The 56,005-nt window shown below is 64.8% G+C and carries 55 protein-coding genes, 1 tRNA gene and 2 rRNA genes (1 of these 58 only partly in view); 39 read left to right on the forward strand and 19 right to left on the reverse strand.

The features are described 5' to 3' along the window. The first annotated feature begins 69 nt into the window (after window positions 1-69). The 3 genes from SJY12_RS00020 to SJY12_RS00030 all read left to right on the forward strand — a co-directional run bounded on the left by SJY12_RS00020 (window position 70) and on the right by SJY12_RS00030 (window position 3,452). Window positions 70-2,862, forward strand: a 23S ribosomal RNA gene (locus SJY12_RS00020). A 165-nt stretch (window positions 2,863-3,027) separates the two neighbouring features. Continuing rightward, a 5S ribosomal RNA gene (rrf, locus tag SJY12_RS00025) occupies window positions 3,028-3,142 on the forward strand. Between the two features lie 233 nt (window positions 3,143-3,375). Next, window positions 3,376-3,452 (forward strand) — tRNA-Met (locus SJY12_RS00030). A 179-nt stretch (window positions 3,453-3,631) separates the two neighbouring features. Here the strand turns inward: SJY12_RS00030 and SJY12_RS00035 are convergent. From SJY12_RS00035 to SJY12_RS00050, 4 genes are all read right to left on the reverse strand, one after another. Further along, window positions 3,632-4,006, reverse strand: a complete 375-nt coding sequence (locus tag SJY12_RS00035; RefSeq protein ID WP_160767299.1) for a response regulator — start codon at window positions 4,004-4,006, stop codon at window positions 3,632-3,634. 16 nt (window positions 4,007-4,022) lie between these two features. Then, complete coding sequence (locus SJY12_RS00040; protein ID WP_397505607.1) at window positions 4,023-5,426, reverse strand: sensor histidine kinase; 1,404 nt, start codon at window positions 5,424-5,426, stop codon at window positions 4,023-4,025. 516 nt (window positions 5,427-5,942) lie between these two features. Continuing rightward, window positions 5,943-6,509: a hypothetical protein gene (locus SJY12_RS00045; RefSeq protein WP_397505608.1), complete on the reverse strand. Its 567-nt coding sequence runs from the start codon at window positions 6,507-6,509 to the stop codon at window positions 5,943-5,945. 186 nt (window positions 6,510-6,695) lie between these two features. Continuing rightward, a complete protein-coding gene (locus SJY12_RS00050; RefSeq protein WP_230833320.1) occupies window positions 6,696-7,523 on the reverse strand; it encodes a flagellin in 828 nt (275 codons plus the stop codon). Between the two features lie 220 nt (window positions 7,524-7,743). On the opposite strand from SJY12_RS00050, the gene SJY12_RS00055 reads away from it, so the two are divergent. Genes SJY12_RS00055 through SJY12_RS00140 form a run of 18 tightly spaced genes read left to right on the forward strand, consistent with a single transcriptional unit; the run spans window position 7,744 to window position 22,552 of the window. Next, window positions 7,744-8,997, forward strand: coding sequence for a sigma-54-dependent Fis family transcriptional regulator (locus SJY12_RS00055; RefSeq protein ID WP_063505066.1), 1,254 nt, complete (start codon window positions 7,744-7,746; stop codon window positions 8,995-8,997). Further along, window positions 8,994-9,356 (forward strand): flagellar hook-basal body complex protein FliE, encoded by a 363-nt coding sequence (gene fliE / locus SJY12_RS00060; RefSeq protein WP_050599089.1) that lies wholly within the window; start codon window positions 8,994-8,996, stop codon window positions 9,354-9,356. The genes SJY12_RS00055 and fliE overlap by 4 nt, the downstream gene beginning before the upstream one ends. A 3-nt stretch (window positions 9,357-9,359) precedes the next feature. Then, complete coding sequence (gene fliF, locus SJY12_RS00065) at window positions 9,360-10,988, forward strand: flagellar basal-body MS-ring/collar protein FliF (protein WP_397505609.1); 1,629 nt, start codon at window positions 9,360-9,362, stop codon at window positions 10,986-10,988. Next, window positions 10,985-12,004, forward strand: a complete 1,020-nt coding sequence (fliG, locus tag SJY12_RS00070) for a flagellar motor switch protein FliG (protein ID WP_050599091.1) — start codon at window positions 10,985-10,987, stop codon at window positions 12,002-12,004. Before fliF ends, fliG begins: the two co-directional genes overlap by 4 nt. Further along, a complete protein-coding gene (locus SJY12_RS00075; RefSeq protein WP_397505610.1) occupies window positions 11,997-12,575 on the forward strand; it encodes a FliH/SctL family protein in 579 nt (192 codons plus the stop codon). The genes fliG and SJY12_RS00075 overlap by 8 nt, the downstream gene beginning before the upstream one ends. Then, window positions 12,563-13,894 carry a FliI/YscN family ATPase gene (locus tag SJY12_RS00080; RefSeq protein WP_269420705.1) on the forward strand — a complete coding sequence of 444 codons (1,332 nt, stop codon included), beginning with the start codon at window positions 12,563-12,565 and terminating at the stop codon, window positions 13,892-13,894. The genes SJY12_RS00075 and SJY12_RS00080 overlap by 13 nt, the downstream gene beginning before the upstream one ends. A 10-nt stretch (window positions 13,895-13,904) precedes the next feature. Beyond that, a complete protein-coding gene (locus SJY12_RS00085; protein WP_156488869.1) occupies window positions 13,905-14,270 on the forward strand; it encodes a hypothetical protein in 366 nt (121 codons plus the stop codon). A gap of 60 nt (window positions 14,271-14,330) precedes the next feature. Further along, window positions 14,331-15,620, forward strand: coding sequence for a hypothetical protein (locus SJY12_RS00090; protein WP_397505611.1), 1,290 nt, complete (start codon window positions 14,331-14,333; stop codon window positions 15,618-15,620). A gap of 29 nt (window positions 15,621-15,649) precedes the next feature. Continuing rightward, complete coding sequence (gene fliL / locus SJY12_RS00095) at window positions 15,650-16,231, forward strand: flagellar basal body-associated FliL family protein (RefSeq protein ID WP_348032379.1); 582 nt, start codon at window positions 15,650-15,652, stop codon at window positions 16,229-16,231. Further along, entirely contained in the window at window positions 16,231-17,124 is an 894-nt protein-coding gene (locus SJY12_RS00100) for a FliM/FliN family flagellar motor C-terminal domain-containing protein (protein WP_050599097.1), read from the forward strand. The genes fliL and SJY12_RS00100 overlap by 1 nt, the downstream gene beginning before the upstream one ends. A gap of 6 nt (window positions 17,125-17,130) precedes the next feature. Continuing rightward, window positions 17,131-17,454: a flagellar motor switch protein FliN gene (gene fliN, locus SJY12_RS00105; RefSeq protein ID WP_397505612.1), complete on the forward strand. Its 324-nt coding sequence runs from the start codon at window positions 17,131-17,133 to the stop codon at window positions 17,452-17,454. Beyond that, the gene (locus SJY12_RS00110; protein ID WP_050599098.1) at window positions 17,454-17,735 is read left to right on the forward strand and encodes a flagellar biosynthetic protein FliO; all 282 of its coding nucleotides are present in this window, start codon (window positions 17,454-17,456) and stop codon (window positions 17,733-17,735) included. The genes fliN and SJY12_RS00110 overlap by 1 nt, the downstream gene beginning before the upstream one ends. After that, window positions 17,732-18,511, forward strand: a complete 780-nt coding sequence (gene fliP, locus SJY12_RS00115) for a flagellar type III secretion system pore protein FliP (RefSeq protein WP_083437223.1) — start codon at window positions 17,732-17,734, stop codon at window positions 18,509-18,511. The genes SJY12_RS00110 and fliP overlap by 4 nt, the downstream gene beginning before the upstream one ends. Before the next feature lie 5 nt (window positions 18,512-18,516). Next, window positions 18,517-18,789 (forward strand): flagellar biosynthetic protein FliQ, encoded by a 273-nt coding sequence (locus SJY12_RS00120; RefSeq protein WP_050599099.1) that lies wholly within the window; start codon window positions 18,517-18,519, stop codon window positions 18,787-18,789. Window positions 18,790-18,800: 11 nt separating this feature from the next. Next, a complete protein-coding gene (gene fliR, locus SJY12_RS00125) occupies window positions 18,801-19,586 on the forward strand; it encodes a flagellar biosynthetic protein FliR (protein ID WP_397505613.1) in 786 nt (261 codons plus the stop codon). Then, window positions 19,583-20,743, forward strand: a complete 1,161-nt coding sequence (locus SJY12_RS00130; protein ID WP_050599101.1) for a flagellar biosynthesis protein FlhB — start codon at window positions 19,583-19,585, stop codon at window positions 20,741-20,743. Before fliR ends, SJY12_RS00130 begins: the two co-directional genes overlap by 4 nt. Next, on the forward strand, window positions 20,740-22,158 hold the full coding sequence (gene fliD, locus SJY12_RS00135) for a flagellar filament capping protein FliD (protein WP_397505614.1): 1,419 nt from the start codon (window positions 20,740-20,742) through the stop codon (window positions 22,156-22,158). Before SJY12_RS00130 ends, fliD begins: the two co-directional genes overlap by 4 nt. Window position 22,159: 1 nt before the next feature. Further along, window positions 22,160-22,552 (forward strand): flagellar protein FliS, encoded by a 393-nt coding sequence (locus SJY12_RS00140; RefSeq protein ID WP_063511831.1) that lies wholly within the window; start codon window positions 22,160-22,162, stop codon window positions 22,550-22,552. A gap of 60 nt (window positions 22,553-22,612) precedes the next feature. Here SJY12_RS00140 and SJY12_RS00145 read toward each other — a convergent pair whose 3' ends face one another. The 9 genes from SJY12_RS00145 to SJY12_RS00185 all read right to left on the reverse strand — a co-directional run bounded on the left by SJY12_RS00145 (window position 22,613) and on the right by SJY12_RS00185 (window position 29,248). Further along, window positions 22,613-23,014 (reverse strand): hypothetical protein, encoded by a 402-nt coding sequence (locus SJY12_RS00145; RefSeq protein WP_397505615.1) that lies wholly within the window; start codon window positions 23,012-23,014, stop codon window positions 22,613-22,615. 140 nt (window positions 23,015-23,154) lie between these two features. Continuing rightward, the gene (locus SJY12_RS00150; RefSeq protein WP_397505616.1) at window positions 23,155-23,880 is read right to left on the reverse strand and encodes a sigma-70 family RNA polymerase sigma factor; all 726 of its coding nucleotides are present in this window, start codon (window positions 23,878-23,880) and stop codon (window positions 23,155-23,157) included. After that, complete coding sequence (locus SJY12_RS00155) at window positions 23,877-25,979, reverse strand: flagellar biosynthesis protein FlhA (protein ID WP_397505617.1); 2,103 nt, start codon at window positions 25,977-25,979, stop codon at window positions 23,877-23,879. Before SJY12_RS00155 ends, SJY12_RS00150 begins: the two co-directional genes overlap by 4 nt. Further along, window positions 25,976-26,830 (reverse strand): transglycosylase SLT domain-containing protein, encoded by an 855-nt coding sequence (locus SJY12_RS00160; RefSeq protein WP_341859249.1) that lies wholly within the window; start codon window positions 26,828-26,830, stop codon window positions 25,976-25,978. Before SJY12_RS00160 ends, SJY12_RS00155 begins: the two co-directional genes overlap by 4 nt. A gap of 74 nt (window positions 26,831-26,904) precedes the next feature. After that, a complete protein-coding gene (locus SJY12_RS00165; protein ID WP_082835635.1) occupies window positions 26,905-27,240 on the reverse strand; it encodes a hypothetical protein in 336 nt (111 codons plus the stop codon). After that, entirely contained in the window at window positions 27,237-27,524 is a 288-nt protein-coding gene (locus SJY12_RS00170; RefSeq protein ID WP_397505618.1) for a flagellar biosynthesis anti-sigma factor FlgM, read from the reverse strand. The genes SJY12_RS00165 and SJY12_RS00170 overlap by 4 nt, the downstream gene beginning before the upstream one ends. Window positions 27,525-27,603: 79 nt before the next feature. Continuing rightward, on the reverse strand, window positions 27,604-28,116 hold the full coding sequence (locus tag SJY12_RS00175; RefSeq protein WP_269420709.1) for a flagella basal body P-ring formation protein FlgA: 513 nt from the start codon (window positions 28,114-28,116) through the stop codon (window positions 27,604-27,606). A gap of 59 nt (window positions 28,117-28,175) precedes the next feature. Then, window positions 28,176-28,595 carry a hypothetical protein gene (locus tag SJY12_RS00180; RefSeq protein ID WP_082847742.1) on the reverse strand — a complete coding sequence of 140 codons (420 nt, stop codon included), beginning with the start codon at window positions 28,593-28,595 and terminating at the stop codon, window positions 28,176-28,178. Beyond that, on the reverse strand, window positions 28,592-29,248 hold the full coding sequence (locus SJY12_RS00185; protein WP_063505372.1) for a MotA/TolQ/ExbB proton channel family protein: 657 nt from the start codon (window positions 29,246-29,248) through the stop codon (window positions 28,592-28,594). Before SJY12_RS00185 ends, SJY12_RS00180 begins: the two co-directional genes overlap by 4 nt. 182 nt (window positions 29,249-29,430) lie before the next feature. Here SJY12_RS00185 and SJY12_RS00190 point away from each other — a divergent pair, with 182 nt between their 5' ends. From SJY12_RS00190 to SJY12_RS00250, 13 genes are read left to right on the forward strand one after another with little or no spacing between them, the layout of a single operon-like run. After that, window positions 29,431-29,778, forward strand: coding sequence for a flagellar basal body protein (locus SJY12_RS00190; protein ID WP_050599111.1), 348 nt, complete (start codon window positions 29,431-29,433; stop codon window positions 29,776-29,778). Further along, a complete protein-coding gene (gene flgC, locus SJY12_RS00195) occupies window positions 29,775-30,185 on the forward strand; it encodes a flagellar basal body rod protein FlgC (RefSeq protein ID WP_050599112.1) in 411 nt (136 codons plus the stop codon). The genes SJY12_RS00190 and flgC overlap by 4 nt, the downstream gene beginning before the upstream one ends. Continuing rightward, a complete protein-coding gene (locus tag SJY12_RS00200) occupies window positions 30,182-30,475 on the forward strand; it encodes a flagellar hook assembly protein FlgD (protein ID WP_233996503.1) in 294 nt (97 codons plus the stop codon). Before flgC ends, SJY12_RS00200 begins: the two co-directional genes overlap by 4 nt. A gap of 15 nt (window positions 30,476-30,490) precedes the next feature. Then, entirely contained in the window at window positions 30,491-31,303 is an 813-nt protein-coding gene (locus tag SJY12_RS00205) for a flagellar hook-basal body protein (protein ID WP_050599114.1), read from the forward strand. Window positions 31,304-31,308: 5 nt separating this feature from the next. Continuing rightward, on the forward strand, window positions 31,309-32,049 hold the full coding sequence (locus SJY12_RS00210) for a flagellar basal body rod protein FlgF (RefSeq protein WP_050599115.1): 741 nt from the start codon (window positions 31,309-31,311) through the stop codon (window positions 32,047-32,049). Window positions 32,050-32,068: 19 nt separating this feature from the next. Next, complete coding sequence (gene flgG / locus SJY12_RS00215; protein WP_050599116.1) at window positions 32,069-32,857, forward strand: flagellar basal-body rod protein FlgG; 789 nt, start codon at window positions 32,069-32,071, stop codon at window positions 32,855-32,857. A gap of 11 nt (window positions 32,858-32,868) precedes the next feature. Next, window positions 32,869-33,522: a flagellar basal body L-ring protein FlgH gene (locus tag SJY12_RS00220; RefSeq protein ID WP_230833334.1), complete on the forward strand. Its 654-nt coding sequence runs from the start codon at window positions 32,869-32,871 to the stop codon at window positions 33,520-33,522. Window positions 33,523-33,533: 11 nt separating this feature from the next. Further along, window positions 33,534-34,631 (forward strand): flagellar basal body P-ring protein FlgI, encoded by a 1,098-nt coding sequence (locus SJY12_RS00225; protein WP_397505619.1) that lies wholly within the window; start codon window positions 33,534-33,536, stop codon window positions 34,629-34,631. After that, window positions 34,628-34,930 (forward strand): rod-binding protein, encoded by a 303-nt coding sequence (locus tag SJY12_RS00230; RefSeq protein ID WP_082835470.1) that lies wholly within the window; start codon window positions 34,628-34,630, stop codon window positions 34,928-34,930. Before SJY12_RS00225 ends, SJY12_RS00230 begins: the two co-directional genes overlap by 4 nt. Next, window positions 34,930-36,270, forward strand: coding sequence for a flagellar hook-associated protein FlgK (flgK, locus tag SJY12_RS00235; RefSeq protein ID WP_397505620.1), 1,341 nt, complete (start codon window positions 34,930-34,932; stop codon window positions 36,268-36,270). The genes SJY12_RS00230 and flgK overlap by 1 nt, the downstream gene beginning before the upstream one ends. Continuing rightward, window positions 36,267-37,178 (forward strand): flagellar biosynthesis protein FlgL, encoded by a 912-nt coding sequence (locus tag SJY12_RS00240; RefSeq protein ID WP_063507015.1) that lies wholly within the window; start codon window positions 36,267-36,269, stop codon window positions 37,176-37,178. Before flgK ends, SJY12_RS00240 begins: the two co-directional genes overlap by 4 nt. A 27-nt stretch (window positions 37,179-37,205) precedes the next feature. Continuing rightward, window positions 37,206-38,069 carry a flagellar motor stator protein MotA gene (motA, locus tag SJY12_RS00245; RefSeq protein WP_050599121.1) on the forward strand — a complete coding sequence of 288 codons (864 nt, stop codon included), beginning with the start codon at window positions 37,206-37,208 and terminating at the stop codon, window positions 38,067-38,069. Between the two features lies 1 nt (window position 38,070). Then, on the forward strand, window positions 38,071-38,898 hold the full coding sequence (locus SJY12_RS00250) for a flagellar motor protein MotB (protein ID WP_050599122.1): 828 nt from the start codon (window positions 38,071-38,073) through the stop codon (window positions 38,896-38,898). Between the two features lie 50 nt (window positions 38,899-38,948). Here the strand turns inward: SJY12_RS00250 and SJY12_RS00255 are convergent, their stop codons facing one another. Continuing rightward, window positions 38,949-39,575: a TetR/AcrR family transcriptional regulator gene (locus tag SJY12_RS00255; protein WP_063510699.1), complete on the reverse strand. Its 627-nt coding sequence runs from the start codon at window positions 39,573-39,575 to the stop codon at window positions 38,949-38,951. Window positions 39,576-39,646: 71 nt separating this feature from the next. On the opposite strand from SJY12_RS00255, the gene SJY12_RS00260 reads away from it, so the two are divergent. From SJY12_RS00260 to SJY12_RS00275, 4 genes are read left to right on the forward strand one after another with little or no spacing between them, the layout of a single operon-like run. Further along, window positions 39,647-40,780 (forward strand): ABC transporter permease, encoded by a 1,134-nt coding sequence (locus SJY12_RS00260; RefSeq protein ID WP_397505621.1) that lies wholly within the window; start codon window positions 39,647-39,649, stop codon window positions 40,778-40,780. A gap of 11 nt (window positions 40,781-40,791) precedes the next feature. Next, window positions 40,792-41,523: an ABC transporter ATP-binding protein gene (locus tag SJY12_RS00265; protein WP_197458245.1), complete on the forward strand. Its 732-nt coding sequence runs from the start codon at window positions 40,792-40,794 to the stop codon at window positions 41,521-41,523. Window position 41,524: 1 nt separating this feature from the next. After that, window positions 41,525-42,505: an efflux RND transporter periplasmic adaptor subunit gene (locus SJY12_RS00270; protein WP_050599126.1), complete on the forward strand. Its 981-nt coding sequence runs from the start codon at window positions 41,525-41,527 to the stop codon at window positions 42,503-42,505. Beyond that, on the forward strand, window positions 42,502-43,911 hold the full coding sequence (locus SJY12_RS00275) for an efflux transporter outer membrane subunit (protein WP_397505622.1): 1,410 nt from the start codon (window positions 42,502-42,504) through the stop codon (window positions 43,909-43,911). Before SJY12_RS00270 ends, SJY12_RS00275 begins: the two co-directional genes overlap by 4 nt. A gap of 21 nt (window positions 43,912-43,932) precedes the next feature. Here SJY12_RS00275 and SJY12_RS00280 read toward each other — a convergent pair whose 3' ends face one another. From SJY12_RS00280 to SJY12_RS00300, 5 genes are all read right to left on the reverse strand, one after another. Beyond that, complete coding sequence (locus SJY12_RS00280; protein ID WP_397505623.1) at window positions 43,933-44,697, reverse strand: SDR family NAD(P)-dependent oxidoreductase; 765 nt, start codon at window positions 44,695-44,697, stop codon at window positions 43,933-43,935. 75 nt (window positions 44,698-44,772) lie between these two features. Beyond that, window positions 44,773-47,745, reverse strand: a complete 2,973-nt coding sequence (locus SJY12_RS00285; RefSeq protein ID WP_397505624.1) for a TonB-dependent receptor domain-containing protein — start codon at window positions 47,743-47,745, stop codon at window positions 44,773-44,775. A gap of 273 nt (window positions 47,746-48,018) precedes the next feature. Then, window positions 48,019-50,754, reverse strand: coding sequence for a TonB-dependent receptor (locus tag SJY12_RS00290; protein WP_397505625.1), 2,736 nt, complete (start codon window positions 50,752-50,754; stop codon window positions 48,019-48,021). A 163-nt stretch (window positions 50,755-50,917) separates the two neighbouring features. Continuing rightward, complete coding sequence (locus SJY12_RS00295) at window positions 50,918-52,954, reverse strand: 3-hydroxyacyl-CoA dehydrogenase NAD-binding domain-containing protein (RefSeq protein ID WP_063506723.1); 2,037 nt, start codon at window positions 52,952-52,954, stop codon at window positions 50,918-50,920. 10 nt (window positions 52,955-52,964) lie between these two features. Continuing rightward, window positions 52,965-54,200 (reverse strand): serine hydrolase domain-containing protein, encoded by a 1,236-nt coding sequence (locus tag SJY12_RS00300; protein ID WP_397505626.1) that lies wholly within the window; start codon window positions 54,198-54,200, stop codon window positions 52,965-52,967. A gap of 178 nt (window positions 54,201-54,378) precedes the next feature. Between SJY12_RS00300 and SJY12_RS00305 the strand changes: the two genes are divergently transcribed. Next, a protein-coding gene (locus tag SJY12_RS00305) for a class I adenylate-forming enzyme family protein (protein ID WP_063512099.1) crosses the window boundary here: on the forward strand, window positions 54,379-56,005 show its 5' portion. The gene runs 110 nt beyond the window's last position; the window shows 1,627 of its 1,737 coding nt (coding positions 1-1,627); the start codon lies at window positions 54,379-54,381; its stop codon lies beyond the right edge, outside the window.

Genomic DNA, 56,005 nt, shown 5'->3' on the forward strand with positions numbered 1-56,005 from the left:
AGATATTCCTCTGCACTATCGCGAGACGTCGGACTTTTATGCAGGTCTGTCGTTGATGGTGTGGATTCTCAAGCGTGAGGTAAGAGCATTTGGTGGATGCCTTGGCATGTGCAGGCGATGAAGGACGTGGCACGCTGCGATAAGCGTCGGGGAGATGTGAGCAATCTTTGATCCGGCGATTTCCGAATGGGGAAACCCACCCTCACCATTTCCTTTCGATTGTCTTCGGACAGTCGGAAAGAGGTGGATAGGGTATCACCAGACTGAATACATAGGTTTGGTGAAGCGAACCCGGGGAACTGAAACATTCTCAGTACCCGGAGGAAAAGACATCAACAGAGATTCCCGTAGTAGTGGCGAGCGAACCGGGACCAGGCCAGTGCCTTCATTTCAACTAGCAAAACACTTTGGAAAGAGTGGCCATAGCGGGTGACAGCCCCGTATGCGAAAGTGATGATGAAGGACTCGAGTAGGGCGGGACACGTGAAATCCTGTCTGAACATGGGGGGACCACCCTCCAAGCCTAAATACTCGCACATGACCGATAGCGAACACAGTACCGTGAGGGAAAGGTGAAAAGCACCCCGATTAGGGGAGTGAAACAGTACCTGAAACCGGATGCTTACAAGCAGTTGGAGCCCCATAGGGGGTGACAGCGTACCTCTTGCATAATGGGTCAGTGACTTAATCTACCATGCAAGCTTAAGCCGTTAGGTGTAGGCGCAGCGAAAGCGAGTTTGAATAGGGCGACTGAGTATGATGGATTAGACCCGAACCCCGGCGATCTAGGCATGGCCAGGTTGAAGGTGCAGTAACATGCACTGGAGGACCGAACCGGTGAATGTTGAAAAATTCTCGGATGAGCTGTGTTTAGGGGTGAAAGGCCAATCAAGCCGGGAAATAGCTGGTTCTCCGCGAAATCTATTGAGGTAGAGCGTCGGATGTATGCCGATGGGGGTAGAGCACTGGATGGGCTAGGGCTGCGCGAGCGGTACCAAACCTAACCAAACTCCGAATACCATCGAGTCTTATCCGGCAGACAGACGGCGGGTGCTAAGGTCCGTCGTCAAAAGGGAAACAGCCCTAACCTACAGCTAAGGTCCCCAAGTCATATCTAAGTGGGAAAGCATGTGGGAATCCCAAAACAACCAGGAGGTTGGCTTAGAAGCAGCCATCCTTTAAAGAAAGCGTAACAGCTCACTGGTCTAAACAAGGGTTCCTGCGGCGAAGATGTAACGGGGCTAAAGATATGCACCGAAGCTTAGGGTTCAGAATTTATTCTGAGCGGTAGCGGAGCGTTCCGTAAGCGAGTGAAGGCGAAGGGTAACCGACGCTGGACGTATCGGAAGTGCGAATGCTGACATGAGTAGCGACAAACAGGGTGAGATGCCCTGTCGCCGAAAGACCAAGGGTTCCTGCGCAACGCTAATCGGCGCAGGGTTAGCCGGCCCCTAAGACGAGCCCGAAGGGGGTAGTCGATGGGAACCACGTAAATATTCGTGGGCCTGAAGATGTGTGACGGATCGTGGAAGTTGTTTTCTCTTATTGGATTGAGAGGGCAGCCAAGCGGTTCCAGGAAATAGCCTCTTCACTATAGACCGTACCCGAAACCGACACAGGTGGTCAGGTAGAGTATACCAAGGCGCTTGAGAGAAGTATCCTGAAGGAACTCGGCAAATTGCCTCCGTACCTTCGGAAGAAGGAGGCCCCATATCGACGCAAGTCTTTGTGGGGGGCACAGGCCAGGGGGTAGCGACTGTTTAGCAAAAACACAGCACTCTGCTAAGTCGGCTTCAAGACGACGTATAGGGTGTGACGCCTGCCCGGTGCTCGAAGGTCAAGAGGAGGAGTGCAAGCTCCGAATTGAAGCCCGAGTAAACGGCGGCCGTAACTATAACGGTCCTAAGGTAGCGAAATTCCTTGTCGGGTAAGTTCCGACCTGCACGAATGGCGTAACGACTTCCCCACTGTCTCCAGGATATGCTCAGCGAAATTGAATTCTCCGTGAAGATGCGGAGTACCCGCGGTTAGACGGAAAGACCCCGTGCACCTTTACTGCAGCTTCAGAGTGGCATTAGGAAATTACTGTGTAGAATAGGTGGGAGGCTTTGAAACATCGGCGCCAGCTGGTGTGGAGCCAACCTGTGAAATACCACCCTGTGATTTTCTGATGTCTAACCACGCACCGTTATCCGGTGTTGGGACCCTCTGTGGCGGGTAGTTTGACTGGGGCGGTCGCCTCCTAAAGAGTAACGGAGGCGCGCGATGGTATGCTCAGGACGGTTGGAAACCGTCTGCAAGAGTGCAATGGCATAAGCATGCCTGACTGCGAGACCGACAGGTCGAGCAGAGACGAAAGTCGGTCATAGTGATCCGGTGGTCCCTCGTGGAAGGGCCATCGCTCAACGGATAAAAGGTACGCCGGGGATAACAGGCTGATGATTCCCAAGAGCTCATATCGACGGAATCGTTTGGCACCTCGATGTCGGCTCATCACATCCTGGGGCTGGAGCAGGTCCCAAGGGTTTGGCTGTTCGCCAATTAAAGTGGTACGTGAGCTGGGTTCAGAACGTCGCGAGACAGTTTGGTCCCTATCTGCCGTGGGCGTCGATTGTTGAAAGGAGTTGCCCCTAGTACGAGAGGACCGGGGTGAACATACCTCTGGTGTACCTGTCATCCTGCCAAGGGTGCCGCAGGGTAGCTATGTATGGACGGGATAACCGCTGAAAGCATCTAAGCGGGAAGCCTCCCTTGAGATAAGCAATCTTCGAACCGTCATAGACCATGACGTTGATAGGCCGGGTGTGGAAGCGCAGTAATGCGTGTAGCTAACCGGTCCTAATAGTTCTTTTCGCGCTTGTAGGATCTGCACCATCAATGACAGCCCTGTCGCAAGACAGGCGGCTCAACGGTGGTAGAGGAAACTTCAGCCGGATAAGCCCTCAAAAGCTCAACAGCATCGATTTAAAATCCGATACGGTCCCCGCAGGGTAAAACCTGCGGGCGGCCCGTCCGCCCGCTTTATTGCTTGGTGGCTATAGCGTCTGTGACCCACCCGATCCCATCTCGAACTCGGACGTGAAACCGGACTGCGCCGATGGTACTAGTGCTCAAGCACTGGGAGAGTAGGTCGCCGCCAGGCATTATAGCGGACGGACGCGGAACAAACCCATTCATGATTTCAAAAAGCCGCTGCCGGTGCAAACCGCGCGGCGGCTTTTTCGTCTCTGGCCTTGGTGCCAGCGAGGAAGGCGCCATCGAAGTGCGCAGCACTTCGCAAGGCCGACCGGCCGCCCGGACCCCGGACCTGATCCGGGGGAGGGAAGCCAAGCCGACAGATGTCGGCACCGGCGCTTGAGGCGTAAAAGAAGGTACCGCGGGGTGGAGCAGTCCGGTAGCTCGTCAGGCTCATAACCTGAAGGTCGTTGGTTCAAATCCAACCCCCGCAACCATCTCCCAAATAACTCTCCAATAGCGACGCTCCGCCGCAGCATGCCCGCGGACCAGGAACTGCGCGCATGCGCACCGTGGGTCGGGGAAAAGCCATTCGCTCGGAGACTTAGGAAAAGAGCAAATGAACGCCTCACGGCAGTTGCCGGTGATCTCCTAAGGATCACGGGAAGCGGTTTGGCTACAGACGCTTCGTTTGGCGACGGGGTTTCTGGTACCGCGAGACGACATCGCCCAGTTCGTGCGGGAGAACCGGCTTCGAAAGCATCGCCAGGGGACGGATCGCAAGCCGTTCCTCCTCGGTGACGCTGTGCAAGCTCCCGCTCAGGATTATACAGGCCACATCCAGTTCGGAGCGCAGGACCAGCGCCGCGTCCTGCCCGCGCGAGCCGTCAGCAAGCTGGAGATCGACAAGCGCGAGGTCGGGCAGGGTCCGGCGCGCGGTGTCGATCGCCTGGGCTGCGGTCACCGCGACGCCAACGACATCGCATCCCAGGTCTTCCATCTGTGTTTCGAGATCGAGCGCGATGAGGGCGTTGTCCTCGATGATGAGCACGCGGACGCGGGAATCCCTATTCGGGGAAGAGGATGCGGGTTGTCCATCCATTCACGCATTCCTCTTCTATCGTACCGCGCAGCTGGGCCGCCATCCCGCGGATAAGCCGCTTGCCCAAACCCGATGACGGCATGTCCTCGCTCAACAAGCCGGACGTGCCGCCTGTTCCATTGTCCGACACTTCGAGCACGATCTGTTCGCCTTCCTCCCGTCGCAGTTCGACCGTGATGTTTCCGCCCTGCTCGGGCCAGCTGGCATGCTTGACCGAATTGGTCACCAGTTCGTTGACCGCCAGCGACAGCGTTACCGCCTTGTCGATCGGCAGGCGCAGCGGCGCCACCTGCAGAACGATCTGAGGCGCCTGTTCCTTTCTCCCGGGCAGCGATGCGCGAAGATGTTCGACAAGACGCCCGATATGGTTGTCCAGCCTGACCGTCTTCAGATCGTTGTCTTCGTAGAGCGAGGCGTGAATGGCGGCGACCGCCTGCACGCGCGCCGTCGCCGCATTCAGCGATACGCGGGCGGTCTCGTCCCCGGTCGCTTGCGCTTCGAGGTTCAGGATGCTCGTGACCATCTGCAGCGAATTCTTCACGCGGTGATTGACCTCGGCGATCAGCAGGTCGCGCACGGCGATCGCCTCCCGCAGCTTGGCTTCGCTCTGTTTGATATGCGTGACGTCGAGCAGCATGCCGACGACCAGCAGCTCTTCCGTATCGGGATTGCGGATCGATTCCCCGCGGACCAGCAGCCAGCGCGTCGTACCGTCCGGCCAGACAGTGCGAAAATCCTGGTGCAGGTCGGCGCCCACTGTCCGGGAAACCCGCTCCATTTCGGCTTCCAGTCCGGCCAGGTCGTCGGGATGGACCCGCTCCATGAATGGCCGGATGGGATTGGCGTGGTCCTCCTCGGCGAAGCCGAACATGGTATCGAATTGCGGGGTTCTCGACACGCTCCGGCTGCCCGGGCACCATTCGAAATAGGCAAGATCCGCGCCGCGCATGGCAGCGCGCCGCTTCGCCTCGTGAACGCGGTCGCCCAGGATCCTGCCGGTGATGTCCTCGGCCGTATGGATGATGTGCGTGACCCTGGTGGGATCGCCGCGATCGGCGAACACCGGCGAATTGACGATCCGCCAGTACCGGACCCGGTAATGTCCGTCGGGCCCTGCCACATCATGCTGGCGAAGCGGCATCTCCTGCGCTTCGCCCGTCTCCACGACGCGATCGGCCGACGCCTGCAATTCGGCTTCGGCATCCGCCTGGGGATCGTCGGGATTGGCGGGGAAGGCCTCGAAGACACGCTTGCCGACCAGCTCCGCCCGTTCGATACCGAGCATCTCGCAATAGCAGCGATTGGCAGCGACGACGTGCAGATCGGGCCGGAACACCATTTGTGCCGTCGGTTGGGAGTCGAACAGCACGCCCATGTCGATCGAAGTATCCAGGGCCGAATTCCTCTCTTGGGTGACTGGGCCCGATCGCGCCGGATCGGACGCCAGCAGCCAAAGTCTGAAACAGAAACGACCGGCTTGATATGCAGCTTGGCCCATCGGGACAAGGACAGTGGTTTTTGACACGGCGGGCTTGGCCTGACGGATGCGCGAGACCCGCGTGGCTGCTCGAGCGGCCGCTACGGTATGCCGATTGCGCGTATCGCCGCCATGTCAGTCCTGACCGGCTTTGCCTCCTCTTAAAAAAGATGGCTGGCTACCCCATCCGATACGAAGACTAGCAACCACCCGACGCTGTAACCGCGGGCGTGGGGGCGCTTGTGCTTCGACGTGCGCTCTATGTAGCGAAACTATTCGGGAATGGCACGCCCGGCCACGCCAATACTAGGCTCCCCGAACTCATGCGCAGGCTGGCAGATCAGGGTTATTGCCCGCGCCGATCTTCACGCTCGGGTTCCGGCGGAAGGGGCGCTATGCCGATTGCGATCAGGGGATGAGGTCGCTCAACTTGCGCAGCGTTTGCGCGGCGACGTCAAGCGATTGAAGCTTGGTCATGAAGCGCGCGACGACCGCTGGATCCTCGGCGAGGTCATCGGCCAGCGCTTCGACTGCGGCGGCGATGGCGGTGACGTCCTCGCGGCTCAACTCGGCAGAGAACAACGGTGCCGGCTTGTGGCTCGTGGGAACTGCAGGCGCGGGCTGCGCCTTGGCCAATGCTACCGCGGCATCGACGTCGTTCTGCGTCCGGCGTCCCGAAGGCAACCATTGCGCCACATCGGCATGCTGGTGGAAACGGATACCGGCCTTGCCGAACTTCATCCACACCACGGTGGCTTCGAGCGCTATGTCGCCGCGATGGAGCAGGCACTCGGCCCCCTCGGGAGGAAGAGACGTGCCTTCGATCAGTGCCCCCCTGGTCGACATGTTGCGGACCTTGACCGTTGCCTGCGCCTGCCCAGCCGCGAGCGAGGCCATCACGAACATGTTGGTCCGCGGCTCGATCCGAGCGCAGTTGGAATAGGGTTCCGGCGTTTCGTAGGCGGCAGTAAGCATGTTCAATCCCCCAAGCCGACATGCCCGATGGTTTTGCAAGATAGGCTATGTGCCCACTTACGTATTAACCCCTAGTGCGGTCTGCGATGAACAGCAGAGCCGCTATGTCGGGACATCGGACAAGGCAAGGCCCGCCGCCCTTTCGAGCGACGGGCCATCATCCCGATCATGTGGGTATCGGGAGGATTAACGGAGCAGCGAAAGCACGTTCTGCTGGCTCTGGTTGGCCTGTGCGAGCATGGCGCTCGAAGCCTGGCTGAGGATCTGCGACTTGGCGAGCGCGGTCGTTTCGGCCGAATAGTCGGTGTCTTCGATCCGCGAACGTGCGTCGGACAGGTTCGTGATGTTGTTGTTGAGGTTGGTAACAGCCGATTCCAGCTGGTTCTGCGACGCACCGAGGCCCGCGCGAACGGTCGAAACCGTCTTGATGGCGGTGTCGAACAGGGCGATATCGCCAGCCGCGAGGGCTTCGACGTCGACGGCTGCCGCAGCGGCCAGATCGGCGTCGGTGGTGAGGTTGGTCGAAAGATCGATGTCGATCGCATCAGCTTCGTTCGCGCCGGCCTGGACCGACACGACACCGGCAGTACCGGCCGAGGCGTCGAACAGCTTCTGGCCGTTGAATTCGGAGTTCGCCAGAACGTTCGTGATCTGCGTGTTGAGAGCATCCATTTCCGAAGCGAGGTTGGCGAGGTCGTCGGCGGAATAGGTGTTGTTCGACGCCTGGACCGTCAGTTCGCGCTGGCGCTGCAGCATGTTGGTGACTTCGCTCAGCGCGCCTTCAGCGGTCTGGGCCATCGAGATGCCGTCATTGGCGTTGCGGATACCCTGGTTCATGCCGCGCACCTGCGAGGTCATGCTGGTGGTGATGGCGAGGCCGGCCGCGTCGTCCTTGGCGGAGTTGATGCGCTTGCCGGTCGACAGGCGTTCCATGGCGGTTCCGAGGGCCTTGCCCGCGGCATTCGATGCATTGGCGGCCTTCAGCGCGCCGATATTGGTGTTGATGACGTTCATGGCTAGTTTCCCTTTGGTCTACGATCACTGCCCCCGTTCGGGATGCGGCAGCCAGAAACCAGACCGGCAGGAACTTTCCGGGATTAAGGGCATTGTGATTTTCAGTGAGCGGGCTTCCAAGCTCACCTCGTAAATCTACCAGCCCTAAAATTAGCCGTTCTTTTGACGTCCATGCGCCATTTCCACGTCTGTCGATAAGACATGCCATGTGGGGGCACAAATGGACGGAATTTCAAAGAGCGCGAATTTTTCGCGTACGCACAGCACGATCGATGCCCGGATGGCGGGGATCGCATCCTCGCTGTTCATGGAGCGGCCGGTCACGCTGGCGGACGAAAGCGATCTTTCGGCCAGTCGCGATGCGCGCACCATCACGCTGGCACGCGGCGACACGCCCGCGATCGAACTGGCCGGCGCCGGTGGAAAGCTGACCTACAGCGATCCGATCGCCGAGAGCAGCCTCGCCGCGCTGGTCGCCATGACCTATGCCGGCCAGGGGCCGGTTGCAGCCGACCCGGCGTCGCTGTCGGTCATCGCGCTGGCTGATCGCCTCGCGCGGACCGATATTCCCGTTCTTATCAATGGCCCAACGGGAACCGGCAAGGAAGTCCTGTCGAACTTCATCCATCGCCGCAGCGAGCGTGCGGAAAAACCCTTCATCGCGGTCAATTGCGCCGCGATCCCCGAAACGATGCTGGAAGCGATGCTGTTCGGCCATGAAAAGGGCTCGTTCACCAGCGCCAACGCGGCGGGTGAGGGCTTTTTCCGTGCGGCTGACGGCGGTACTCTGCTGCTCGACGAAATCGCCGAAATGCCGTTGTCGCTTCAGGCCAAGCTGCTGCGCGCGTTGCAGGAAGGCGAAGTCGTTCCGATCGGCGCGACCCGCCCGATCAAGGTCGATGTCCGCATCATTGCCTGCGCCAACCGCGATCTGCCGCAGGAAGTGGCTGAGGGCCGGTTCCGCGCCGACCTCTATTACCGCCTCAACGTATTTCCCATCGAGATGCTGCCGCTTCGCGAACGCCGCGCCGACATAGCGCCGCTAGCTTTTGCCATGGTGCTGCGCCACGTTGCTAAGGGCGATGCGGTTCCGTGGATCAGCGATGCTGCCCTTGCTATGCTGGGCGACTACGCCTGGCCCGGCAACGTCCGCGAGCTCGAGAACGTAATCCGCCGTGCGCTGCTGCTGTCGCAGGGGCGCGGCGAGATCGGAACCGAACATATCGTCTTCGACATGACCGCACGGGCGGTCGAGACGCCGGCCGCGACGCAGCCTGCCGAAGAGGCCAAGGGTCCGGCCAAGCTGTCGAAGATCGTCCAGATCTCGGAAGCACGCGCAATTATGGAAGCGCTGGATTCGGTTGGCGGGCATCGTGCCAATGCGGCACGCGCGCTGGGGATCAGCGAACGCACGCTGCGCTATCGCCTGGCTTCGTTCCGTGAAGCCGGAATTGCCGTGGGAGCAGGCCGATGAACCCGGTAGGCGGAATTGGCGGCGGCGGATCGCTCGAACAGGTCATCGCGCTGCGCCAGCAGATCATTGACCGGTCGAAGGTCCTGCAGGAACTGCACGAACCCAAGCCTGCGGCCCCGGCCGAAGGTGCAACCGGCGCACCCAGTTTCGGGGATTCGCTGCGCACCGCGCTCGAGAACGTCAATTCGGTCCAGGCCGAATCCGGCAAGCTGACCGCGGCTTACGAGCGCGGTGAAGAAACCGACATCGCCAAGGTCATGCTGGCCCGGCAGGAGGCCGGGGTGGCGTTCGAGGCCACGCTCCAGGTACGCAACAAGCTGTTGTCTGCGTACCAGGAAACCATGCGGATGGGGGTCTAATCCATGAACGGCATCGTTCCTGCAGATAGTCCGCCGCCAAGCGTGCTGACCCCGCTCACTCAAGGGACGGGGAGCTTCGCCGAACGTTTGCGGACGTTCGCGGCGCAGCCGCCTGTGCGCAAGGTGTTGCCGCTGTTTGCCGGCACTGCGGGTCTCGGCCTGTTGGCCTTGACCTGGGCGACCCTGTCGCCCGCGCCGCAGCGCGTGCTCTATTCCTCGCTCGGTGATGCCGAGCGCGCGAGCGTGGTCGCCACGCTCGACAAGGCGGGGGTGGACTACACCATCGACAACAACACCGGCGCACTGACCGTGGGCGAAGACGATGTCTATCGCGCGCGGATGCTGGTGGCGTCCGACGGATCGCTGGCGACTCCAGAAAGCGGCGCTGACCTGATCGAGAACCTGCCGATGGGCGCCAGCCGGACCCTCGAGGGCGACCGGCTGCGGGCGGCGCAGGAACGCGAACTGATGATGACGATCATGGAAATCGACGGCGTCGAGGCGGTCCGTGTGCATATTGCCAAGGCCGAACGTTCGGTCTTCGTACGTGAAGACGTCGCACCTTCCGCATCGATCATGCTGCGCATGGCGCGGGGCCGCCAGCTTACCGACAGCCAGGTCACGGCGATCACCAATCTGGTTGCAGGTTCGGTGCCGGGGCTCGGCATCGACGCGGTCAAGGTCGTCGACCAGCACGGCAAGCTGCTGACGCAGATGCGCGATCCCAACAGTGGCCGGCTCGACCTGCAGTCGCAGATGGAAGCCAAGCTCAATGCGCAGGTCGATCAGCTGCTGGCACCGATGTTCGGTGCGGCTGCGTTCACGTCGCAAGTCCAGGTCGATCTCGACATGAACGAGGTAACCTCGGCGCGCGAAAGCTATGACAAGGACGGCACCATCCGCCGCGAGACCACCCAGCTTTCGCAAAGCGCTGGGGCGCAGGCCGGCGGGATTCCCGGCGTGCTTGCCAACACGCCGCCCGCCGAAGCAGAGGCGCGCGAAGGCGCTCCGCAGGATAACGAGAATGCCGCGCAGGCAGGCGGCGGCGTCGGCGAAAGCAGCGCCACGCGTGTCTATGAACTGGGCCGCGAGGTTTCGGTCTCCAATTTGACTCCGGGATCGATCAAGTATCTCTCGGTGGCGGTGGCCATCGACCAGGCCGCACTGGAGAAGGCAAGCGCAGCCGATATCAACAAGGTGAAGGAACTGGTATCCGCAGCCGTGGGTGCGCGCGAGGATCGCGGCGACAAGGTTACCGTCGTCATGCGGGCCTTCGAGAAGATCGAAGCCGAAAGCGTGCCGTTCTACGAAACCAGCTGGTTCGGCATGGCCGTGCGCAATGGTGTCGCTCTGTTGGCGGTCCTGCTGGTGCTGCTCCTCGCCGTGCGGCCCGCGATCAAGGCACTGCGCGGTGATGGCAAGGGCAAGGGGGCGGCAGAACCGCAAGTCGGCGGCGGACAGCAGCCTGCACTTGGCGGTCCTGCGGCGGATACCGTACCGCCTTTCGACAGGCAGTCGCTCGACGGCCAGATCGAACTGGCCCAGCGGATAGCGCGCGAAAACCCTGACAATGCCGTGCTGGCGCTGCGCCGCCTGCTGGCCGAAGACACCCGCACCGGAGCCTCGGCATGACCGCGCCCGCACCGCAACTTCTGGGCGGCACCGACAAGGCGGCCATCATGGTGATGCTGCTGGCGGAAGAGGACGCCTCGCGCATCCTCAGCCAGCTCACCCCCGATGAACTGCGGCAGCTGGCCGGGACGATGTGCGGCATCGGCGAGATCGAACCGCAGGCGATTGCCGACGCCATCGCCGGCTTCTCGCGCTCCACCGAAAACAGCGGCATTTCGGGGCACGGGCGTGTCGACAATGTCCGCAAGCTGCTGACCGAAGCGGTGGGCGAGGTGAAGACCGACAATCTCATGCGCCAGGTTGCGCCCGCTGCGGAAGAAGAAAACCTGCCTGCGCTGGGTTTGCTGCGCTGGCTGGATCCGAAGATCATCGGCGAGATCCTGGCCGACGAGCATCCGCAGGCGATCGCCGTGCTGCTGCTGCAGCTCGACAGCGAAGTCGCGGCCCAGGCGCTCGCCGCGCTGCCCGAGGACATGCACACTCCGGTGCTCCACCGCGTCGCCCGGCTGGGTCCGGTGTCGCGCCAGGCGATCGGCATTCTCGAAGCCACGCTCAACGCGAAGATCGAAAAGCTGCATGGCACGATCCCGCTGACTATGGGGGGCATCAAGCAGGCTGCCGAAATCATCAACAGCTCGCACCGCAGCGTCGAACAGCGCGTACTGCCCACGATCGGCAAGATCGACGAGCAGCTCGCCAAGGACCTCGAGAACGAGATGTTCAAGTTCGAGCACCTGTTCGTGCTCGATCTCAAGATGACCGGCGTCCTGCTGCGCGAGATCGAAAGCGATACGCTGGTCCTCGCGCTCAAGGGTCTCGAAGAGGACCAGCGCGAACAGTTCTTCGGCGCCATGTCGTCGCGGGCCGCCGACGGCCTGCGCGACGAGATCGAAATGCGTGGCCGGGTGAAGAAAAGCGAAGTCGAAACCGCGCAGAAGGAAGTCGTCGCGATTGCCAAGCGGCTGATCGCGCAGGGCGATATCATCATGGGCGAGGGCGACGAAGACTATGTCTAGGGTCGCCTATGCAGCGCTGGGCAAGCGGGGCAGCTTTTCCAGCGATACCCGCTACACCGCACCGCCCGCCGATGCGGTGCCGGCGGCGCCGGCCGAGGATGCCGCCGAACAGGCCTACCGGGCCGGTTACGAGGACGGGCAGATTTCCACCCGCGCCGAATGTGAAGCGCAATTGCAGGCCGAGCGGGCTGCGCGGTCGGCCATCGAAACCGCCTTCGCGCGCTTCGATGCCGAAAGCGGGCGGCACTTGCGCGAACGCCTTCTCGAAACGGTTCATGCATTGTGTGAAGAGGCGGTGCTGCCGCTGGCGCTCGATGCCGAGGGGTTGGCCCGCCGGGTCGAAGCCGCCGCTTCCATGCTGCAACGCAAGCATGACCAGCGGATCATACACATCAACCCCGACGATCTCGAGCTCGTGCGCGACAGCGTGGCGGGAGATCTCGAGCTGGTACCCGACGCCAGCGTGGAACGCGGCGGCCTGCGGGTCGAAACCGACGATGGCGGGGTCGAGGACGGCCCGCAGCAGTGGCGCCGCGCACTGAACGAAATCTTCGATACATGCAGGCCCTGATCGACCGCACGCTGGCGGCGGTCGGAACGTCCCCGCTCGATCTTGCCCCGCGCCGGTTCGGCCGCGTGGTGGCCTGCGATGGCGGGTTGATCGAGGTCTCGGGCCTGGGCGTGCCGATCGGCACGCTGTGTTCGATCGCGCAAGGCGCTTCGACCGAACACCGCGCTGAAACCATCGGTTTCCGCAACGGGCACACAATGATGATGATGCTCGGCGACACGGTTCTGCTGCGTCCGGGCGCCATCGTGCGCCCCGAAGGCAATCCGGGCATGCTGAGCGTGGGCGAGCAATATCTCGGCCGTGCGGTCGACGGGGCGGGTGAGCCGATCGACGGCCGCGGACCGGTCATGGCGACCACCAGCTGGCCGGCTGGCGGGCACCGTGTCGGCGCGCTGGACCGTTCGCGCGTCACGCAGGTTTTCGACAGCGGCATCCGTTCGCTCAACGCCCTTACCACCTTCGGTGTCGGCCAACGCGTGGGTATCGTCGCCGGGTCGGGCGTGGGCAAGTCGGTGCTGATGGACATGATCGTCGACGGCGCGGATGCGGATGCCGTGGTCGTCGGGTTGATCGGCGAACGCGCCCGCGAAGTGTCCGATTTCGTTACCCGCCATATGGCGGGGGAACGCGCCGCAACCACGGCGATCGTTGCCGTCCCTGCCGATCATGCCGCCAATCTCCGCCTGCGCGGCGCGATGCTGGCGACCTCGATCGCCGAACATCTGCGCTCGCAAGGCAAACGCGTGCTCCTGATCCTCGACAGCCTGACCCGCGTGGCGCACGCCGCGCGCGAAATCGGCATTCTGCTGGGCGAACCCGGCGCCGCGCGCGGCTATCCGCCGTCGGCGCTGGCGACGATCACCAAACTGATCGAACGCGCGGGCAATTCTGAAGAATCAGGCGGCGCAATCACCGGGATCTATACCGTCCTGGCCGATGGCGACGATCAGAACGATCCCGTGGTGGACACCGCGCGTGCCATTCTCGACGGGCATATCGTGCTCTCGCGCGAGATCGCCCAGCGCGGGCAGTACCCCGCGGTCGACGTGGGCGCGTCGCTAAGCCGCGTGATGAACGATATCGTGCCATCCGAATACGCGGCGCTTGCCCGCCGCTTCCGCGCGCTCAGCGCGACTTACGAAGCCAATCGCGACCTGGTGATGATGGGAGCATATAGACAAGGTGCCGACCCGCTGCTCGACGAGGCGATCGCGCTGCACCCGCGTATGTGCCAGTTCCTGTCGCAGGCGAGCGAGGAAAGCATCGATGTCGCCACTGCCTTTGCGCAGATGAGCGAACTGGTCGGCCATGCGGCCTGACCGCCGGAAATTGAAACGTGCCCAGTTGATCCAGCGGGTGCGGACGGTCGAGCGCATGCAGTCGGCGGTTGCCGCGAGCGATGCCGAAGCCACGCGTGCGCGCCTTTCGGGCGTCGCAGAAAGAACGCGTAGCCTGGCCGAGCATTACGCCCAGCGGTCCGGCGACATGGTTGCTGCGGACCTGCGCAGCGGCAAGGCGATGAGCGACCAGCTGCAGAAGCTGAGCGAGTTGAGCGAGCGGCAGGCCGAGGAAGCCGAGCTGCTTTCGCAAACCAAGCGCGAGGATTTCGCCCAGTCCGACATGCGCCTGCGCAAGGCTGCCGAAGGCACGCGCGATCTCGCCAAGCTCGTGATTGCCGGGATCGAGAACGGTTAACGCAAAGCTTATTTGGCATGCTTCTTGATAGTAGGTCCGTGAACAAGAAGCGGACCCGTCATGAACCTTTCTTTTGCCCTGCCGAAATCTCCCGAAAGCCCCGCCGCCGGCGGCGCGCTGGAAGGCCGAAACGCGCGCAAAACCGAGGGTTCGCAAGCGCGGGACGGGTTTTCCGAAATGCTCGACCAGCTGGCATCCTTCATCCCGGCGAATGCTGAGGGCGACGGCGCATTGCCGGACCGGCAGGCGCAGGATTTGCCGGGCGGCAAGGAATTGCCGGTCGATGCCGCAAGCTTGCCGGTGTTGCCGGACGATGCTTCCGGCACTCCGCTCGGAGTGCCGCAACTGGCCGTTACGCTGGAGACCGGTGTCGTCCCCGAGACCGGTTCTCGCGCTGCACCCGGCACCGCGCCAGGCACGCCGTCGGCGCTGCATACGCCGGCCGGTACGAACGTGGCGGCAAACCCGGCGCAAGGCGGCGGGCTTGAAGTGCGCATTTCCGCTGCGCAGGCCCCGCAGGACGGCCGCCTTGCTGCGGCTGGTTCGGCAGTGCAGAACGGCATGGCGGCAATTACGCTGCCGGGCGCTGCAGCAGAGGCCGCTGCATCGGCAGAAGCCGCGACAACGGTGACTGCGAAGGTGGAAACGGCCGCGGCGCAAGTGGGCGATCGCGCTGCACTGGGCGCACCGGGGGCCATGCGTTCGGATGGCGGCGACAAACCTTCCTCGGAAGAGGGCGGCAAGCCGGCTGAAGACAATGCACTTGCCGACAAGGGCAAGCTTCGGGCAATGGCCCAGACCGATACCGCGAAACCCACTGCGCAAGGCATTGCGGCGCTTTCCGACGAGAGCGCGGCATCGGTTCGGCCTGTGGCCGCCGCGCCGCGTCCGATCGCGGGCGACCAGTTCGCCAATGTCGAACGCGTGGTCGAACATTCGATGGCCGCCCGCCAGGTCGACCTGACGAAATCGGCAGCCATTGCCGTGGCGCACCGCGAATTCGGGCAGCTGACCGTGACCTTCGACCAATCGGCTGGCGGCATGAATGTCGAGATCGCCGCGCAGGACGGGGAAACCCAGCGGGCTCTGGCCGCGGCAATGGCCAACGAGCGGCCCTCCGCGCGCCAGCCCGAAGCGTTCACGCAGGCGGCACAGGCAGGCAACCAGCCCGCGGCCAATGGTGAGCGCGGGGCAGGCGGCAACGCTGCGGGCTCGGGCACGGGCCAGGCCGACGCCGAGCAGCAGCGTTCGCAGCAATCCGACCAGCGTGGACGCCGTGATGGCGGCAGCGCCGGCCATTCCAACCCGCAGGCCCAGCCGCCGTCTTCCGATGACGCGCTCTACGCCTGATCCGATCCAGATTTTAGCAGGAAACCACCATGTCGACCGAAAACGCTCCCCAGGAACCCGTCAAGAAGAAGGGAGGGCTGCTCAAGATGGCGCTGTTCTCTCTCGTGCTGCTCGCCGCGGGCGGTGGCGGCACCTATGCCGCGTTCGCCAGTGGCATGCTGGGCCCCGACGGTGAGAAGGAAGATCCGAACCCCAAGCTGGTGCTCAAGGGTGACGAGGACCCGTTTCCGGCGGCGAGCGAAGGCGACCTGAAGGACAAGGCCGCCGTCGTTCACGGCGCGGGCGGCGGCAAGTACCGCACCGCCTATTACGATTTCAGCGAGGAGTTCACTTCGAACCTCGGCAACAGCGGTGCGCTGGTGCAGGTCAGCCTGGCTGCATCGACGCATTATGACGGCCGCGTGCTGATGTGGCTCGACGAGCATGAAACCGCGCTGCGCTCGCGGATCCTGACCGAACTGGCGGCGACGGATGAAGCCGATCTCGCCAGCGTGGCGGGCAAGGAAAAGCTGCAACAACGGCTCACCAAGGCGATCAACGAAGCGCTCGAGGAACGCGAAGGCTTCGGCGGCGTCGACAACGTCTACTTCCGGTCGTTCATCGTCCAATGATGAACGAGCCGACCCCCGTAGCACAGGCCCCGGCCGCGCAGCATTGCGCCGAGCTGCTGAGCCGCGCGGCCACGCCGCCCGATCTCGACATCGAATTCGCCCGCTTCGCTCGCGCGGCGGCACTCGAGGCAGCTGGGCAAGTGGCCCAATTGTGTGACGATCGCGCGATCGTGGTCGACGTTGCCGAAACCGAATTGATGCCGGTGGCCGACTGGTACGCACAGGTCGGCACCGCGCATCGGCACAGCTTCTTCGCGCTCGGACAGGAAAGCCGAGGCATCTTGGCATCGGTCCGGATCGGCGAACTCGTCGGCGAATTCGAACGGATCCTCGGCGGAACCGGCGATGTCGACGAGGGCTGCACCGCGTTGCCCGCTTCGGCGCGCTATTTCGCCCAGCAGTTCGAGGACCGCATGGCCGAAGTGCTGCGCCGGGCGAGCGACCAGCGCGGTATCGCCGCCAGCGCCAATGGCGACGTGATCGAACAGGTGGCACCCTTCGGCGGCGGCGAGCGGGTGTGGACGACGACGCTGGCAGTCAGCAGCACCAAGACCGCGCGCAAATGGTCGATCCGGCTCGCCGCATGCGAGCAGACCATCGCCGGGATCGTCGGTACGCGCACCGTATCGCCCGCCAAGGGCCGGCCGATCGGCGCGCGCGGCATCAACGGTTCGGCGATCGCCGATGTGGCTCTGCCGCTGCGTGCGGTGCTGGTCGATGTCCCGATGTCCATTGCGCGGCTGGCCAGCCTCGCACCCGGCGCGGTCATCCCCGTGGCGGTGAACCGCAATGTACCGCTGCTGATCGGCGACCTCACCATTGCCCATGGCTGCGTCGGCGAACTCGACGACCGTGTGGCGCTCGAACTCAACCAGACTTCTCTCTCGGAGTAACACCCAATGGCTACGCATGCAGACGGCTTCGGCCTTATCCAGGATATCGATGTCCAGCTCACCGTGGAACTCGGCCGCAAGTCGATGCGCCTGCGCGACGTGCTCGCGCTCGGCGAATTGAGCGTTGTCGAACTCGACCGCCTGACCGACGAGCCGCTCGACATGTTCGTCAACGGCAAGCTGATCGCGCGCGGCGAGGTGATCGCCCAGGGCAACCGGTTCGCGATCCGGGTGCTGGAAATCATGGGCGCAGGGTCGAGCGAGCCGGCAGTCGAACGCCGCGCGCAGCCGATCACTGTCACTCCGGCTCCCACGGCCGAGACCGCCTGATGTTCTGGTACATCCTCAAGCTGCTGATCCTGTTGCCGCTGATCGGCTTCATGATCTGGGGCAGCCTGAAGCTGGCCAAGAAGATGCAGGGTCAGTTCGGCGCCCCCACGGGCGGCAGCAAGGCGGTGCGCATCGTCGAAACCACCATGCTTTCGCCCACGCTGCGGCTGGCGGTAATCGAGTTCCATGGCCGCGAAATCCTCGTCTCGACCTCGCGCAACGGGCTGACCCGGTTGGCCGAAGCGCCCGCTCGCGAGCAGGCCGGGGACATCGTCCAGTGATCCTCCGCCTGTCCAAGCTGGCTGCCAGGCTGGCCGCCACCGCCACGGCGCTGCTCTATCCCGCGCTGGCCAGCGCGCAGACCGGCGATACCGCGGTCTCGGGCGCGCTCGACCGCGCCTTCGGCCAGATGGCGGGCGCCGGTGGTGAGCCGCTGAGCCTGTCGCTCCAGCTGCTGCTGGTGATGGGCCTGCTGACCATCCTGCCCGCGCTGCTGCTGATGATGACGAGTTTCACGCGCATCATCGTGGTGCTGGCGATCCTGCGTCAGGCGCTCGGCCTGCAGCAATCGCCGCCCAACCAGGTCCTGATCGGGATCAGCCTGTTCCTGTCGCTGTTCATCATGGCACCGACGCTGGAGCGCGTTAACGAGGCGGCTATTGCGCCTTACTCCGCCGGCGAGATCGGTGCGGAAGTCGCGATCGAGCGCGCCGGGGACCAGTTCCATGGCTTCATGATCCGCCAGACCCGCGAATACGACCTCGAGATGTTCGCCGACATCGCCGGGGCGGGGCAGTTCGCCAGCCCGCAGGACGTGCCGTTCTCGATCCTGTTGCCGGCCTTTGTGACCAGCGAACTCAAGACCGCCTTCCAGATCGGCTTCATGCTGTTCCTGCCCTTCCTTGTCATCGACCTCGTCGTCTCCAGCGTGCTGATGAGCCTCGGCATGATGATGATGAGCCCGATGATCGTTTCGCTGCCCTTCAAGCTGCTGCTGTTCGTCCTCGTCGACGGCTGGGCGCTGCTGATGGGTTCGCTCGCCTCAAGCTTCGGATAGATCTCATGGACGAAAGCGCCGTACTCCTTTCCATGGCCGACCGCATGTTGTGGATCGCCGCCCTGGTCGCAGCCCCGATCCTGCTGGCGAGCCTCGCCATCGGCTTGGTCATCGGTCTGATCCAGGCCGCCACTTCGGTCAACGAACAGACGCTCACCTTCGTCCCCAAGCTGGGCGCGGTGGCCTTCGTGCTGGTTATCCTGGGCGCGTCGATGATGGCGCTGGTGGGCGATTTCACCCAGGACGTCTTTACCGAAATCGCGCGGATCGGCGACTGAGGCCACGCGCGGTGAACGGGCTCGATCTCGGCCTCGGGGCGCTGGAGCAGGACATGTGGCGGGGGGTCTTCCTGATGACCCGGCTCGGTGCCGCGCTGCTGGCCGCCCCTTTCTTCGGTGCGACTTCCGTACCGATGTCGGTGCGCGTGTCGATCACCGGCGCGCTGGCCATTTTCGTGTCCGTATGGATGCCCGAAATCGCCACGCCGCCGGCGCTGCTCTCGCTCGAAGGACTGCTGGCCGTGGCGGGCGAGGTGATCATCGGGCTCGCGCTCGGCTTCGTGCTCCAGCTGGCTTTCGCCGCGCCGACCGTGGCCGCCGAACTGATCAGCGGCGGGATGGGCATGAGCATGGCAGTATCGCAGGATGCCATGGGCGGCGGCACGACGACCTCCTTCGGCCAGTATTTCGTGATCGTCCTCACGCTGATCTTCCTGGCGACCGGCGCGCATCTGCACTGGATCGCGCTGGTGACCGAGAGCTACAACGCGTTCCCGCCCGGTCAGACCTGGCTCGGCGCAGACCGTTTCGCCGCGATCGCCGGGTTTGCCAGCTTCATGTTCGAAACCGCGCTGCGGATCGCGCTGCCGGTGACCGTGATCCTGCTGCTGGTCCAGGTGCTTACCGGCGTGCTCAGCCGTTCGGCGCCCTCGCTCAACCTGTTCGCGCTGGGCCTGCCGGCGGGCGTGCTCGCGGGCATGGCGGCGCTGATCATTTCCGCACCGCTGATCTACGACCAGTTTACCGGCCTCGTCGGTGACGCGTTGGCGCAAACCGAAAACGTGATCCTGCCATGAGTGAGACCGCCGGCGAGAAGACCTTCGCACCAACCGAAAAGCGGTTGGCCGATGCCGCGAAGAAGGGCGATGTGCTGCGCTCGAAGGATGCAGGCACGGCGGCGGTGATGTTGCTCGGCGGTGCGTGGCTGGCGCTGGCCGGACCGTGGCTGCTCGAAGGGCTGGCCGGCCTGGCGCGCGACGCCTTCCTGTTCGATGCGCGCGACATCCGCGATTTCACGATTTCCGGCCTGTTGATGAAAGGGCTGCTGCTCGGCGTCCCTGCCATCCTGACGCTCGCCGTACCGGTGATCCTGGTGACGCTGCTCACCCAGCTCGCGTTCGGCCGCGGACGCTGGGTGCTCGACAACCTCAAGGCCAAGGGCCAGCGCATCAATCCGCTCTCGGGTCTCAAGCGGATGTTCGGCCCGCAGGGGCTGGTCGAGATGGGCAAGGGGCTGCTCAAGGTCGCATTGCTCGGGAGCATTGCCGGGGCATGGTGGTGGACCAGCATGGAAACCGTGATCGGGCTGGGACGGGGCAATCTCTCGGCCCAGCTGTCGGCGGCCTGGCACTCGATCGTCTCGCTGATCTTCGCGCTCGGCGGGGGATTGATCGTGATCGCCTTTGTCGACCTCCCGATCCAGTGGCTGCGGCAGCAGAAGCGGCTCAAGATGAGCCACCAGGAAATGCGCGACGAGAACAAGGAAGCCGAAGGTTCGCCCGAAATGCGTGCCGCGCGGCGGCAGCGCCAGCGCGATATCGCCACCGGCTCGGTCTCCGGTGCGATGCGCGAGGCGCAGTTCGTCGTCACGAACCCGACCCATTTCGCGGTTGCGATGACCTATGACCCGGCCAAGGCCTCCGCCCCGATCGTCCTGGCGAAGGGCCGCGGCGACAAGGCCATGGCGATGAAGGAACTCGCCCGCGAGATGGACCTGCCGATGCTCGAGCTGCCGCAGCTCGCCCGTTCGGTCTATTACACCACGCGCGAGCGGCAGGTGATTTGCGAAGATCTCTACGGTGCGGTCGCTTCGGTTCTGGCCTATGTCTTCTCGCTCAAGCGGGGCGAAACGCCGCCGCTGCCCGCGGTCGAAGTGCCCGCGGCGCTGCGGTTCGATACCGAAGGGCGGATCGCTGTTAATCTCGCCAGTGAAGCGTCGTTCTCAGAGCGATGAGTATTGCAACTTCCTCGATCGCCACCACGCTTGGTATCGGCAGCGGCGTAGACATGACCGGTCTTGCCGAGCAGCTTGCCGAAGCGCAGTTTGCCGGGCGCAACGAACGGCTCGCGACGAAGTCGGAAACGCTGGAACAGCGTATCTCGCTTGCCGGATCGATCCGCAGCAGTTTCTCGACCTTCGCCTCGGCGCTGGGCGAGCGCATGCGGACGGGCGATCTCGCCCCGCTGCCCAATATCGGCAACACTTCGGTGGCCGCCGTCTCCTCGCCGGTGGGCTCGATCGGCAAGGGTAGCTACTCGCTCGAAGTGACCAAGCTGGCCAGCAACCAGGTGCTGACCGGCCCGGTTTACGCCAGTGCCACCGACACGGTCGGGGCAGGATCGCTGACGATCCGTTTCGGGTCCGTCACCAATGCCGCATTTGCCGAAGACACCGGCCGTACGCCGCTGTCGATCGATATCGCTGCCGGTGCAACGCTGAAGGATGTGGCATCCGCGATCAACGGCAAGAACGCGGGCCTCAATGCCTATGTCGCACAGACATCCGCCGGCGCGCAGCTGGTGGTGAAGGGTGCCGACGGCGCACAGAACGGGTTCGTAATCGAAGCCGCCGAAGACGGGGCAGATCCGGGACTGTCGGCCCTGGCGTGGCAGCCGGGCGGGGAACCGGCCCGGCTCGTGTCCACTTCCGCCGATGCCGAATTCCTCCTCGACGGGCTTGCCCGGACCAGCGCGTCGAACACTATTCCCGGCGTTGCGCCGGGGCTGTCGCTGACGCTTACCGGCACCAATGCCGGTGCGCCGACCACGATCCGCTTCAACAGTCCCGACAGTGCGCTGTCGAGCGTGATGCAGGACATCACCGGCGCACTCAACGAGATCGTATCGGAGCTGCGCAGCGCGATCGATCCGCTTACGGGCCCGCTGTCGCGCGATGCCGGCGCCCGCGCGCTGCGCAGCGAGCTGTCCGCGCTCGGTTCGCTTGTCGTCATGCCCAACGCGCCCGACGGCGCCCCGCGCACTCTGGCGGAACTGGGCCTCGCCATCGAACGCGATGGCAGCTTCCGCTTCGACAATGACACGCTCACCGATGCGCTCGAGCGTGATCCGGCGGGTGTGGCAGCGATGTTCACCACCGGGATCAACGGCATTTACGCCACCATCGACCGGATGGCGCGCTCGAACAGCATGGCAAGCGATCCGGGATCGCTGGCGGGCTCGATCGCGCGCTATGAAAAGCAGACCGACCAGCTCAACCGCGACATGGAAAAGCTGGCCGAAAAGCAGGAAGCCCTGCGGTCCAGCATGGTGGCCCGCTTTGCCAGCGCCGACGCGCGGGTAGCGGCATCGCAATCCACCCTGTCCTTCCTCCAGTCCCAGATCGATATCTGGAACTCGCAGGGCGACTGACATGCTGGCACGCGCGCGACCCGGTGAAGCCTACCGCGAAAGCAATTTCGATGCCCGGCTGGTCACCAGCGGGCGCGAAGACCTGATCCTGATCTGTTTCGACGATCTGATCGAGAACCTGGGCGTGCTGGAAATCGCCGAGACCCGCAACGACCGGGCGGTCCGCAGCCGCGCGCTGACACGCTGCGTTACCGCCTTGACCGCGCTGGAACTGGGGATCGACCGCGAAGCCGAAATGGCTGCCAGCCTCGCGCAATTCTATGGCGCGGCGAAGGCGCTGCTGCTGGATTCGATCCGCGTGGTCGACCTCGACAAGATCAGGGAACTGCGCGACGACCTGCGCGAAATCGCCCTGGCGTTCCGTGCCGCGCAGCGCGCTGCGCGCGGGGGCTGACCGGCCCTTCCATCCGGCCGCGCGTCGAGCGGGACAGTTGCAGGCGGATTGCAGGACAATTCAACCGGGTTCGTCTTGCTCCCCGACATGGGCGCTTACCTTGACCAGCGCGGCGGCATATGCGCCGACCAGAGCGATGGCGGGGTCCGCGGCGAAGAGGTTGCCTTCCTCGATCTCATCGACGATCTTGACCATGCCCGATGCGGAGCCGCCCGCCGCGCGGGACAGCAGCACGCCGCTCAGCGGACCGACCAGTTCCAGCGCGGCGCAGACTGCAGCGTCGGCTTCGAGCAGCCGGGCCAAGCGGTCGCGGCTGGCGCGCGGCGTAATGAACGGAGCAAGCTGGATGGGCGCGGTGTCGAGAAGGTCGGCCATCGCCAGGATGGCATCGGATGCCGTTGCGAAACCGTCGACCGAACATGTGTCGACCAAGTCCAGCAGTCTGGTGTTCCAGAGAGGCATTGGCACGCACCCCGTATGAACGCGCCGTTTCCGGCAACGTTGCAGCGTGAATACACTGCTATACTGGCGGATGCCATCCGCCCGGCGGCCAATTTCACCCGATAATTCTACCGGACTGTCATGGGGTACTTACCAAGTGCTTAAGCGTTCTCGCTTTCGACGATCGCCAGCTTGAGCTTTGCCAGGGCCGAAGACTTCAGCTGATGGACGCGCGGGACGCTGACGTCGAGCACCGCCGCGATCTCGGTCAGGTTCAGTTCCTCGATGAAGTGCAGCTTGATGACCAGTTGCAGCCGTTCGGGTAGATTGCCGATCGCTTCGGCCAGAGCGGCGCGATCGCCCGTTTCCAGCAATTGCGCCTCGGCGTCGGGTTCGGCCGACTGGAAGGTCGGATCAGAATCCGAATAGCAATCCTCCAGATCCACCACCCGCGTCGCCAGTTGCGTGCGCATTTCGTGATACTCCCCTATCGAAGTCTGCAATTCCGCCGCGATTTCCTTGGCGGAGGGGTCGCGTCCCAGCGTGCTGCGCAGGCGATCGACGGCCGCATCGATGCGGCGCAGCCGGCCAGCCGCACCGCGTGCATGCGGCGACTGTGCGCGCAGCAGGTCGATCATCGCTCCGCGCACGCGCATTTTCGCATAAGCGGCAAAGCCGTCTTCGCCCGGCCGGTCGTGGCGCTGCGCGCATTCGGTCAGCGCGATCATGCCGGCCTGGATGAGGTCGTCGACATCGACTGCCGCGCCGCCGCTGCCTTCGTAATACCACGCCAGCTTGCGGACCATGGGCAGGAAATTGCCGATGCGCTCGTTGATTGCGCCGCCATAGGCGCGCTGCGCGTTGAAATGGGTATGGTCGTATCTCATGCAGCCAAGGCCTCCGTTTGATGGCCGAGTTGTTCTGTCTGTTCGGGTGTTTCGTCGCCCACGACCGCGATCACCTCGATCGGTTGCGAAGCGGGCAGTTCGTTGATCGACAGCACCAGGCATTGCGGCGCGCGCTGGCGCAGCAGTGCGGTCAGTGCGCGGCGCGCGCGGGGCTGGACGATCAGTGCAGGGCGGACCGCAGCCGGATCACGCTGGGCGACGATGGCCGCGATGCGTTCGCCGATCGAGCGGGCGAGGTCTGGTTCGATGACGATTTCGCCCGAGGCGGGATCCTGCAGCCCGCCGACCACCATTTCCTCGAGCTGTGCAGCCAGCGTGATGACCGGCAACTTCGCATCGGGCGGGCAAGTTTCGCTCACGATCATCGCGCCCAGATCCGCGCGGACGATGTCGATCAGGCGATCGTGTTCGGCGGTCTGCTGCGCGGCCAGCGACAGGCTGGAGAAAACGCGCAGCGAATGGCGCAGCGAAATGCCGTCGGCGAGAAGCGCCTTGAGCACGCGGGTCACGGCTGCCAACGTCAGCGGCTGCGGTGTGATCGTTTCGATCAGCTGGCCATGGCGTCCGCGCAAGTGGTCGATCAGGTCGCGGACCTGGTCGGGGCCGAGCAGGTCGTCCGCCCGGGTCGCCAGCAATTGGTGGATGTGGGTGGCGATAACGCTTTCGGGATCGACCGCGAGATAGCCTTCGGCAACCGCGAGGTCGCGCGTGCCGGGATCGATCCACAGCGCCGGACAGCCGAAGCTGGGGTCGACCGTCGCTTCGCCGGGGATCGGCTGTGAATTCATGGCTTCGCCGGTATCGATGGCGAGCAAGTGGTTGGGCTTGATCTTGCCCCCGCCGATCGCCGCGCCCCCTAGCGTGATGCGATAGCTGTCGGGATCGACTTCGAAGCTGTCCTCTATGCGGAACTGCGGGACGATGAAGCCGAAGGTCTGGCACATCTGCTTGCGCAGTCCGGTGAGACGCGCGACCAGCGTGGCTCCGTGCTTCTCGTCGGTCAGGTGGATGAGGCCGTAGCCGAGCTGGACCGTGACCAGCGTCTGGTCGGACACCTCGTCGATCGCGATATGCGAAGGATCGGGGGTGACGACGGGCTCGGGCACGTTCTGCGCCGCGTCCTCGCGCTTGCGCAGGCTGTGCCACAGCCAGAACGCCCCGGCCGACAGCGGCAGGATGATCGACTGCGGCATTGCCGGAATGCAGCCGATAACGAAGAGGATGCACGCGACCGGCAGCCAGATCTTCGGATCGGACAACTGCCCGCCGATCTGGTCGGTCAGATTGCGTGCGTCGGATACCCGCGTGACGATCACTGCGGCGGCGATCGACAGCAGCAGCGCGGGCACCGAGGCGACCAGCGCATCGCCGACTGCCAGCGTGATGTAGAAGCTGGCGGCATCGCCCGCCGACAGGTCATGCGTCGACATGCCCAGCACGAGCCCGGCGATCACATTGATCAGCAGGATCAGCAGCGCGGCAACCGCATCGCCCTTCACGAATTTGCTGGCACCGTCCATCGAACCGTAGAAGTCGGCTTCGGTGGCGATCTCGCGCCGCCGCGCCTTGGCTTCCTCGGCGGTCAGCAGGCCTGCGGCGAGATCGGAATCGATCGCCATCTGCTTGCCGGGCAAGGCGTCCAGCGTGAACCTGGCGGAGACTTCGGAGACGCGGCCCGCACCCTTGGTGACGACCATCAGATTGATGATCATCAGGATCAGGAAGACGAAGATGCCGACCGCGAAATTGCCGCCGATCAGGAATGCGCCGAAGGCTTCGATCACCTTGCCCGCCGCCGCACCGCCTTCGTGCCCGTTGAGCAGGACGATGCGCGTCGAGGCGACGTTGAGTGCCAGGCGCAGCAGCGTGGCGAACAGCAGGACCGACGGGAAGGACGAGAAATCGAGCGGTTTCTGCGCGTTCATGGCGGCCATCAGCACCGACACCGACAGCGCGATATTGAGTACGAAGAAGACATCGAGCAGCATTGCCGGAATCGGCACCACCATCAGCAGGATGATGGTGAGGATCCCGAAGGGAAGCGCGAGCCCCGGGTTGAAGAAGGTCCGCGCGCTCACAGCCCGAACGCCCTGAACTTGTCATAGGCGGCGGCGATCTGCGTTTGCGCGCGGCCATTGCCCGTGCCGGTATCGCCGAAGGTGGCGCGCAGCGTATCGGCCATCGAGGGCCGGGCTGCGGGATTGCTTGGCAGGGCGGGGGGCGCAAGCCCGCCCGAACTGCGCATGCTGCGCTGGGCGGGCTGCTGCGCGGCCAGTCCGGCGAATTGCTGTTCGATCCGCGGCCCGGTGCCCGGCAGCGGCGTGTCGCCATAGGCGCGCGCCACCTTGTCGCGCATCAGCGACATGACGTCACCGACCGAGCGCGGCGCCCCGCCGTCATAGAAGATCGAGCGATTGGCTCGCGCGGCCTGCGGCATCATGGCCGCCGCCGACTGGTCGGGATTGCTGGCCAGCGCGCCGAGGAATTTCTGTGCACCGCCGAGGCCGAGGAAATGCGCCAGATAAAGCTCGGCCGGTTCGGCCTCGCGTCCCAGCACTGTCTGCAGGCCGGCAGCGTTCTCGCGCGTCAGCTCGGCGGCCATCAGCGAGGAGGTGTCGGCATCGTAGCGCAGCGACAGCAGGTGGTCGCGCGTCGCGTGGTCGGCAACGCGGCCGTTCTTGCCGATCGCGGCGTCGGCCCATTCCATCCCGTGCTTGGCGCCGTGCCGGTCGAGCGTGCGCAGCCAGGTGGAGTCGATGAACTGGTAGAGCCCGGTCGCGCTCGAGGTGCCGGCCTTGGCGCTGGGATCGAGACCCGATTCCAGCTTGGCCTGCGCGAGCAGATAATCGAAGTCGACACCCGTCCGCGTGGCAGCGCGCGCAATGGCGCTCTGCACGTTGGCCGACTGGACTGGATTGATGGTAGGCACGCGATCTCCGGAATTAACTGTCCCGGAAGATCAGCAAGGTCCGTGCCAAAACCTGCGTCGTGTTCGTGGGCCGATCAGGCCAGCGCCATGCTCGCACCCTGCCGCGGCAGCGCGGTATAGGACGTGTTGCCGCCGCTGAGCGCGCCCAGCCGGTTCTGTACATTGCTGGCAATCAGGTTGCGCAGGCGGCGGTTTATCTCGTTCAGGCGGCGTACGGCATCGAGGACGCCGAGGCATTCCTCATCCATGCTGGCCTGATCGACGCTTTCCAGTTTCGCGCACAGATCGAGCTTGCCGTCGGTACAGTTGACGATGCGATCGAGATCCAGAGCGGCAAGCGCCTGCCGCTCACCCTGCAAAAGAGCGAGCATCTGTTGCAGGGTCGACAGCGTTTCCTGTTTGCGGGTCATTTCCCGACCTTTCCATAGAGGCCCGAAGCGATGAGGGCATCGGCAATTTCTGTGGGAATGAGCGGATAGGTGCCGGTTTCGAGCGCCTTGCGGATTTCCGCCACGCGATCGTGGTCGACGGGAACGTCGCGTCCGGCAGCCAGTGCCGAGGAGGCTACCGGCGCTTCGGCTTCGCGGGCCTGGTTGCCGACCTTGGTGGACGGCGCAATCTTTTCAGCAGGCGCGAGCGCGGCACTGGGCCGTCGCACCGATCCTCCGAATTCCGGCAATCCGACAATACGCATCGTTTCGCTCCATTAGCTGGTCGTTCAGGAGAACGGCGAAGGATGCGCGGGTTTAACACCCCGGCAATATTTTTGCCGGTTACGGCAAATCGATGCCGACCTGGCCCGGGCTGAGGACCATCGCGCGCAGCGTTTCGGTGCGTTCGCCGCTGGCGCGCACCTTGATCCATTCGCCCTGTGCGCCGTCTTCCACGGCAGAGCCCTGCCGGTTGAGCGTGAAGCCCCGACCGCGCACCAGAATGCTGACGTTCTCACCGCGCTTGACTAGCGTTTGCCCATATTGCGGCGCGGCGTTCCGGGCGCTGGAGCCACCGGTGTCGACTGCCACATAGATCCGCCATCCCGCTGCGGGGCAGGCGACCTGCACCGACCGCTGATCGCGTCCGAACCATTGCAGGTCGAGCGGCGACTGGCAGGCCTGCAGACGCAGGCGGCGATCGACGGGCAGTTTTGCGCCGCCGGGCTGCCCGACCTCAGCCCCGGTGAATTCCGCCACCGCGCGGTCGAGCATCGACAGGTCCATCGGCGAGGCCGCCGCCGCGGAAGCCGCAAGGCCTGCGGCTACGAGTGATCCGAGAATAAGTTGGCGCATGGTCGTTCCTGACTCCGGCATTGCAGAACCTGCTCCCGCAGCGGGAGCATTACAGGAACTTATTCAGCAAGGTTCGTGCCATCTTCGGGGCGGCGGAGGTAATCGACCGAAATGATGACCCCGGCGGCCGTATCGGGCGCTAGCAGCAGCCGCGCCGTGACACCTGCCCGTTCGGCTTCGTCCAACAGGCGGCTGCCCTCGGCAAGCGCTGCGTCCCGGCTGCCCGCAGGGTAGCCGATTTCGATCGTGGCCATCTGCCGTTCGTCGGTTGCCGCCGCGCGCAGCCATTCGGTGACACTTTCGCCGGGGGCGGGGCGGTGCACCGCGAGCGCGGCTTCGCCGGTTTCGGCGGGACCCGTCTGGCGCGCTTCGGGCGGCGGCGCAGCGCGTTCGCCTGCGGCATGCGCGGTGATCAGGAACAGGATCAGCGCCAGATCGGCAGTGATCGTCTGCCAGCTCGAGGGCGCACGCAGGATCATGCGGCGTGCGATGCCGGTTGCGCGGCGGAAGTGGCAGCGCCGGTGCTGCGGATGCCTTCCTCGAGCCATTCCAGCACGGCCTCGCGGTCGCGCTCTTCCTTGCGGGACTTGCGGCCGATCGCACTGCCGATCGGGGCGAAGACGAAGTTCGCCGCGACCAGGCCATAGAGCGTCGTGATCACCGCCATTGCGATAGCGCCCACCAGTCCGGCATCCTGCGCCGACGCGCCCGGCGCCTGAGCGAGTGCGACCAGCGTCCCGGCAAGGCCCAGCACGGGGGCCAGTTCGGCGGCGTTGTCGAACACGCGCATCGCGGTTTGGGCATGCGCGAGGCGCGCATCAGCGAACTTCGCGTGTTCGCCATGGAGCGACTGGATCGACCGCTGGTTGATGATCAGGTCGGACAGGCTGTCGAACTCGCTGTCGCCGAACCGGCGCGGTTCGGCCCGCAGGAAGCCGTCGTCGGCGATCTCGCGCACCTGCACCGAAAGTTCGGCCTTGGCCTGCGCCGGGTCGAACGGCTTGTCGAACAGACCACTCAGCGCGGCGAGCGCAATACGGCAATCGGCTACGCCGCAGCGCAGCAGCGTTGCCGCAAGCGTACCGGCGAAGACAATGGCGATCGCCGCGGGTTCGAACCAGGTTTCCAGCATGGGGTAGCTACTCCTTGCAGCCCAGAACGGCGCGGCAAGCGCCAGTTTTATCCGGCGGACGAACTTTGCCGCATTCCGGCAAAGGCTTGCCACCTTCTGCCGGTTTCGCCGTTGCAGGGGCGGCAATCGCAGTTTGGCACGCCCCTTGCTGAATGGTTTCCGTAATTTTTGCGGAGGCTCAGATGAGCGAAGGTTTGTTCGGCATTCACGGGGCGGCACTGGAGATCCGGTCGCAGCGCATGGGCGTGCTCGGTTCGAATATCGCCAATGCGGCAACCCCCGGATACAAGGCGCGCGACGTCGATTTCGCCGCTGCACTGCAGGCACGGCTGGGCGGCGCTGACGCCGGCCGGGCAAGCGATGGGGCGATCCAGTATCGCATCCCGACGATGGCCAGCCTCGATGGCAACACGGTCGAGATGTCGACCGAACAGGCTGCCTTCGCCGAAAACGCGGTCGCTTACACGGCCACGCTCAACTTCCTGCGCGGACGGGTCGAAACCGTGACCCGCGCGATCCGGGGCGAATGACGATGAGCGGGCCGACATCCTTTTTCGAAGTAGGCCACCGCGCCATGTCCGCGCAGCTCGTGCGGATGAACACGGCCGCCTCCAACCTTGCCAATGCGGGCTCGATCGCCGGCAGCGAGGAAGAAGCCTATCGCCCGATGCGTACCGTATTCGAGCAGGAGCTCGACAAGGCCTCAGGCCTGTCTTCGGTCCGTGTCGGCGGGGTGGTGCGCGAAGATGTCGCCGCCATCCGCCGGCACGACCCCGGCCACCCGCTCGCCGACGAGAACGGCGACGTGTGGGAGGCTCCGGTCGATGAGAACGCCGAAATGGTCGAGATGCTCGAGGCCTCGCGCCAGTACCGCAACATGATCGAGGCCATGTCCACCGCCAAGCAACTGATGCTCGAAACGATGAGAATGAAATGATCACACCGATGACCAACCAGGCAGCCATGTCTGCGACGACTGCGTCCACCGCAACCTCCGGCCGCGGAATGGACGCGCTGGGGCAGGGCGATTTCCTGCGCCTGCTGACCGTCCAGATGCAGCAGCAGGACCCTTTCGACCCCGTCGACAACAAGGAAATGCTGGCGCAGATGGCGCAGTTTTCCTCGCTCGCAGGCGTCAGCGAAACCAATTCCATGCTCGAGCAGATCGCGGACAAGCTCGACCAGCTGATCGATACCACCGCCTCCGCTTCCGCATCCAATATCTGATCAGGGAGACAGTCCATGTCCTTCTATACTTCGCTCAACGGCATGAAGAATGCGCAGACCTCGCTCGGGGTGATCGCGCACAATATCTCGAACTCGGAAACCTACGGCTTCAAGCGCAGCCGGACCGAATTCTCCGAAATCGTCGCCGGTTCGGCACTGACCAATCCGCGGATGATCCAGGGCATCGGCTCGTCGGTGGAATCGATCACGCAGAACTTCTCGCTCGGCCCGGTCGAACAGACCGGTTCGGCGCTCGACCTGGCGATTACCGGCGATGGCTTTTTCACCACGCGGTCGGCTTCCGACGGGTCGACGCTCTATACGCGTTCGGGCTCGTTCTCGATGACCGAAAGCGGCAATATCGCGGATAGCGCAGGCAATCGCCTGCAGGTTTTCGCAGTCGATGCCAACGGCCAGGTGACCGGCAATGCCATCGGCGATGCGCAGGTGCCGCCGGTCAATGCCAACGGTTCGGAATTCGCCGGCGTGACCGTCACGGCCACTGGGATTGTCCAGGCATCCTATGCCGACGGCACGGTCGAACCGGTCGGGGCAGTGGCGCTTGCCAGCTTCATTTCGCCCACCGGTCTCAAGAAGGTCGGTTCGGCAAACTGGGAAGGCACCGGCCTTTCGGGCGCAGCCACCTACGGTTCGCCGGGCACGGGGGCTTACGGGTCGCTGCTTTCGGGTGCGCTTGAACGCTCCAATGTCGATATTGCCGAGGAGCTGGTCGGCCTGATCACCGCGCAGCGGAACTTCCAGGCCAACGCCAAGGCAATCGACACCGCGACCCAGATCTCGCAGACCGTCATCAACCTGCGGACCTGATCGAGATGGACCGCCTCATCCATACCGCGCTGTCGGGCATGCGGGCGTCGATGGACAGCCAGCGTGTCATCGCCAGCAACATGGCGAATGCCAATACGCTCGGGTTCCGGGCCGAAATGCTCGACCAGCGCGCAGTCACCATCGAAGGCCAGCCGAACGAGGCGCGCGCGATGCAGCGGGCCAGCGTGCGCGGCGCGGATATGGCTGCGGGCGAAACCATCGCGACCGGCCGCGACCTCGACGTCGCGGTGGAAACCGACGCGCTGATCGCCGTGCAGGCGGTCGACGGCACCGAAGCCTACACCCGCCGCGGCGACCTGTCGGTTTCGGCCACCGGTTTGCTGGTCAACGGCGAAGGCCGGCCGGTGCTGGGCGACAATGGCCCGATCACCGTGCCGCCGGTCGGCATCCCGGGGATCGCCCCCGACGGTTCGATCACGATCGCCGATCCGGCCGCACCCGACCAGCCCCCGGCCGAGATCGGCCGGATCAAGCTGGCCGCGTGGGAAGGATCGCCGATCAGCAAGGGCCTCGACGGACTGTTCCGCGTCGAAGGCGGGGGCATCCTGCCCACCGACGAGGCGGCCACCGTCAAGGTGGGCTCGCTCGAACAGTCCAACGTCAAGACCACCGAAGTGCTGGTCGACATGATCGATGCGCAGCGGCTTTTCGCCATGCGCAGCAAGGTCATCTCGACCGCACGCGAAATAGACGAAAGCGGCGCGCAGCTCATGCGCCTCGGCTAGTCAGGGAAAGGATTAACCCATGCCCACTTCAGCCCTTCAGGTCGCCCGTACCGGGCTCGAGGCCCAGGATGCGCGGATGCGCGTCATCGCCAACAACCTCGCCAACGTCGGCACCACCGGCTTCAAGCGCGATCGTGCCAATTTCGCCACGCTCGCCTATCAGGACGCACGCGTCGCCGGTCAGCGCTCCTCGGGCGAAACCGCATATGCCACCGGCCTCAACCTCGGGACCGGCGTGTCGGTCCAGTCGACCAGCCAGATCATGACGCAGGGGGCGCTCAGCACCACCGGCAATGCGTTCGATCTCGCGCTTGACGGCGATGGCTACTTCGAAGTCGAACTGCCGGGCGGCCGTGTCGGCTATACCAGGGCGGGCAACTTCACGACCTCTGCGGAAGGCCAGCTGGTCACGCAGCAGGGCTATGCGGTCCAGCCGGCGATCACCATTCCCGAGGGCGCGACGGCCATCGCGGTCGCGCCCGACGGCACGGTCTCGGCAACCGTTCCCGGCGAAGCGCAGCCGGCCGAGCTGGGCCAGATCCAGGTCGCGCGTTTCACCAACCCCGCCGGACTACAGGCGATCGGCGACAACTTCCTAGTCGAGACGGCCGCCAGCGGCGCCGCCGAAGTCGCCCCGGCGGGCGAAAACGGCCGCGGCAACATCCGCCAGGGCATGCTCGAATCCTCGAACGTCAACATCGTCGAGGAACTGGTCGAAATGATCGAAGCGCAGCGCGCCTACGAAATCAGCTCAAAGATGGTTTCGGCCGTCGACGAAATGCTGCGCAACGCCAACCAGACGCTGTGAGGAATCCCGCAATGAAGACCGCCATCTGCCTGCTGCCCCTGTCGTTCGCGCTTGCCGCCTGCGGGGGCGGTTCTGCGCGTCCCGCCGGGTTCGCCGCCGCGCTGCCGCCGCCGCCGCAGGCGGCGCCCGCCCGGCACCGCGATGGCGCCATCTACCAGGCCAGCCAGGGCTATGCCCCGCTCTATTACGGCAACCGTGCGGCGCGGGTCGGCGATATCGTCACCATCGCTCTGATCGAACGCACGCAGACGTCGAAGTCGACCAGCGGCTCGACCAAGCGCGATGGCAGCGTGGGTCTGTCGTTGCCCGAATTCATCGGGATCGACAGTTCCGATCTTAATGCGTCGGGCGGATCGTCGTTCAAGGGATCGGGCGACGCGTCGCAGGCCAGCTCGATCCGTGCCGATCTGACGGTAACGATTGTCGAAGTCCGACCGAACGGCACCGCACTGGTGCGGGGGGAAAAGGTGATGCAGCTCAGCCAAGGAGAAGAATGGGTCCAGCTTTCGGGCATCATCCGGCTGGCGGATATTGATCAGGACAACCGGATCCCGTCGATCCGCGTCGCTGATGCACGCATTTCCTATTCGGGCGCGGGTTCGGTCCAGCGGGCCAGCCGCGAAGGCTGGCTGTCGCGCTTCTTCGGCGCCGTATCGCCCTTCTGAGGATATCGATCATGATCCGTCGTCTCGCTCTCCTCATTCTCGCGCTGCTCGCGCTGCTACCGGTCCCGGCCGCGGCCGAGCGGGTTCGCGACCTGGGCCAGTTCCAGTCGGTGCGCTCGAACCAGCTCACCGGCTATGGCATCGTGGTCGGCCTCGACGGCTCGGGCGATGACAATTTCGCTTACGCCACGCAGGCCATGCGCGGCGTTTCGGGCCGGCTGGGGCTGCAACTGCCCCCGGGCGTCAATCCGGCGCTCAAGAATGCCGCAGCGGTTATCATTACCGCCGAATTGCCCGCCTTTGCCAAGCCCGGCCAGCGGATCGACGTGACCGTTTCGACCATGGGCAAGGCCAAGTCGCTGCGCGGCGGCGCCTTGGTGATGACCCCGCTTTATGGTGCGGATGGCCAGATCTACGCGATGGCGCAGGGCAACCTCGCTGTCGGCGGTCTCGGCGTGTCCGGGCAGGATGGCTCGAAGCTGACCGTCAACGTCCCCACCGTGGGCCGGATCGCCGACGGGGCGACCGTCGAACAGGCGGTGGCGAGCAATTTCGACTTCACCGAAGTTCTGCGCTGGAATCTCTACCAGGCCGATTTCCTTACCATCTCGCGCGTCCGTGATGCCATCAATGCGGTGTATCCCGGCATGGCGCAGGTCGAGGACGGCGTCACGCTCGCGCTGATGTTGCCGCCGGGCGCAAACACGCGTGCGGAAATCATGGCCCAGATCGAGATGCTCGACATCAATCCGGCCGAACGCGCGGCCCGGGTCGTGATCAACAGCCGGACCGGCACGATCGTGATTTCGAGCGCGGTGCGGCTGGCACCCGCCGCAATCAGCCACGGCAGCCTGGTCGTGCGGATCGACGAAAACCCCGCCGTGGTCCAGCCCGAACCGTTTGCGCGCGGACAGACCGCGCTCGAACCCAACAGCACCATCACTGCCCGACAGGAAGAAAACGTCGTGTCGCGCGTGGGGCCCGGCGCCTCGCTGGCCGAAGTCGTCGATGCGCTCAATGCGCTCGGTGCCAGCCCAGCCGATCTGGTGGCTATTCTCGAAGGCCTCAAACAGGCCGGATCGCTGACCGCGGAGCTCGTGATCATATGACGTCCTATCCGATCAACCTGGCAGGCGCGAGCGTGCTGCCCGAGCGCGAGGCGGCCCCCATCCGAGGCGAGCTGCGCGAAGCGGCACAGCAGTTCGAAGCCATCCTGCTGCGGCAGATGCTGTCGAGCGCGCGGAGCACCGATTTCGGCGGCAACGACCTGTTCGGCGAAAGCGACGATACCTTCCGCGAGATGCGCGATGCGCGCTTTGCCGAAGTCACTGCGGAATCCGGCCAGCTTGGCTTTGCCGCCGCGATCGAAACCCAACTTGCCCGGTTCCTGCCGGAAGGTGGCGACTGATGGCATCCGACCTCCTCTCGATCGCCGCCAGCGGCGCGCGCGCGGCGCGCGGCGCGCTGGATGTGACGGCGCAGAACATCGCCAACGCATCGAGCGATGGCTATGTCCGTCGCAGCTTGCGGATCGAAGAGGTCGCGGCCTCGGGCGGGGCCGGCCAGATCGGCGATATCTCGCTGTCGGGCGCGCGCATCGCGGAAATTCGCCGCAACGCCAATTCCTTCCTCCAGGGCGAGGTGCGCCGTACCTCGGGCGATCTGCAGCGCGCCGATGTCGAGCTGAAGGGCCTGCGCAACATGGAAAGCGCGCTCGAACAGTCGGGCGTGTTCAATTCGATCGTCGAATTCGAAGCGGTGCTGCAGCAGCTTTCGAGCGATCCGGTGGACCCGTCTCGCCGCGCCGCGGTCGTGGCCGAAGCCGAGACGCTGGCGAACAAGTTCAACATCACTGCATCGGGTTTCGAGGCAGTGGGTGAAGGCCTGCGTTTCGACGCGGAAGCGCAGGTCTCCGGTGCCAATGTCATCGGCAGCGAACTGGCCCGCGTGAACCTGCGCCTCACGCGCGCAGGCAGCGGCAGCAGCGACCGCGCCGCATTGCTCGACCAACGCGACCAGCTGCTCGAACGGCTCGCCGGCTTCACCACGGTCGGCACCCAGTTCGCGGCTGACGGCACGGTCGCGGTGTCGCTGGGTACCAATCCGCCGCGCAGCTTCGTACAGGGCGGTACCGCAGGAACGCTGGCCTCGGCAACTGCTGCCGACGGCACGCTCAGCTTCAGCGTCGACGGACAGGCGATGGCGCCCGGATCGGGCAGCCTCGCCGGTGCGGCGCTCGCCCTCACCGAGCTCGCGTCGGTGCGCACCCGGCTCGATACGATTGCAGCGGGGATTGCCGATACGGTCAACAATGCGCAGGCCGCGGGCTCCGCGCTCGACGGTTCGCAGGGTCAGCCGATCTTTACCGGGACCACGGCAGGCACGCTCAAGGTCGTGATGACCAGCGGCCAAGGGCTCGCGACCGCGCCCGCAGGCGCGGTCGCGGGCAGCCGCGATGACGCAAACCTCAGCGCGCTGCGCCAGTCGCTTGCCACGCTCGATCCGGCGCAGCAGCTCAACGGGGTGCTGTTCGACGTCTCGAGCAAGGTCGCGGGCCGCAATGTCACGCAAAGCGCGCTGCAGACGATCGCATCGTCGGCGCGGATATCGCTCGAGCAGCAATCGGGCGTGGACCTCGATACCGAGGCGGCCAATCTGATCCGGTTCCAGCAGGCCTTCCAGGCCTCGGGCCGGGCGATGCAGACCGCCAGCGACATATTCGACACTCTCCTGGGGATCGGGCGATGATCAATCTGAGTACCGGCGCATTCTACGAGCGTAGCACCAGCCAGATCGGTGGGCTGCGCGCGCAGGCCGAAACGCTGCAACAGCAGATCGGTACGGGCGAACGGCTTCAGCGCTCGTCCGATGATCCGGTGGCAGCCGCGCGGCTGCGGATGCTGGCGCGCACCGATCGCATCAGCCAGGTCGACACGCGCAATTCCGAGCTGGCGGAAGCGAATCTGGCGCTGACCGACGAGACGCTCGGCTCGATCGCCGACCTCGTGGTCCGGGTGCGCGAACTGGCCGTGCAGGCCGCATCCACTACGCTGAACGACGATCAGCGCGCGACGATCGGGACCGAAATCGCCAGCCTGCGCGAGAACCTCGTGCTGCTGGCCAACAGCCGCAACATTTCCGGCCATGCACTGCTGGGCGGCCAGACTGCCGGCCAGGCCTATACCGATAATGGCACGGGCATCGACTACGTCGGCACCGGCGGGGTTACGCCGGTCGAGATCGGCGAAGGCCAGTCGGTCTTGCCGGGGCTTACCGGACCCGACGTCTTCAATTTCGATACCGCCAATGGTCCGAGCGACCTGTTTGCCGTGCTGGGCAATCTCGCAGCAGCTCTCGCAACGGGGGGAGCCGATGCGATCAGCGCCAGTTCCGCCGCGCTGGGCGAACTCGATGCGGGCCTGGAAAAGGTCACCACCGCGCAGACGGTTATCGGTTCGCGGCTCAACTGGGTCGATCTCATGAGCGAACGGCGCGAGGTCAATGCCGAACGCACGGCCGATGAACGCTCTAGCGTGGGCGGGGCGGATATCGCCGTGACGATGAGCAGGCTGCAGGAAACGCTCACCGTACTCGAGGCCAGCCAGGCCAGCTTTGTCCGCCTGGCCAACCTCTCGCTGTTCTCATTGCTGCGCTGATCGCGCCAAACCCGAGGTAGAATTCCAATGTACGCGATTATCGGCATCATCGTCCTGCTCGTCATGGTCTTTGGCGGCTTCATGCTCAGTGGCGGCGCGCTGGGCCCCGTCATGGCGGCCATGCCCTACGAAATGCTGATCATCGGCGGCGCCGCCGCCGGGGCGCTGGTGGCCGGCAACTCGCTCGACGGGCTGAAGGCGCTGGGCACCGCGATGGGCAAGATCTTCAAGGGGCCGAAGCACGACAAGCAGGATCATGTCGATGCGATCGCGCTGACCACCCAGCTGATGCGCATGCTCAAGAACGATGGTCCCGTCGCGCTGGAAAGCCATCTCGAGGATCCCGCCAACTCGACCGTCTTCAGTGCCTATCCCAACCTGCTCAAGAACGAAGCGCTGATCGCGCTGATCTGCGACACGCTGACGCTGTTGGTGGTGTCTTCGGGAACGCTCGAAACGCATGCCGTGGAAGAGGTGATGGACAATGCGATGAAGACGCATTTCCACGAGATGCACGAACCGCAGCACAACCTGCAGACGCTGTCGGACGCCTTGCCGGCCCTCGGCATCGTCGCCGCCGTCCTCGGCGTGGTGAAGACCATGGGCTCGATCGACAAGCCCCCCGAAATCCTTGGCAAGATGATTGGCGCGGCGCTGGTCGGCACCTTCCTCGGCGTGCTGCTGGCCTATGGGATCGTCGGTCCGCTGGCCGGCCGGCTCAAGCAGGTGCTCGAACAGGACGAACAGATCTTCCATGCGGTCAAGCAGGTGATCATCGCTTCGCTCTATGGCCATCCGCAGCCGCTGGTCGTCGAAAGCGCGCGGTCGGGTCTGGGCCATACGGTGCGCCCGGGGCTGAACGAATTGCTCGACGCGTTGCGGGGTAGGTAGGATGGCCACCGCAGCCGAGGGTCGCAACGATCCCGCCCCGATCATCGTCAAGAAGGTGACCGTCATCGAGGCGGGTCATCACGGCGGCGCCTGGAAAGTCGCCTATGCCGATTTCGTGACCGCGATGATGGCCTTCTTCCTGCTGCTCTGGCTGCTTGGCGCGACCACCGAAGACCAGCGCAAGGGGCTGGCGGACTATTTCACCCCGACCCTGGTCAAGACCAAGGAACAGAGCGCGGGCGCCGATGGGGTGCTGGGCGGTTCCTCGCTGGTCGATGTCGACAACTACCCGCACGCCGCAGGGCAGACGGGGACGCAGACCCTGACCGTTCCGCGCGATGCGACCGGCGGCCCGCGCGAGGGCGCTGCCAGCATCAAGCGGATCCAGGAACGGGTCGCCGAGGCGATCGCCGAAAAGGAACGGCTCAAGCGGCTGATGCATCAGGTGCGCATGATCCCGACCACCACCGGCATCCGGATCGATCTGGTCGACGATGCCGATTTCTCGATGTTCTCGCTCGGCACGACGGTGCTGACCCCCGACGCGCGCGACCTGCTCGATCTGGTCGCCCAGGCGATCGTCCCCGAAGGCGGCAAGATCACCGTGCGAGGCCACACCGACGCACTCAAATATCGCGATCCGAGCCGGGTCAACAACTGGTCGCTGTCGGCAGGCCGGGCGGAAACAACGCGCCAGAACCTGATCCGGCACGGCATATCGCGCGACCGCTTCCGCCGGATCGAGGGCGTGGCCGATACCGAACCGCTGATCGCCGACAACCCGGCGGACCCGCGCAATCGCCGCATATCGATCTCGCTCGAGAACTAATGGCCGCGCCCGCGGCTACTGCCAGCGCTCAATCTTGCGGTAGATCGGGGTCAGTCCGCTGCGTAAGCGCGGCAGAAAACCTCGACCGCGCCAGCGATCCGTTCGCGGTTGCGCGCGTCATCGACCGGTGCGCCGAAGCGCCGTTCGAGATCGCCCATGCCCTTGCACATGCTGGCGAATTGCTCGGCTGCCAGTTCGGGGTCGTCGACCGTCAGTTCGCCGGCTTCGCCCATCGCCGCGATCAGTTCGGCAAAGGCCCGTTTCATTCGGTGCGGCCCGGCGGCGAGGAAGGCCGCGCCGATCGCCGGGTCATGCTCGGTCTCGGCGGCAACGCGCCGTTCGAAGCGGATGAATTCAGGGCGTGAAAGAAACGCCACCATCGCCTCGCCGATCGTCGTCAGGCGGGCGCGCAATGCCCCGCTGGGCAGTTCGGGGACGGCCAGGGCCGTGCTGATCTGTTCGCATTCGCGCTCGACCGCGGCAGCGAACAGGCCGCGCTTGTCGCCGAAGCGGTTGTAGACCGTAACCTTGGACACGCCTGCGTCAGCGGCGATCTGCTCGATCGAACTGGCGGCGAAACCATGCTCGAGGAAGCTGGCGCCCGCAGCGCCGAGGATGGCGTCGCGCTTGGCCTCGTCAGTGGGCCGGCCAGGCCGCTTGGCATCGTTTCTTGACAATCTGAACGCCTCCGTTCACTTGAACGCTGTCGTTCAGTAATGAACGAGTGCTGGAGGGAAGGCAAGCAAGCGTGCTCTGGATTGCGATCAGGATGCTGACCGGCAACGCCCAGAAGTTCTACGGGCTGGTATTCGGCATTGCCTTTTCCACCCTGCTGATCACCCAGCAGCTGACCATCTTCGTCAATCTGATCGAACGCGGCGCGAGCGGGGTCTACAACGTCTCCAGCGCCGATGTCTGGGTGATGGACCCGGTCAGCCGCACCACCGATGTGGCCTATGCAATGCCCTCCACCGCGCTCGACAAGGTGCGCAGCGTCCCGGGGGTCGAATGGGCGGTCCCGCACATCCGGGCGCAGGCCAGCGTGCGCACGCGCGACGGCGATCTCGAAGGCGTGGCGGTGATCGGGGTCGACGATGCGACGCTGATCGGCCTGCCCAAGCGCATGATCGAGGGGTCGACCGAAGTCCTGTCGCAGCCCGACAGCGTGATCATCGATGACGTCGGCACCACCCGCATGTTCCCGGGCCAGTCGCCCATCGGCGAACGGCTTGAACTGAACGACCAGCGCGCCGTGATCCGCGGCATCGCCGATGCGGTGCCCAGCTTCACCAGCACGGTGGTGCTGTATACCAAGTACAGCCAGGCGCTGAACTTCGTGCCCGGCACGCGCAACCGCCTGTCCTTCGTGCTGGTCGGCGCGCAGCAGCCGCAGCAGGCCGCGGCGCTGGCCGAACGAATCGAGCGGAAAACCGGCCTCAGGGCCCGGACTCGCGACGAATTCGCGCAGGACGGGATCGATTTCATCATCGAGAACACCGGTATCCCGCTCAATTTCGGGATCACGGTGGCCCTAGGCTTCGTGGTCGGGGTGGCGATCGTCGGGCTGACCTTCAGCCTGTTCATCCGCGACAATATCAAGCAATTCGGCGCGCTTAAGGCGATCGGGGTGACCAATGGCAAGATCCGCCGGATGGTTGCCGCCCAGGCGGGGCTGGTGGGCCTGGCTGGCTATGGCCTTGGCATATTGGGCACCGTGCTGTTCATCTGGGGCTTTTCGAGCAACCCGACCTTCAAGGGGTTCTACATCCCCTGGCAGATCCCGCTGATCAGTCTTGCCGCGGTGACGCTGATCCTCGCGCTGACCGGGTGGCTGGCGCTGCGCAACGTGCTCAAGACCGAACCCGCATCGGTGTTCCGCTGATGGGGGAGGCGATGGACACCGCCGCCATCGGCGGCTGCACCCCGCAGGCGGCAATCTGCACGCGCGGCGTGACGCGCGATTTCGTGGCCGGCCAGCAGACCATCACCGTGCTGCATGGCATCGATCTCGACATACGCGCGGGCGAGCTGACTTTCCTCGTCGGCGAAAGCGGCTCGGGCAAGACCACGCTCATCTCGATCATGTGCGGCATCCTGTGGCCGACGCTGGGCGAGGTGAAGGTTTTCGGCACCGATATCTACGATCTCGCCGATACCGAGCTGGTCGAATTCCGGCTGCAGAACATCGGCTTCATCTTCCAGCAGTACAATCTGATCCCCTCGATCGACGCTGCCAGCAATGCCGCGGTGCCGCTGATCGCGCAGGGAATGGATCGCCATGACGCGCGCGAACGTGCGGTGGCGATGCTGGAAAAGCTCAATATCGGCGATCAGGCGGCCAAGCTGCCCAATCAGCTGTCGGGCGGCCAGCAGCAGCGCGTGGCGATTGCGCGCGCGCTGGTCCACGAACCACGGCTGGTGGTGTGCGACGAACCCACCGCCGCGCTCGACGCCTCTTCGGGCCGCCGGGTGATGGACCTCCTGCGCGAAGTCGCGGTGGCCGAAGACCGCGCCTGCATCATCGTCACGCACGACAACCGCATTTTCGATCTCGCGGACCGCATCCTCGTGCTCGAGGACGGGCGGATCACGCATGACGGCAAGGACATGCCCGAAGGACACTGACATGGCACTCGACCTGAAGAACCTCAGCTTTTCGCGCCAGATCCTGCCCGTCGCGGCGCTGCTGGGCCTGATCGCCGCGGCGATCTTCATCCTGGCGGGCATGCCTGATCGGGACTTGTCCGAACCCGGCCGCGAACCACCCCGGGCGCCCGAAGCGCTGGCCGATTCCGCTCGCGTGGCAGGTTCTGGGGTGGTCGAACCGTCGAGCGAGACGATCCAGCTCGGATCGGCGCTGTCGGGGCTGATCACGGGCCTGTATGTCCAGCCTGGCGACCGGGTGACCGAGGGCGAGGTGCTGTTCACGGTCGATGCCCGCGCGGCGCGCGCGCAATTGCGCGAGGCCGAGGCCGCGATCGCCGAAGCACGCGCTGCGATTGCCGAGGCGCGCAGCACGCAGGCGACCGCGGCGAGCCAGCTCGAACTCTATCGCAATGTCGAGGATCCGGCCGCCGTCAGCCGCGCCGAAGTGATCCGCGCCGAAGGCGAGGCCGCTGCTGCAAATGAACGGCTGCGGCTGGCGCAGGCGCGGCTGCAGGCAGCGCAGGCGCGCGCAGGTTCGGCGCAGACGCAGATTGCCCAGCTCACCGTGCGGGCGCCGATCGCGGGCCAGATCCTCGCGGTGAACATCCGCAAGGGCGAATATGTCAGCACCATGGGCGCCAGCGCGCAGCCCTTCATCGAAATGGGGCAGACTGACCCGCTGCACGTGCGGATCGATATCGACGAGGAACAGGCCCCCCGGCTGGCGCTGGGCGAACCTGCCACCGTCAGCCCGCGCGGGGCGGCGGACCGGCAGGTCCGGGCGTCCTTCGTCCGGGCCGAACCGCTGGTGGTTCCCAAGCGTTCGCTCACCAACAGCGCGGCCGAACGGGTCGATGTGCGCGTGCTCCAGGTGATTTACGAACTGCCCGAGACCGATGGGCTGTTCCGTGTCGGCCAGCAGGTCGATGCCTATATCGCGGCCGAGGGCGCCGCGAAATGAGGGCCCGCGGGTTTCTTGTCGCTGCCAGTGCGCTGGCGCTGACCGCCTGCGCGGCCGGGCCGCCGCCCGAAGTGGCCACGCCCGTTCCGGTGTTGCCGGACGCGTTCCTGTTTGCGCCCGATCCTTCAGCCAGCGCATCGCTGGCGGCGCTGATGCCGGTCGCGGATCCGGCGTTCGATACGCTGGCGGCGCAGGCGCTGGCCTCCTCGCCGACGCTGGGCGAAGCGGCCGCACGCGTCGAGGAAGCGCGCGCCGGGGCGGATCGCGCGGGCGCCGAGCGGCTGCCGGAGATCGGCGCGAACGGCTCGGTCACCGGGCAGCGCAGCAATCCCGGCTCTTTCGGCGGGGGGCTGCCGCCGGGAATTTCCTTCGACGCCGAGCGGGTGTCCTACGCTGCCAATGTCACTGCCCGCTGGGATCTCGACCTGTTCGGCCGGCTGCGCGCGCAGGAGCGCGGCGCGCTGGCACGCTTCGATGCCGCCAATGCGCGCGCCCGCGCGGTGCGGATCGCGCTGCTGGCGGAAATCGCGGCAAGCGTGATCGACTGGCGCACGCTTGCAGCGCGTGAACGCGAAATTCGCAGCGATCTGGCATCGGCCGAAGAACTCGCCCGGCTGGCCGGTGTGCGCGAGCGCGCAGGGATCGCGCCCGGTTTCGACCGGGTGCGCGCCGAAGGCTCGGCGGCGGGCTCGCGCAGCCGGCTGGTCGCGCTGGAAAGCGAGCGCGCGCGCCTCCTCGGCCGGCTGGTCACGCTGACCGCGCAGGGCGGGGCGCAGGTCCGTGCTGCATTGGCGCAGGAAAATCCCGCGGCGCTCGATCCGCCCCCGCCAGCGACCTTGCCGTCGGTGCTGCTTGCCAACCGGCCCGACGTGATTGCCGCGGCAGCCGATCTGGCCGCGGCCGATGCCGCTCTGGCAGCTGCGGCGCGGCGGCGGTTCCCCGTGTTCGACCTGTCAGGCGCGATCGGCCTGCTCGCCTTCGGCATCGGCGATGTGTTCGACAATGAATCGCTCGTGGGCAGCCTGGCCGGATCGATTGCCGGGCCGCTGCTCGATTTCGGGCGGATCGCGGCGGAGATCGACGGTGCGGCAGCGGGCAAGCGCGCGGCCTTCGAAGCCTATCGCGGTGCGGTCTACACCGCGCTGGGCGATGCGGAGACGGCCTATGGCGTGGTCGCGACTGCGGATTCCGAGGCCGCGGCGACCACGCGTGAGGCCGCGGCATTGCAGCGTGCCGCGCGGCTGGCCAATGCGCGTTTCGAGGCCGGGCTCGCCGATTTCCTCACCGTGCTCGATGCGCGGCGCGCTGCCGATGCCAGCGGTGAACGCGCCGCCGCGGCGCAGGGCCGCGCGCGGCGCGCCCGGGTGCTGCTGTGGCAGGCGCTGGGCGGCGGCACACTGCGCTAGCCTGCCTGCCGCGATGCGGGGCTAGATCGTCGCGCCGCCATCGACCACGATGGTCTGCCCGGTGGTCCATTTCGCGGCGGGCGACGCCAGATAGACCGCGGCCCCGGCGATATCCTCGGGCTCGCCGATGCGCCGCATGGCCAGCGCCTTCTCGGTCGCCGCCAGCGCATCGGGATTGTCCCACAATGCCTTGGCGAAATCGGTCTTCACCAGCCCCGGGGCGATCCCGTTGATGCGGATCCCGTGCTTGCCGTTCTCCGCGGCGTAATTGCGCACCAGCTGGAAATCCGCAGCCTTGGAAATGCAATAGGCACCGATGGTCGTCGACGCGCGCAGCCCGCCGATCGAGCTGATGATGACGATCGCCCCGTCGCCCTTGTCGCGCATGGCGGGCAGCGCCAGCTGGATCAGCCAGTGGTTCGAGATGACGTTGTTGTCGAGGATCTTGCGGAACTGTTCGTCGGCAATCCCGTCCATCGAGCCGTAATAGGGATTGCTGGCCGCATTGCAGACGAGGATGTCGACCGGGCCGAGCCGAGCGACGGTCTGCGCGAACAGGTCTTCGAGCTGCGCCTTTTCCGAAATGCTCGCCGCGATTGCCACGGCGCTGCCATCGCCATGCGAGGCGTTGATTTCGGCGGCGACCGCCTCGCAGGCATCCTGCTTGCGGCTCGAGATCACCACGCGGGCGCCCTGCGCGGCCAGCCCTTCGGCGATGGCGCGGCCGATCCCGCGGCTCGATCCGGTGACGATCGCGACTTTTCCGGTCAGGTCGAATGGCGACATGATTGGTTCCCCTTGCATAAGTTGAGGGGCCCGAAGCTGTCGCTGCAGGCCCCCCGGTAGGTGCGGTCCGTTTGCTCAGAAGCGGGTACGGATACCGAGGCGGTAATTGCGTCCGATGGCATTGCCGATGAACGGGTTGTAGCCAAGCGGAAGCTGCGCTTCGGCCGGTTCGGCATCGGTGAAGTTTTCTACTGCGGCCTGAAGCTGGACGTCGGCCCCCGCGATCGCGAGATCGTAGGCCACCGAGAAGTCGTGCTGCGTGTAGGAACCGCTTTCGACCCCGAAATTGGTGCCCACGCCGCCGCCCGTGCTGAAGCACGGATCGCGATCGACGCAGCGATCGTCGGTCACCCCGTCGATGTGCTGGACCGAATAGCGCGCGTTGAAATCGCCGAACCCGAGATTGACGAACGCATTGGCGCGCCATTCCGGAACCGTGTTCGGATCGCGGAAATAATTGCCGAAGCCCACCGCGTCATAGGCGGGCTGCACGTTCACGCCCTGGACGATGAAATCGTCGAAGCTGTAATCGAGGTTCCACACCGCATTGGTGCCGAAGCTCAGATCCGCACGGTCGCCCAGCGGGAAGCTGGCGTTGAGCGCGAAGTCGAGACCGGCGATCTTGACGTCGGGCCCATTGACGAAATCGGTCCGCACGCGGCTGATGTCGATCCCCAGCGTCGTGCCCTGGATACACTGGTTGTTCGAGAAGGTGATCAGATTGGCCAGCGGGCTCGAACAGTCGACCGGGGCCTGCCCGGTGGTCTGGAAATTGCCCACGAAGCTCGCGATCGCATTCCCCGGCGTGGTGGTGATGCGGTCTTCGAGGTCGATCGACCAGTAGTCGACCGAGAAGGTCACGTTGCCGCCGCCGACCGGTGCGGAAATGATCGCCCCGATATTGTAGGTGAAGGCGGTTTCGGGATCGAGATCGGTCGGGTTGCCGTAGATGTCCTTCGACTTGTAATTGCCGCCTGCCGCGGTGAAGCCTTCGAGCGCAGTCACGAAATTGGGCGACACGTTCGATGCCAGCGGGCCGCGGAAGGTGGTCCCCACCGATCCGCGCAGGGTCAGCCAGTCGGTCACTTCGAAGCGCGCCGAGCCCTTGGGATTGATCGTCGAACCGATCGGGCTGCCGTAATCCTCGAAGCGGACGGCCGCCGACAGTTCGAGCCGGTCGGTGATCGGCGCGTTCACTTCGGCGAAGAACGCGTAGACGTCCTGCTGCAGCTTCACCGGGCGCGAACCGCCAAGGAAGATGAACGGGCCCACCCCTTCGGTGGTCGTGCCCACGCAGCTCTGGTCGCCTTCGATGAAACACGGGTTCACATCGACGTTCGATTCATCGTTGTAGGGATCGCTGGTATAGCGATTGTCGCGGAACTGGGCGCCCACGGCGAAGGCCAGCGGCCCCCCGGAGAAGGTGAGCCCGGTTTCGCCCGCCAGGACGAAATCGAAGACGAATTGCGATTCCTCTTCGCGCGTGCCGTTGGGGACCTGCAGCCACGCCACCAGCTCCTTGCTGTTGTCATTGCCCGGCACGTAGAACGGGTTGGCGATGTTGAACGAACCATTGCCCGGACCGGCGTTGGCGAAGGGGTTGAACCACTGGCAGCCATTTGCGCCCGGGGTGGTGCCATCGCAGTCGGGACCGCCAAAACCGTTCAGCGCCGCTTGCAGGCGCGACCCGATGATCCCGGGGGTGTAGAAGTCACGCTTCGATTCCCAGAAGGTGCCGTCGACATTGAGCCGCAGCGTATCGCTCAGCGCGAACTCCAGCCCGCCGCTGAAACGGTAGGCATCGTTGATTGCGCTGCCGGTGCCGGCGCCGCGGTCGGGATCGCGCGGATTGCCGAGGAAGCCGAACGGCCGGTACAGCACGTTGGTGATGGCCACGATCGGATCGGTTGCCGAGCTCTGCGGCAGGCCGACCTGGTCGAGGAAAGCGGCGACGCCGGGGTTGTTCGGCGAGGTGCTGAACGCGCTGACGAAGCCCGACCCGCGCGGCCCCTGCGTCGGCGGGAATGCCGGCGAATAGTTGAGCGAGGTCAGTTCGCTGCGCGAATAGAGCGCGTCGGCGCGGAAGCGCAGCGTATCGCTCAGGTCGACGGTGAGTTCGGCGAAGGCCTGGTAGCGGTCCTCGTCCTCGGTGATGTTGTCGAAGGGAACATAGGTGAAATAGCAGCGGCCAAGATCGACCGTTCCGCCCAGTTCGGTACAGCCCGCGTCGGGCCGGATCTGCGTGTTGACCGTGCCGGTCCCCGTATCGAGATAGGAGACTGCGAACAGCCCCGGGGTCGCCAGCGCGGAATAGGCCGAGGGATTGGTTTCGTAACCGACGTTGACGAAGTCGCGCTGCGGCGTGCCGAGTTCGCTGCGGTGCTGCCACCCGGCGCCGAAGACGAAATTGCCCGTGTCGCCCAACTCGACACCGGCCAGTGCGCTCAGGCTGTAATTGTCGTCGGAACCGTCGATGAAATTGTAGTCACCCTGCACTTCGAGACCGGTGAAGGTCGAGCGGGTGATGAAGTTGGCGACGCCTGCGATCGCATCCGAACCGTAGGTCGAACCGGCCCCGTCCTTGAGCAGTTCGATCCGTTCAAGCGCGAACAGCGGCATCAGCTGGGTGTCGACGAAACCCGCGCCGGGGCTGAGGATGGTGCGCTTGCCGTTGAGCAGCACCAGCGTGCGCTGCGGCCCGAGCCCGCGCAGGTTGAGCGAGCCGACGCCCTGGAAACCCTGTGCGTCGGTGGAAAACTGGTTTGTATCGCCCAACGATGCGCCGACCGAGGGCAGTTCCTTGATGAATTCGAGCGGGCTGTCGACGCCCTGTTCGGCGAGATCGTCTGCGGTGAAGACATCCACCGGCAGCGCCGCGTCTTCGGGCGTCCCGCGAATATAGGATCCGGTAACGACGATGCGGTTTTCATTTTGCGTCGCGGCTCCGGCGGTCTCGACCTCTGCCTGGGCCAGGGCCGGGGTTACTGAAAGCGCAGCAGTGGCGAGCGCGCCCAGCGCGCAACTGTGGCGTAAAGTGAATCTGGTCATGTCCCTCTCCATTTGGAGGTACGTCTTTTTTATCGCGTACCTTCCACTCGAAAGAGAATGCGCAGTTTCGCTTTATGTCAAGTCGGCAACAAGTTCCTTTTGTAATCGGTCGCCCTGGGCTCATACCGATAATTCTAAATTACTCTTTAAGTTACGCGGGCATAGCGGCGCGATTGCTACGGCCCGAAATTTTTCCACCGACCGTGCTCGACGCACAAAAAAGGGGCCCGGCATCGAGTGATGCCGGGCCCCCGTTCATGATCGGTGACGCGATCAGAAGCCTGCGCGTACCGTGATGCCGTAGGTGCGCGGTTCGGCGAGGAAGGCCGAATAGGTCTGCTGCTCGGCAACGAACGGCGTGTTGAAGGCCACCTGGCTGTAGTCGATGTCGAACAGATTGTTCGCCCACAGTTCGACGCCCCAGCGACGGTCGGGACCGGTGATGCCGACGCGGCCGTTGACCAGCGTGAACCCGTCCTGTTCCTTGCCGTACAGCAGGTCCGAACCGGTGTTGTAATCATCGGTGGTGCGGGCGTTCAGGAAGAACAGGCCCGACAGACCCGAATTGCCGATCGGCGGGGTCCAGCTGAGCGAGGCGGTGGCGGTCACTTCGGGGGCGTTCGACAGATTGTCGCCCGGAAGCAGCCGCAGCGCGGGATCGAGCGGCGATCCGTTGTCCTGGCCCACGAGATTGTCCTCGTAGCTGGTATCGGCATAGGTGAGACCCATCGTCATGGTGAGGTCGCGGATCGGGCTGACCGATGCCTCGAACTCGACACCCTGCGCGATCACGCCCGGAGCGACGTTTTCGGCAGCGCAGCTTCCGGTGGTTCCGTCGCCATCGCGATCGGCCCCGCCGAGATCGGTGTCACAGCCATTGATGTTCTGGACCAGGAAGACCGTGCCGTTGAAGGTGTTCAGCTGGAAGTTGGAGAACTCCTGGCGGAACGCGGCAACGCTGAAGCCCCAGTCGCGGGCCGAATATTTCACGCCCACTTCGAAGGCATCGACCGTTTCGGCGTCGAACTGCAGCGCGCTGGGGTCCAGAGTGGCAGCGTCGAATTCGACCGGCAGAGCGAGCGCCGAGCGATCGAGATTGAAGCCGCCGGCCTTGTAGCCCTTCGAGTAGGAGCCGTAGACCATCCAGTCGGGATCGGGCTTCCAGCTGAGGATCGCGGTACCGGTGAACTCGTCTTCCTTGCGCTGGTCCGACAGCGTCACGCCGTCGAGTTCGGCAGTCGAGTTGCCCTGGCACGACAGGCCGATGAGGCCGGCCGCGAGACCACCAAGCGGGGTCGCCAGAAGGCCGTCCAGCAGCGCGCGGCTCTGCGGGCAGAACACGTTGTCATTGCTGAAGGCTGCGTCGAAATCCTTGGTTTCGTTGGTGTAACGAAGGCCAAGCGTCAGATCGACCGTGTCGGTGACGTGGACGATGTTGTGCGTGAAGACCGCGAAGTTCTCGCTCGTCTGGTTGTACCGGTCGCCATTGCTGCCGATATCGCGCACCTGCGCCAGATTGTTCATCCCGGCGATGATCAGCGGCGTTGCCGGTCCGAATGCCGGAGTGCCGGTAAGCGTCCCGTCCAGCGCGGCGACATTGGCACCCAGGCAGTTGTCGGCCGACGGGTTGGCCAGCGCGGGGTTGATCGCCAGCGCGATACGGCAGTTGGCGAAAGTGCCGTAATCGTTGCCGAACCGCAGGTTGTCGCGCGTTTCCAGCTTTTCATTGGCGTAATAGGCGCCGATCAGCCAGTCGAGCGTGTCGTTGAATGCCGTGCCGTTGAGGCGGAATTCCTGCGTGAAGGTCTTGAATTCACGCGCGCCGGCATCGGGGCCGGGGGCACGGTACAGCAGGTCGACCTGCGTGTAGTCGGTGTCCGAACCCTGGAAGTTCGAATATTCGCGATAGCCGGTGATCGAGGTCAGCGTCACATCGCCGAAACTCCAGTTCACTTCGCCCGAAATGCCCCAGTCTTCGGTCTCGCCCTGGTAGGAGCGGCCGGGAGACACGTAGATATCGCGGTTGAAAGTCGACTGCGTCAGCCCGCGCGGATCCTGCCCGAGCCCGAGCAGGATCGGGATGATCGGATTGTCGGTGCTGGTGAGGGCGGGGCCGCCTTCGGGGCGGTTGTACCGGTCGAGCCCGGGCGATACGCGTGCGAGCGGCGCAAATTCGGGCTGGACGAAGGTTGCGGCGCAGCACGCCTCGTCCTTGTTCGAATAATCGCCAACGAGGCGGATGCTGAGATCGCTGGTCGGTTCGAACAGCAGCTGGCCGCGCACGAGATAGCGGTCGCGGTCGTTGATCCGCACATCGTTGACGACATCGTTGTAGAAGCCGTCGCGCTCGAAATAGACGCCGTCGATCCGCGCGGCGACCGTATCGCCCAGCGGCGCGTTGATTCCGGCTTCGACCTTGATCGCGTCGTAATTGCCATAGGTGAAGGCGCCGTAGCCCGAGAATTCGAACTCGGGCGGGGCGGTGTAGATGTTGATCAGGCCGGCCGAGGAGTTGCGGCCGCCCAGCGTGCCCTGCGGGCCGCGGAGGATCTCGACCCGGTCGAGCGGTCCGAGTTCGGACAGCGCATTGCCCGAGCGCGAGCGATAGACGCCGTCGACGAAGACCGCGACCGAGCTTTCGAGGCCGGGGTTGTCGCCGACCGTACCAATGCCACGAATACGGGCCGAACCATTGGCTTCGTTACCGGTCGAGGAGACCAGCAGCGAAGGCGCGACCTGGTTGAGGTCGCGAATGTCGGCCACGCCCGATTTCTCGAGCATTTCGCCCGACACTGCCGAGACCGCGACCGGAACGTCGGACAGCGCCTGTTCGCGGCCCTGCGCGCGCACGATGATGACATTGCCGCCATCGACTTCGGCATTGTCGATTAGGTCGGTATCATCGACACTTGTTGCTGCATCCTGCGCCTGGGCCATGGCCGGGGTAAGCGCCAGCGCACAGGCGAGGGCACCGAAGGCGCATTGGTGGCGTAAACCGAATTTACTCATTTTTTCTCCTCTCACCGGGCCCGGCACACACCGGGCCCATTTGTTGTTTTTTTGCAGTTCAAACGGGCATGGCGGGCGCTGTCAAGGCGCAGCGGACGAACGACTTCACCGTTCGACCGATTTCCATACCGGCGTTTCAATTATGTCGCAGATTCGATGAAGGTCAGGCGAACTTTCCGCTGTCTTCGGCTCGCGCGCGCAGATAGTTGCTCACCGGCAGTCCGTGCTGCTCCAGCCCGGCGACCACCGTATCCAGCCCGATCGTCTGCGCCCAGAACATCGGTCCGCCGGTGTAGAGCGGCCAGCCATAACCGTTGATCCACACCACGTCGATGTCGCTGGCGCGCTGGGCCATGCCTTCATCGAGGATTTCGGCGCCCTCGTTGACCATCGGATAAAGCAGCCGTTCGCGGATCTCGTCTTTCGAAATCGCGCGCTGCGGCTTGCCCTCCTGTGCCGCGAAATCGGCGATGATCTGCTTGACCTCGTCCGACGGCGTGCGGTTGCGCGCCTCGTCGTAGTCGTAGAAACCCTTGCCGGCCTTCTGCCCGAACCGTCCCGCCGCGCACAGCGCTTCACGGATGGTGGTCACCTTGCTCGGATCGCGGTGCCAGCCGATGTCGATACCGGCGAGGTCGGCCATCTGGAACGGGCCCATCGGAAAGCCGAAGTCGAGCAGGACGTCATCGACTTCCCAGTAATTGGCGCCTTCCATCAGCAGTTCGTTCGCCTGTTCCTGCCGCTTCGACAGCATGCGGTTGCCGATGAAGCCGGGACACACGCCCGACACCGCCGCGACCTTGCCGATCTTCTTCGACAGCTTCATCACCGTGGCCAACACATCGTGCCGCGTTTCCTTGCCGCGGACGACTTCGAGCAGCTTCATGATATTCGCCGGCGAGAAGAAGTGGAGCCCCACCACATAGCCCGGCCGCTGTGTTGCCGTGGCGATCTCGTCGACATCGAGATAACTGGTGTTCGAGGCCAGGATCGCACCCTGCTTGACCACCTCGTCGAGCTTCGAGAACACCTCTTTCTTGACCTTCATGTCCTCGAAGACGGCCTCGATCACCAGGTCGCAATCGGCGAGGTCTTCATAGGCCAGCGTCGGGGTCAGCAGGCCCATCGCCTGCTCGACCTGCTCGGGCGACATGCGGCCTTTCTTCGCGGTCGCTTCGTAGTTCTTGCGGATGATCCCGGTGCCGCGATCGAGCGCGTCCTGCGCCATCTCGAGGATCGTCACGGGGATGCCGGCCGACAGGAAGTTCATCGCGATGCCGCCGCCCATCGTGCCGGCGCCGATCACGCCGACCTTCTTGATCGGGATGAGCTGCGTGTCCTTGGGCACGTCGTCGATCTTGTTCGCAGCGCGTTCGGCGAAGAAATAATGGCGCATGGCCGCGCTCTGCGTGCCGGTCATGAGCTCGGTGAACAGCTCGCGTTCCTTCTTCACCCCGTCGGCATAGGACATCTGCCCGGCGGCCTTGACCGCCTCGATCGCGGCATTGGGTGCGTCGAAGCCGCGGATCTTGCGCGCCTGCGAGGCGCGGAAACGGTCGAACAGGTCGGGATCGCGCACGCCGTCCTCATTGGCCTTGCCTTCCGACGAACGCGGCACCGGCTGGCCGATCTTCGACCTGGCGAAGGCGATCGCATCGGCTTCGAGACTGTCTTCGCCCACGAGCGCGTCGAGCAGGCCGATCGCCTCGGCCTTCTTGGCAGGGATCGGATTGCCGCCCACGACCAGCGGCAGCGCGGCTTCGGCGCCGATCAGGCGCGGCAGGCGCTGCGTCCCCGCAGCCCCGGGGATCAGCCCGAGCTTCACTTCTGGCAGCCCCATCTTGGCGCTGGGCACCGCGACGCGGTAGTGGCAGGCCAGCGCGACTTCGCACCCGCCGCCCAGCGCCGTGCCGTGGATCGCGGCCACGACCGGCTTGTCGCTCGCTTCCATCGCGTCGAGCGTTTCGGGCAGGTTGGGCCCGACCGGCGGCTTGCCGAATTCGGTGATGTCCGCCCCGGCGAAGAAGGTCTGCCCGTCGCAGCGGATGACCACCGCCTCGACGCCATCGTCCGCCAGCGCTTCCTCGATCGCGTCCTTCAGCCCGGCGCGGACGGCCTGGCCCAGCGCGTTGACCGGCGGATTGTCGGAAATGACCACCAGAACATTGTCATGGCGTTCGGTGCGAATGGGGGACGTCATCGGTTTCTCCTCAGGCGTGGGATTGGGTGAGGGCGGAATAGATCAGGGTCTTGAGCTGCCGCCGGATGGGATAGGTCGACGAAGGATAGACCTGCGTCATGAAAACCATGGTGATCCGTTCGACCGGATCGACGAAGAAGGCGGTCGAATAGGCGCCGCCCCAGTAGAATTCGCCCAGGCTCGACGGCATCAGCGTCTTCGCCGGGTCGATCACCATCGCAAAGCCCAGGCCGAACCCGGTGCCGGCATTGTTGGCTTCGGAAAACAGACTGCTCGACATCTCGGTAAGGTCGGCCCCGCCGGGCAGGTGGTTGGTGCGCATCAGCCGCACGGTCTTCGGGCTGAGTATCCGCGCGCCGTCGAGCTCGCCGCCGTTGAGCAGCATCGTGGCGAAGCGGTGGTAATCGGCAATGCTGCCGACCAGTCCGCCGCCGCCACTGTCGAAGGTACCGGCTCGGTTGAGTTTGCTGGTGGCCCCGGCGTCGATCATTTTAGGGGGCTTGCCGGGCCGATAGGCATAGGCATCGACCAGCCGGTCCGCCTGGCCTTCGGCGACCCCGAAGCGCGTATCCTTCATCCCCAGCGGGCCGAAGATATGCTGCTCGAAATAGTCGCCCAGGCGCATGCCGCTGATCCGCTCGACCGCAATCCCCAGCACATCGGTCGACACCGAATAATTCCATCCCTGGCCGGGCGCGAATTCGAGCGGCAGCTGCGCCAGCTTCTCGATGTAGCCGTCGCTGTCGAGGTGATTGCGCGCGAAGTCGAAATTGTTCTCGCGATAGACCGCGTCGATATTGGTGCGGTTCTGCAGGCCGTAGGTGAGGCCCGACATATGCGTCAGCAAATCGACGAAGCGCATCGGCGGGGCAGGGGTGCCCGGCGCGAAGGGGATCGAACCGCCGCCGCCCGCATAAAGTGAGAGGTCAGCAAATTCGGGAAACACCCGCGTGACCGGTTCCTCAAGCGCGACCTTGCACTGTTCGACCAGCTGCATGAAGGCCACCGAAGCGACCGGCTTGGTCATGCTGGCGATGCGGAACAGCGCGTCGTCGCGCAGTTCGCGCCCGTCGTCGCCCATTTTGCCGAGACTGGTGTAATGGACCGGCCGGCTATCGCGCGCGACCACCAGCTGCGCATTGGGCAGACGCCCGTTCGCAATATAGGCGTCGCTGAGGAAAGGCGCGATTCGCGCCAGCCTGTCAGCGTCGAATCCCAGCTCTCCGGCATCTGCCAGATCGAACATCCTGATCTCCTCTCCGCACATACCTATGCTTCGGTTTTGCCTGAATAGCGATTTCATCTGTTCTTGCCACCCTCATACCTTTGCTTCGAAGGCGACTTGCGCGACGCGGCCCCGCGGGGTTAGACCGATTGTTTGAGAGAGTTGGAGACTCGCCCACAGAGGCGGGAAGGGGAGAGCCATGAATAATCTCGCGCACGAAATCGGATTCGTGCCACCGGCCGGCTGGCCGGCCATGTCGCGGGCCGAATGCCGCGACCGCCTCACCGCACCGGGCGAACGCTTCGAAATGGAGACGATCGACATTCGCGGCGTGCCCACCCGCGTGTGGAAGCACGCGCCCACCAACATGCGCCAGGTGGCGATGGCCGCACGCACCCACGGGGACCGGCTGTTCGCCATCTACGAGGACGAGCGCGTCACTTATGAAGCGTGGTTCCGCGCAGTCGCGCGAATGGCTGCCGAACTTCGCGAGCGCGGCGTGGCGAAAGGCGACCGCGTGGCGCTGGCGATGCGCAATCTGCCCGAATGGCCGGTCGCGTTTTTCGCCGCGACCACGATCGGCGCGATCTGCGTGCCGCTCAATGCCTGGTGGACGGGCCCCGAGCTCGCTTTCGGCCTCGCTAATTCGGGCGCCAAGCTGCTGGTGTGCGACGCCGAACGCTGGGAGCGTATCGCCCCGCACCGCGGCGAGCTGCCCGATCTTGAACATGCTCTCGTATCGCGCAGCGATGCGCCACTGGAAGGGGCGGAGCAGCTTGAAGACCTCCTCGGAACGCCCAAGGATTATGCAGCGCTTCCTTCCGCCGAGCTGCCCCAGGTGGACATCGATCCCGAAGACGAAGCGACGATCTTCTACACCAGCGGCACCACCGGCCAGCCCAAGGGCGCGCTCGGTACGCATCGCAATCTGTGCACCAACATCATGTCGAGCGCATACAATGGGGCGATCGCCTTCCTGCGTCGCGGCGAGGAACCGCCGGCGCCGGTGCAGAAGGTCGGCCTGACCGTCATTCCGCTGTTTCACGTCACCGCCTGTTCGGCGGGCCTGATGGGCTATGTCGTGGCCGGGCACACCATGGTGTTCATGCACAAATGGGACCCGGTTAAGGCGTTCCAGTTGATCGAGCGGGAGAAGGTCAATCTGACCGGCGGCGTTCCGACAATCGCCTGGCAATTGCTCGAGCATCCCGAACGCGCGAATTACGACCTCTCCAGCCTCGAGGCGGTGGCTTATGGCGGCGCCCCGGCGGCCCCCGAACTGGTCCGCAAGATCCACGAGGAATTCGGTGCGCTGCCGGCCAATGGCTGGGGTATGACCGAGACCATGGCCACGGTGACCGGCCATTCGAGCGAGGATTACCTCAACCGGCCCGACAGCTGCGGCCCGCCCGTCGCGGTGGCCGATCTCAAGATCGTGGGAGATGACGGCGTTACCGAACTGCCGGTGGGCGAAGTGGGCGAGCTGTGGGCGCGCGGTCCGATGGTGGTGAAGGGCTACTGGAACCGGCCCGAGGCGACCGCCGAGACATTCGTCGATGGCTGGGTCCGCACGGGCGATCTGGCGCGGCTGGACGAGGAAGGCTGGTGCTACATCGTCGACCGGGCCAAAGACATGATCATCCGCGGGGGCGAAAACATCTACTCCTCCGAAGTCGAGAACGTGCTCTACGATCACCCCGCGGTGACCGATGCCGCGCTGGTGGCGATCGCGCATCCGACACTGGGCGAAGAACCCGCGGCGGTCGTGCACCTCGCCCCCGGCATGTCCGCTACCGAGGACGAATTGCGCGAATGGGTCGCCGCGC

Origin of the sequence: Qipengyuania sp. R86523 (assembly GCF_044596365.1) — a bacterium.
GTDB lineage: Bacteria > Pseudomonadota > Alphaproteobacteria > Sphingomonadales > Sphingomonadaceae > Qipengyuania > Qipengyuania citrea.

Excerpts from the sequence above, each read along its gene's own strand:
- SJY12_RS00190 (WP_050599111.1), top strand. The coding sequence starts at position 29,431 with ATGAGCGAAGGTTTGTTCGGCATTCACGGGGCGGCACTGGAGATCCGG.
- SJY12_RS00120 (WP_050599099.1), top strand. The coding sequence starts at position 18,517 with ATGGACGAAAGCGCCGTACTCCTTTCCATGGCCGACCGCATGTTGTGG.
- SJY12_RS00045 (WP_397505608.1), bottom strand. The coding sequence starts at position 6,509 with ATGCTTACTGCCGCCTACGAAACGCCGGAACCCTATTCCAACTGCGCT.
- SJY12_RS00270 (WP_050599126.1), top strand. The coding sequence starts at position 41,525 with ATGGCACTCGACCTGAAGAACCTCAGCTTTTCGCGCCAGATCCTGCCC.
- fliD (WP_397505614.1), top strand. The coding sequence starts at position 20,740 with ATGAGTATTGCAACTTCCTCGATCGCCACCACGCTTGGTATCGGCAGC.
- SJY12_RS00295 (WP_063506723.1), bottom strand. The coding sequence starts at position 52,954 with ATGACGTCCCCCATTCGCACCGAACGCCATGACAATGTTCTGGTGGTC.
- SJY12_RS00165 (WP_082835635.1), bottom strand. The coding sequence starts at position 27,240 with ATGACCCGCAAACAGGAAACGCTGTCGACCCTGCAACAGATGCTCGCT.
- SJY12_RS00250 (WP_050599122.1), top strand. The coding sequence starts at position 38,071 with ATGGCCACCGCAGCCGAGGGTCGCAACGATCCCGCCCCGATCATCGTC.
- SJY12_RS00225 (WP_397505619.1), top strand. The coding sequence starts at position 33,534 with ATGATCCGTCGTCTCGCTCTCCTCATTCTCGCGCTGCTCGCGCTGCTA.
- SJY12_RS00150 (WP_397505616.1), bottom strand. The coding sequence starts at position 23,880 with ATGAGATACGACCATACCCATTTCAACGCGCAGCGCGCCTATGGCGGC.
- SJY12_RS00220 (WP_230833334.1), top strand. The coding sequence starts at position 32,869 with ATGAAGACCGCCATCTGCCTGCTGCCCCTGTCGTTCGCGCTTGCCGCC.
- SJY12_RS00205 (WP_050599114.1), top strand. The coding sequence starts at position 30,491 with ATGTCCTTCTATACTTCGCTCAACGGCATGAAGAATGCGCAGACCTCG.
- SJY12_RS00185 (WP_063505372.1), bottom strand. The coding sequence starts at position 29,248 with ATGCTGGAAACCTGGTTCGAACCCGCGGCGATCGCCATTGTCTTCGCC.
- SJY12_RS00130 (WP_050599101.1), top strand. The coding sequence starts at position 19,583 with ATGAGTGAGACCGCCGGCGAGAAGACCTTCGCACCAACCGAAAAGCGG.
- SJY12_RS00075 (WP_397505610.1), top strand. The coding sequence starts at position 11,997 with ATGTCTAGGGTCGCCTATGCAGCGCTGGGCAAGCGGGGCAGCTTTTCC.
- SJY12_RS00050 (WP_230833320.1), bottom strand. The coding sequence starts at position 7,523 with ATGAACGTCATCAACACCAATATCGGCGCGCTGAAGGCCGCCAATGCA.
- SJY12_RS00110 (WP_050599098.1), top strand. The coding sequence starts at position 17,454 with ATGTTCTGGTACATCCTCAAGCTGCTGATCCTGTTGCCGCTGATCGGC.
- flgK (WP_397505620.1), top strand. The coding sequence starts at position 34,930 with ATGGCATCCGACCTCCTCTCGATCGCCGCCAGCGGCGCGCGCGCGGCG.
- SJY12_RS00090 (WP_397505611.1), top strand. The coding sequence starts at position 14,331 with ATGAACCTTTCTTTTGCCCTGCCGAAATCTCCCGAAAGCCCCGCCGCC.
- SJY12_RS00080 (WP_269420705.1), top strand. The coding sequence starts at position 12,563 with ATGCAGGCCCTGATCGACCGCACGCTGGCGGCGGTCGGAACGTCCCCG.
- flgG (WP_050599116.1), top strand. The coding sequence starts at position 32,069 with ATGCCCACTTCAGCCCTTCAGGTCGCCCGTACCGGGCTCGAGGCCCAG.
- SJY12_RS00175 (WP_269420709.1), bottom strand. The coding sequence starts at position 28,116 with ATGCGCCAACTTATTCTCGGATCACTCGTAGCCGCAGGCCTTGCGGCT.
- SJY12_RS00180 (WP_082847742.1), bottom strand. The coding sequence starts at position 28,595 with ATGATCCTGCGTGCGCCCTCGAGCTGGCAGACGATCACTGCCGATCTG.
- SJY12_RS00240 (WP_063507015.1), top strand. The coding sequence starts at position 36,267 with ATGATCAATCTGAGTACCGGCGCATTCTACGAGCGTAGCACCAGCCAG.
- SJY12_RS00230 (WP_082835470.1), top strand. The coding sequence starts at position 34,628 with ATGACGTCCTATCCGATCAACCTGGCAGGCGCGAGCGTGCTGCCCGAG.
- SJY12_RS00280 (WP_397505623.1), bottom strand. The coding sequence starts at position 44,697 with ATGTCGCCATTCGACCTGACCGGAAAAGTCGCGATCGTCACCGGATCG.
- SJY12_RS00170 (WP_397505618.1), bottom strand. The coding sequence starts at position 27,524 with ATGCGTATTGTCGGATTGCCGGAATTCGGAGGATCGGTGCGACGGCCC.
- SJY12_RS00210 (WP_050599115.1), top strand. The coding sequence starts at position 31,309 with ATGGACCGCCTCATCCATACCGCGCTGTCGGGCATGCGGGCGTCGATG.
- SJY12_RS00300 (WP_397505626.1), bottom strand. The coding sequence starts at position 54,200 with ATGTTCGATCTGGCAGATGCCGGAGAGCTGGGATTCGACGCTGACAGG.
- SJY12_RS00275 (WP_397505622.1), top strand. The coding sequence starts at position 42,502 with ATGAGGGCCCGCGGGTTTCTTGTCGCTGCCAGTGCGCTGGCGCTGACC.
- SJY12_RS00265 (WP_197458245.1), top strand. The coding sequence starts at position 40,792 with ATGGACACCGCCGCCATCGGCGGCTGCACCCCGCAGGCGGCAATCTGC.
- fliF (WP_397505609.1), top strand. The coding sequence starts at position 9,360 with ATGAACGGCATCGTTCCTGCAGATAGTCCGCCGCCAAGCGTGCTGACC.
- SJY12_RS00055 (WP_063505066.1), top strand. The coding sequence starts at position 7,744 with ATGGACGGAATTTCAAAGAGCGCGAATTTTTCGCGTACGCACAGCACG.
- SJY12_RS00100 (WP_050599097.1), top strand. The coding sequence starts at position 16,231 with ATGAACGAGCCGACCCCCGTAGCACAGGCCCCGGCCGCGCAGCATTGC.
- SJY12_RS00140 (WP_063511831.1), top strand. The coding sequence starts at position 22,160 with ATGCTGGCACGCGCGCGACCCGGTGAAGCCTACCGCGAAAGCAATTTC.
- fliN (WP_397505612.1), top strand. The coding sequence starts at position 17,131 with ATGGCTACGCATGCAGACGGCTTCGGCCTTATCCAGGATATCGATGTC.
- flgC (WP_050599112.1), top strand. The coding sequence starts at position 29,775 with ATGACGATGAGCGGGCCGACATCCTTTTTCGAAGTAGGCCACCGCGCC.
- fliG (WP_050599091.1), top strand. The coding sequence starts at position 10,985 with ATGACCGCGCCCGCACCGCAACTTCTGGGCGGCACCGACAAGGCGGCC.
- fliL (WP_348032379.1), top strand. The coding sequence starts at position 15,650 with ATGTCGACCGAAAACGCTCCCCAGGAACCCGTCAAGAAGAAGGGAGGG.
- SJY12_RS00290 (WP_397505625.1), bottom strand. The coding sequence starts at position 50,754 with ATGAGTAAATTCGGTTTACGCCACCAATGCGCCTTCGGTGCCCTCGCC.
- SJY12_RS00285 (WP_397505624.1), bottom strand. The coding sequence starts at position 47,745 with ATGACCAGATTCACTTTACGCCACAGTTGCGCGCTGGGCGCGCTCGCC.
- motA (WP_050599121.1), top strand. The coding sequence starts at position 37,206 with ATGTACGCGATTATCGGCATCATCGTCCTGCTCGTCATGGTCTTTGGC.
- SJY12_RS00145 (WP_397505615.1), bottom strand. The coding sequence starts at position 23,014 with ATGCCTCTCTGGAACACCAGACTGCTGGACTTGGTCGACACATGTTCG.
- fliE (WP_050599089.1), top strand. The coding sequence starts at position 8,994 with ATGAACCCGGTAGGCGGAATTGGCGGCGGCGGATCGCTCGAACAGGTC.
- SJY12_RS00200 (WP_233996503.1), top strand. The coding sequence starts at position 30,182 with ATGATCACACCGATGACCAACCAGGCAGCCATGTCTGCGACGACTGCG.